The 55,826-nt window shown below is 65.3% G+C and carries 55 protein-coding genes (2 of these 55 cut by a window edge); 20 read left to right on the top strand and 35 right to left on the bottom strand.

Annotated elements, in window-relative coordinates:
* Both ppnN and BLS27_RS16620 read left to right on the top strand, forming a co-directional pair.
* Window positions 1-759 carry the 3' portion of a nucleotide 5'-monophosphate nucleosidase PpnN gene (gene ppnN / locus BLS27_RS16625; protein WP_043215370.1) on the top strand. Its footprint begins 615 nt before the window's first position, so the window shows 759 of its 1,374 coding nt (coding positions 616-1,374); its start codon lies off the left edge, out of view; its stop codon occupies window positions 757-759.
* 269 nt (window positions 760-1,028) lie between these two features.
* Window positions 1,029-1,670, top strand: coding sequence for a TIGR04211 family SH3 domain-containing protein (locus BLS27_RS16620; protein ID WP_090345772.1), 642 nt, complete (start codon window positions 1,029-1,031; stop codon window positions 1,668-1,670).
* A 9-nt stretch (window positions 1,671-1,679) separates the two neighbouring features.
* On the opposite strand, the gene BLS27_RS16615 is transcribed toward BLS27_RS16620, so the two are convergent.
* The 3 genes from BLS27_RS16615 to BLS27_RS16605 form a co-directional block, all read right to left on the bottom strand.
* Window positions 1,680-2,369 (bottom strand): MOSC domain-containing protein, encoded by a 690-nt coding sequence (locus tag BLS27_RS16615; RefSeq protein WP_090345770.1) that lies wholly within the window; start codon window positions 2,367-2,369, stop codon window positions 1,680-1,682.
* A 118-nt stretch (window positions 2,370-2,487) separates the two neighbouring features.
* Window positions 2,488-2,757: a hypothetical protein gene (locus BLS27_RS16610; RefSeq protein ID WP_090345767.1), complete on the bottom strand. Its 270-nt coding sequence runs from the start codon at window positions 2,755-2,757 to the stop codon at window positions 2,488-2,490.
* A gap of 97 nt (window positions 2,758-2,854) precedes the next feature.
* Window positions 2,855-3,736, bottom strand: a complete 882-nt coding sequence (locus BLS27_RS16605; RefSeq protein WP_043215381.1) for a LysR family transcriptional regulator — start codon at window positions 3,734-3,736, stop codon at window positions 2,855-2,857.
* 216 nt (window positions 3,737-3,952) lie between these two features.
* Here BLS27_RS16605 and argC point away from each other — a divergent pair, with 216 nt between their 5' ends.
* Together argC and BLS27_RS16595 are read left to right on the top strand one after the other, a co-directional pair.
* Window positions 3,953-4,885, top strand: a complete 933-nt coding sequence (gene argC / locus BLS27_RS16600) for an N-acetyl-gamma-glutamyl-phosphate reductase (RefSeq protein WP_090345764.1) — start codon at window positions 3,953-3,955, stop codon at window positions 4,883-4,885.
* A 57-nt stretch (window positions 4,886-4,942) separates the two neighbouring features.
* The gene (locus tag BLS27_RS16595) at window positions 4,943-5,629 is read left to right on the top strand and encodes a GNAT family N-acetyltransferase (protein ID WP_043215385.1); all 687 of its coding nucleotides are present in this window, start codon (window positions 4,943-4,945) and stop codon (window positions 5,627-5,629) included.
* Between the two features lie 28 nt (window positions 5,630-5,657).
* Here BLS27_RS16595 and BLS27_RS16590 read toward each other — a convergent pair whose 3' ends face one another.
* Genes BLS27_RS16590 through BLS27_RS16570 form a run of 5 tightly spaced genes read right to left on the bottom strand, consistent with a single transcriptional unit; the run spans window position 5,658 to window position 10,102 of the window.
* Window positions 5,658-6,413: an ABC transporter permease gene (locus BLS27_RS16590; protein ID WP_043215387.1), complete on the bottom strand. Its 756-nt coding sequence runs from the start codon at window positions 6,411-6,413 to the stop codon at window positions 5,658-5,660.
* Window positions 6,413-7,618, bottom strand: a complete 1,206-nt coding sequence (locus BLS27_RS16585; RefSeq protein WP_090345761.1) for an ABC transporter substrate-binding protein — start codon at window positions 7,616-7,618, stop codon at window positions 6,413-6,415. Before BLS27_RS16585 ends, BLS27_RS16590 begins: the two co-directional genes overlap by 1 nt.
* A complete protein-coding gene (locus BLS27_RS16580; protein WP_090345758.1) occupies window positions 7,605-8,432 on the bottom strand; it encodes an ABC transporter ATP-binding protein in 828 nt (275 codons plus the stop codon). Before BLS27_RS16580 ends, BLS27_RS16585 begins: the two co-directional genes overlap by 14 nt.
* Window positions 8,429-9,493 (bottom strand): acyl-CoA dehydrogenase family protein, encoded by a 1,065-nt coding sequence (locus BLS27_RS16575; protein ID WP_090345755.1) that lies wholly within the window; start codon window positions 9,491-9,493, stop codon window positions 8,429-8,431. Before BLS27_RS16575 ends, BLS27_RS16580 begins: the two co-directional genes overlap by 4 nt.
* 48 nt (window positions 9,494-9,541) lie before the next feature.
* On the bottom strand, window positions 9,542-10,102 hold the full coding sequence (locus BLS27_RS16570) for a carboxymuconolactone decarboxylase family protein (protein WP_043215397.1): 561 nt from the start codon (window positions 10,100-10,102) through the stop codon (window positions 9,542-9,544).
* A 102-nt stretch (window positions 10,103-10,204) separates the two neighbouring features.
* Between BLS27_RS16570 and BLS27_RS16565 the strand changes: the two genes are divergently transcribed.
* Both BLS27_RS16565 and BLS27_RS16560 read left to right on the top strand, forming a co-directional pair.
* On the top strand, window positions 10,205-11,125 hold the full coding sequence (locus BLS27_RS16565; RefSeq protein WP_090345752.1) for an AraC family transcriptional regulator: 921 nt from the start codon (window positions 10,205-10,207) through the stop codon (window positions 11,123-11,125).
* Between the two features lie 74 nt (window positions 11,126-11,199).
* Complete coding sequence (locus tag BLS27_RS16560) at window positions 11,200-11,949, top strand: FecR domain-containing protein (RefSeq protein WP_090345748.1); 750 nt, start codon at window positions 11,200-11,202, stop codon at window positions 11,947-11,949.
* A gap of 51 nt (window positions 11,950-12,000) precedes the next feature.
* On the opposite strand, the gene BLS27_RS16555 is transcribed toward BLS27_RS16560, so the two are convergent.
* Window positions 12,001-13,410 carry an amino acid permease gene (locus tag BLS27_RS16555; RefSeq protein WP_043215407.1) on the bottom strand — a complete coding sequence of 470 codons (1,410 nt, stop codon included), beginning with the start codon at window positions 13,408-13,410 and terminating at the stop codon, window positions 12,001-12,003.
* A 439-nt stretch (window positions 13,411-13,849) separates the two neighbouring features.
* On the opposite strand from BLS27_RS16555, the gene BLS27_RS16550 reads away from it, so the two are divergent.
* The 4 genes from BLS27_RS16550 (at window position 13,850) to BLS27_RS16535 (ending at window position 17,248) form a co-directional block, all read left to right on the top strand.
* Window positions 13,850-15,274, top strand: a complete 1,425-nt coding sequence (locus tag BLS27_RS16550; RefSeq protein ID WP_090345745.1) for an aminotransferase-like domain-containing protein — start codon at window positions 13,850-13,852, stop codon at window positions 15,272-15,274.
* 61 nt (window positions 15,275-15,335) lie between these two features.
* Window positions 15,336-16,244: a LysR family transcriptional regulator gene (locus BLS27_RS16545; RefSeq protein WP_043215411.1), complete on the top strand. Its 909-nt coding sequence runs from the start codon at window positions 15,336-15,338 to the stop codon at window positions 16,242-16,244.
* A 199-nt stretch (window positions 16,245-16,443) separates the two neighbouring features.
* The gene (locus BLS27_RS16540) at window positions 16,444-16,986 is read left to right on the top strand and encodes a WYL domain-containing transcriptional regulator (RefSeq protein ID WP_043215413.1); all 543 of its coding nucleotides are present in this window, start codon (window positions 16,444-16,446) and stop codon (window positions 16,984-16,986) included.
* Window positions 16,987-17,095: 109 nt separating this feature from the next.
* Window positions 17,096-17,248, top strand: coding sequence for a DUF3309 family protein (locus BLS27_RS16535; protein WP_043215415.1), 153 nt, complete (start codon window positions 17,096-17,098; stop codon window positions 17,246-17,248).
* Between the two features lie 143 nt (window positions 17,249-17,391).
* On the opposite strand, the gene BLS27_RS16530 is transcribed toward BLS27_RS16535, so the two are convergent.
* A complete protein-coding gene (locus BLS27_RS16530; protein WP_043215418.1) occupies window positions 17,392-18,135 on the bottom strand; it encodes a hypothetical protein in 744 nt (247 codons plus the stop codon).
* Between the two features lie 310 nt (window positions 18,136-18,445).
* Here BLS27_RS16530 and BLS27_RS16525 point away from each other — a divergent pair, with 310 nt between their 5' ends.
* From BLS27_RS16525 to BLS27_RS16515, 3 genes are all read left to right on the top strand, one after another.
* On the top strand, window positions 18,446-18,949 hold the full coding sequence (locus tag BLS27_RS16525; protein WP_090345743.1) for a VOC family protein: 504 nt from the start codon (window positions 18,446-18,448) through the stop codon (window positions 18,947-18,949).
* A 61-nt stretch (window positions 18,950-19,010) separates the two neighbouring features.
* On the top strand, window positions 19,011-19,766 hold the full coding sequence (locus BLS27_RS16520) for a glucose 1-dehydrogenase (protein ID WP_043215421.1): 756 nt from the start codon (window positions 19,011-19,013) through the stop codon (window positions 19,764-19,766).
* 528 nt (window positions 19,767-20,294) lie between these two features.
* Window positions 20,295-25,115 carry an inverse autotransporter beta domain-containing protein gene (locus BLS27_RS16515; RefSeq protein WP_167358109.1) on the top strand — a complete coding sequence of 1,607 codons (4,821 nt, stop codon included), beginning with the start codon at window positions 20,295-20,297 and terminating at the stop codon, window positions 25,113-25,115.
* Between the two features lie 162 nt (window positions 25,116-25,277).
* Here BLS27_RS16515 and BLS27_RS16510 read toward each other — a convergent pair whose 3' ends face one another.
* Entirely contained in the window at window positions 25,278-27,020 is a 1,743-nt protein-coding gene (locus BLS27_RS16510; protein WP_090345739.1) for an FAD-binding protein, read from the bottom strand.
* 161 nt (window positions 27,021-27,181) lie between these two features.
* On the opposite strand from BLS27_RS16510, the gene BLS27_RS16505 reads away from it, so the two are divergent.
* Window positions 27,182-27,772 (top strand): TetR/AcrR family transcriptional regulator, encoded by a 591-nt coding sequence (locus BLS27_RS16505; RefSeq protein ID WP_052352527.1) that lies wholly within the window; start codon window positions 27,182-27,184, stop codon window positions 27,770-27,772.
* Window positions 27,773-27,777: 5 nt separating this feature from the next.
* Here the strand turns inward: BLS27_RS16505 and BLS27_RS23850 are convergent, their stop codons facing one another.
* Complete coding sequence (locus BLS27_RS23850) at window positions 27,778-27,951, bottom strand: hypothetical protein (protein ID WP_167358108.1); 174 nt, start codon at window positions 27,949-27,951, stop codon at window positions 27,778-27,780.
* Between the two features lie 94 nt (window positions 27,952-28,045).
* Window positions 28,046-28,972, bottom strand: coding sequence for an alpha/beta hydrolase (locus tag BLS27_RS16500; protein WP_090345737.1), 927 nt, complete (start codon window positions 28,970-28,972; stop codon window positions 28,046-28,048).
* A 203-nt stretch (window positions 28,973-29,175) separates the two neighbouring features.
* Here BLS27_RS16500 and BLS27_RS16495 point away from each other — a divergent pair, with 203 nt between their 5' ends.
* The 4 genes from BLS27_RS16495 to BLS27_RS23845 all read left to right on the top strand — a co-directional run bounded on the left by BLS27_RS16495 (window position 29,176) and on the right by BLS27_RS23845 (window position 32,638).
* Complete coding sequence (locus BLS27_RS16495) at window positions 29,176-30,219, top strand: 3-ketosteroid-9-alpha-monooxygenase, oxygenase component (protein WP_043215875.1); 1,044 nt, start codon at window positions 29,176-29,178, stop codon at window positions 30,217-30,219.
* A 138-nt stretch (window positions 30,220-30,357) separates the two neighbouring features.
* A complete protein-coding gene (locus BLS27_RS16490) occupies window positions 30,358-31,485 on the top strand; it encodes a helix-turn-helix transcriptional regulator (protein ID WP_043215874.1) in 1,128 nt (375 codons plus the stop codon).
* 107 nt (window positions 31,486-31,592) lie between these two features.
* Window positions 31,593-32,144 (top strand): ADP compounds hydrolase NudE, encoded by a 552-nt coding sequence (nudE, locus tag BLS27_RS16485; protein ID WP_090345735.1) that lies wholly within the window; start codon window positions 31,593-31,595, stop codon window positions 32,142-32,144.
* A gap of 314 nt (window positions 32,145-32,458) precedes the next feature.
* Window positions 32,459-32,638, top strand: coding sequence for a hypothetical protein (locus BLS27_RS23845; protein WP_167358107.1), 180 nt, complete (start codon window positions 32,459-32,461; stop codon window positions 32,636-32,638).
* A 67-nt stretch (window positions 32,639-32,705) separates the two neighbouring features.
* Here the strand turns inward: BLS27_RS23845 and dmpG are convergent, their stop codons facing one another.
* From dmpG to BLS27_RS16460, 4 genes are read right to left on the bottom strand one after another with little or no spacing between them, the layout of a single operon-like run.
* The gene (dmpG, locus tag BLS27_RS16475) at window positions 32,706-33,740 is read right to left on the bottom strand and encodes a 4-hydroxy-2-oxovalerate aldolase (protein ID WP_043214688.1); all 1,035 of its coding nucleotides are present in this window, start codon (window positions 33,738-33,740) and stop codon (window positions 32,706-32,708) included.
* Between the two features lie 12 nt (window positions 33,741-33,752).
* The gene (locus BLS27_RS16470; protein WP_043214686.1) at window positions 33,753-34,661 is read right to left on the bottom strand and encodes an acetaldehyde dehydrogenase (acetylating); all 909 of its coding nucleotides are present in this window, start codon (window positions 34,659-34,661) and stop codon (window positions 33,753-33,755) included.
* A gap of 16 nt (window positions 34,662-34,677) precedes the next feature.
* Window positions 34,678-35,469, bottom strand: coding sequence for a fumarylacetoacetate hydrolase family protein (locus BLS27_RS16465; RefSeq protein WP_043214685.1), 792 nt, complete (start codon window positions 35,467-35,469; stop codon window positions 34,678-34,680).
* Window positions 35,466-36,293, bottom strand: coding sequence for an alpha/beta fold hydrolase (locus BLS27_RS16460; RefSeq protein ID WP_090345729.1), 828 nt, complete (start codon window positions 36,291-36,293; stop codon window positions 35,466-35,468). Before BLS27_RS16460 ends, BLS27_RS16465 begins: the two co-directional genes overlap by 4 nt.
* Before the next feature lie 171 nt (window positions 36,294-36,464).
* On the opposite strand from BLS27_RS16460, the gene BLS27_RS16455 reads away from it, so the two are divergent.
* A complete protein-coding gene (locus BLS27_RS16455; protein ID WP_043214679.1) occupies window positions 36,465-37,238 on the top strand; it encodes an SDR family oxidoreductase in 774 nt (257 codons plus the stop codon).
* 205 nt (window positions 37,239-37,443) lie between these two features.
* Here BLS27_RS16455 and BLS27_RS16450 read toward each other — a convergent pair whose 3' ends face one another.
* The 18 genes from BLS27_RS16450 to BLS27_RS16365 form a co-directional block, all read right to left on the bottom strand.
* The gene (locus BLS27_RS16450; protein ID WP_244155252.1) at window positions 37,444-37,830 is read right to left on the bottom strand and encodes a steroid Delta-isomerase; all 387 of its coding nucleotides are present in this window, start codon (window positions 37,828-37,830) and stop codon (window positions 37,444-37,446) included.
* Between the two features lies 1 nt (window position 37,831).
* Window positions 37,832-39,034 (bottom strand): acetyl-CoA C-acyltransferase, encoded by a 1,203-nt coding sequence (locus BLS27_RS16445; protein WP_043214677.1) that lies wholly within the window; start codon window positions 39,032-39,034, stop codon window positions 37,832-37,834.
* A 19-nt stretch (window positions 39,035-39,053) separates the two neighbouring features.
* Window positions 39,054-39,512 carry a MaoC family dehydratase gene (locus BLS27_RS16440; protein WP_043214675.1) on the bottom strand — a complete coding sequence of 153 codons (459 nt, stop codon included), beginning with the start codon at window positions 39,510-39,512 and terminating at the stop codon, window positions 39,054-39,056.
* Between the two features lie 2 nt (window positions 39,513-39,514).
* Window positions 39,515-40,297, bottom strand: a complete 783-nt coding sequence (locus tag BLS27_RS16435) for an SDR family oxidoreductase (RefSeq protein ID WP_090345726.1) — start codon at window positions 40,295-40,297, stop codon at window positions 39,515-39,517.
* Window positions 40,298-40,312: 15 nt separating this feature from the next.
* Window positions 40,313-41,503 carry an acyl-CoA dehydrogenase family protein gene (locus tag BLS27_RS16430; protein WP_090345724.1) on the bottom strand — a complete coding sequence of 397 codons (1,191 nt, stop codon included), beginning with the start codon at window positions 41,501-41,503 and terminating at the stop codon, window positions 40,313-40,315.
* A complete protein-coding gene (locus BLS27_RS16425) occupies window positions 41,500-42,672 on the bottom strand; it encodes an acyl-CoA dehydrogenase family protein (protein ID WP_043214669.1) in 1,173 nt (390 codons plus the stop codon). Before BLS27_RS16425 ends, BLS27_RS16430 begins: the two co-directional genes overlap by 4 nt.
* Window positions 42,673-42,915: 243 nt before the next feature.
* Entirely contained in the window at window positions 42,916-43,791 is an 876-nt protein-coding gene (locus tag BLS27_RS16420; RefSeq protein WP_090345721.1) for an SDR family oxidoreductase, read from the bottom strand.
* Window positions 43,792-43,806: 15 nt separating this feature from the next.
* Window positions 43,807-44,955 (bottom strand): acetyl-CoA C-acetyltransferase, encoded by a 1,149-nt coding sequence (locus tag BLS27_RS16415; protein WP_090345716.1) that lies wholly within the window; start codon window positions 44,953-44,955, stop codon window positions 43,807-43,809.
* Entirely contained in the window at window positions 44,948-46,027 is a 1,080-nt protein-coding gene (locus tag BLS27_RS16410) for an acyl-CoA dehydrogenase family protein (RefSeq protein WP_090345713.1), read from the bottom strand. Before BLS27_RS16410 ends, BLS27_RS16415 begins: the two co-directional genes overlap by 8 nt.
* 10 nt (window positions 46,028-46,037) lie before the next feature.
* Window positions 46,038-47,204 (bottom strand): acyl-CoA dehydrogenase family protein, encoded by a 1,167-nt coding sequence (locus BLS27_RS16405; protein WP_043214659.1) that lies wholly within the window; start codon window positions 47,202-47,204, stop codon window positions 46,038-46,040.
* 9 nt (window positions 47,205-47,213) lie between these two features.
* The gene (locus BLS27_RS16400; RefSeq protein ID WP_090345710.1) at window positions 47,214-47,969 is read right to left on the bottom strand and encodes an enoyl-CoA hydratase family protein; all 756 of its coding nucleotides are present in this window, start codon (window positions 47,967-47,969) and stop codon (window positions 47,214-47,216) included.
* Window positions 47,970-47,981: 12 nt separating this feature from the next.
* Window positions 47,982-49,049, bottom strand: coding sequence for an NAD(P)H-dependent flavin oxidoreductase (locus BLS27_RS16395; protein ID WP_090345708.1), 1,068 nt, complete (start codon window positions 49,047-49,049; stop codon window positions 47,982-47,984).
* A 2-nt stretch (window positions 49,050-49,051) separates the two neighbouring features.
* Entirely contained in the window at window positions 49,052-49,924 is an 873-nt protein-coding gene (locus tag BLS27_RS16390) for an enoyl-CoA hydratase (RefSeq protein ID WP_090345705.1), read from the bottom strand.
* Window positions 49,925-49,962: 38 nt separating this feature from the next.
* Window positions 49,963-50,766, bottom strand: a complete 804-nt coding sequence (locus tag BLS27_RS16385) for a CoA-transferase subunit beta (RefSeq protein ID WP_090345702.1) — start codon at window positions 50,764-50,766, stop codon at window positions 49,963-49,965.
* 12 nt (window positions 50,767-50,778) lie between these two features.
* On the bottom strand, window positions 50,779-51,660 hold the full coding sequence (locus BLS27_RS16380; RefSeq protein WP_043214650.1) for a CoA transferase subunit A: 882 nt from the start codon (window positions 51,658-51,660) through the stop codon (window positions 50,779-50,781).
* A gap of 11 nt (window positions 51,661-51,671) precedes the next feature.
* Entirely contained in the window at window positions 51,672-52,568 is an 897-nt protein-coding gene (locus tag BLS27_RS16375) for a VOC family protein (protein ID WP_090345699.1), read from the bottom strand.
* Window positions 52,569-52,849: 281 nt separating this feature from the next.
* Window positions 52,850-53,974: an LLM class flavin-dependent oxidoreductase gene (locus BLS27_RS16370; RefSeq protein ID WP_043214646.1), complete on the bottom strand. Its 1,125-nt coding sequence runs from the start codon at window positions 53,972-53,974 to the stop codon at window positions 52,850-52,852.
* A gap of 123 nt (window positions 53,975-54,097) precedes the next feature.
* The gene (locus BLS27_RS16365) at window positions 54,098-55,279 is read right to left on the bottom strand and encodes an acyl-CoA dehydrogenase family protein (RefSeq protein WP_090345696.1); all 1,182 of its coding nucleotides are present in this window, start codon (window positions 55,277-55,279) and stop codon (window positions 54,098-54,100) included.
* 211 nt (window positions 55,280-55,490) lie between these two features.
* Here BLS27_RS16365 and BLS27_RS16360 point away from each other — a divergent pair, with 211 nt between their 5' ends.
* Window positions 55,491-55,826: the 5' portion of a flavin reductase family protein gene (locus BLS27_RS16360; protein ID WP_043214641.1), read on the top strand. It continues 183 nt past the right edge of the window; 336 of the gene's 519 nt are visible here — the first part of the coding sequence; it begins with the start codon at window positions 55,491-55,493; the stop codon falls past the right edge of the window.

Raw genomic sequence — 55,826 nt, 5'->3', positions numbered from 1 at the left:
CAGCGCATGCACGGCAGCCGTTACCTGGGCCTGACCGAGCCGGGCATCATCGCCGCCGAAGCGCCCAACCCGATCGTCAACGAGCTGGTGATCCTGCCGGACATCGAAAAGCGCCTGGAGGCGTTCGTGCGGGTCGGCCACGGCATCATAATCTTTCCCGGTGGCGCAGGCACGGCCGAAGAGTTCCTGTACCTGCTGGGCATCCTCATGCACCCGGACAACGAAGGCTTGCCCTTCCCCGTCGTGCTCACTGGCCCACGCAGCGCCGAGGCGTACCTGCAGCAGTTGCATGCCTTCGTCGGCGCGACCCTGGGCGAGACGGCCCAGCAGCATTACCAGATCATCATCGACGACCCGGCCGAAGTGGCCCGGCACATGGTCGAGGGGCTCAAGGCCGTCAAGCAGTTCCGCCGCGAGCGCAACGATGCCTTCCACTTCAACTGGCTGCTGAAGATCGAGGAAGGTTTCCAGCGCCCGTTCGACCCCACCCATGAAAACATGGCCAACCTCGAGCTGCGCCGGGACCTGCCGCCCCATGAGCTGGCCGCCAACCTGCGCCGGGCCTTCTCCGGGGTGGTGGCGGGCAACGTCAAGGACAAGGGCATTCGCCTGATCGAAGAGCACGGGCCGTACCAGATCCGTGGCGACAGCGCGGTGCTCGACCCGCTTGGGCGCTTGCTGCAGGCCTTCGTTGATCAGCACCGGATGAAGTTGCCCGGTGGGGCAGCGTATGTGCCTTGCTATCAGGTAGTGACCTAACCCGTCGCGACCGCTGAGCGGCAGAACTCGCTCCCAACAGGTCCGCACGGCCCTTGTGGGAGCGGGTTTACCCGCAAAGCGGACACTACATAGCTCGCGCCAGCGCCACAGCCCCTTGACCTTCTACTCGCAACATCCTGCAGACATTTCCTACAACAAGCAGTGAACCTGCTTCGATAAAAACGGTCTTTCGCTGACGGTCAACTCACCGACCGGTTCATCGGCCCAGTCATCGGGCCTTCTTTTGTCCAGCTCCAGCGAAGATCACCATGCCTGATTCCCGACCAGCCTCCTTTGCCCTTGCCCCCCTGCTCGCAGCCTCCTTGCTTGCCTTGGCTATCCCCGCGCATGCCGAAGAACCGGCCAACGACGCACGCTGGGTCAGCGACAGCCTGAGCACCTATGTGCGCAGCGGCCCCACCAACGGCCACCGTATAGTGGGTTCGGTCAAGGCCGGGCAGAAGGTCACGCTGGTGGGCACCCAAGGGGAATACAGCCAGGTCCGCGGGCAAAACGGCGATCTGGTATGGATCCTGAGCAGCGACCTGCAATCGGTCCCGGGCCAGGCCGAACGCCTTCCGGCACTCGACGCGCAGGTGACGCAGTTGTCCGAACAGCTCAAGACCATCGACGACAGCTGGAAGAATCGCGTCCAGGGCATGCAGGAAACCCTCGACTCGCGCAAGGCGCTGATCGACGAACTGGAAACGCGCAACAAGTCGCTCAACGAACAACTCGACCAGGTGCAGTCGTCGCTGCGTGACACCCAGGCGCGTCTGGGTGACGAGAACAAGCAAGTGATGATGCGCTACATGGTCTACGGCGGCAGCATCGCCGGGGCCGGTCTGCTCGCGGGATTGATCCTGCCGGCATTGACCCGCGGTCGTAAACGCAACGACCGCTGGTTCTGACAACAGCCCTCAGGCGCCGTGCAGACGCGGCGCCCAGTCTTCGACCTGGCGTTGCTCCAGGCGCCGTTGCAGGGTCTTGCGCCAGGATGGCACCAGCGGCAATGCCAGGCATTCGCGTAACAGCTCAGGCTCTAGGTGTTTATCGAACAGCACCGCCGACAGGCGCGCCACCGACCATTCGCCGTGCGGGCGCTCGACCAGTTCCAAGCGCTCGCCCGCCTGCACCACGCCCTCCTCCAGCACCCGGTAATACCAACCGGTGCGCCCACTTTGCTGAACGCGCAAGGCCATCTGCGCCACGTCGAAGCGGTCGTTGAGCTTCCAACAGGGCATCCGCCCCTGGGACACCTCCAGCAGCGCCGACCCCACACGAATCCGGTCGCCCAGGCAGACATCCGCCTCGCGCCAACCGGTGGTGCTGAAGTTCTCGCCGAATGCGCCGGGCTCGGCCAGCAATGGATGCTCGCCAAGCTCTGCCGCCCAGGCTGCATAGTGCTCGCGGGGATAGTGGTGGATGGCCTTTTCCACACCACCGTGGACCCGCAGATCCCCCTGTTCGTCGCCTTCGAGCCCGAGCCGTCCTACGGCCAGTGGCCCTTGGCGGGGGTGCTTGGCAATGGCACTGCGCGAGCCGGGGCGGGTGAAAGGTTGGGCCAAGCCTGTGAGCAGGTTGTCCAGGATGAGGCTGTTCAGAATCATGCCAGAGTCTCGTTGGGTTGCCGGCGCAAAGCTTACCCCAGAGACACGAACGCCATGATCACATTCGCCTACCCAGGCCCATCGCACCGGTGGCGACCAGGCCCGGGTGGTCGGCGCGCTACTTGCCGCGGGCCTTGTTGTAGATGGTTTTGGCGCGGTCGGCTGAAGCCTGGCATTCAGCCATGTTGCCTGCGGCCTGAGCCTCCTTGGCCTGGTTGAGCAGGTTCTGATAGTCCTTGGCCATGCCGCCATGCAGGGCCTGGCCATCGGTCCGGTGGATATCCTCAAGTTCCTTGATCTTGGCGGCGCAGTTGGTTTCCGGGCTGGTTTCGGCGTGAACGGTGAAGCTCAATGCAGAAGCGATCAGCAGCAGTGTCAGGGATTTCATGGTGTGTTCTCCGTGAGAAAAGCCGGACTTCTGACAGGCACGTCGGCGGGCCCGACGCAGCCAAAAGCATAGCCTTGCTCAAAGATTCAGCCACAGTTCATTGACGCAAGCGCTCCAGCGCCTGCAGCACGTACCCGGTTGCCCGCTCCACCTGCCCCTCCCGGCAGGCGATCCCCAGCTGACGCCAAAGGCCAGGGCGCAAGGGCCGACGGGCAATCCGCGGGTTCAGCCGCTCCGCTTCGCCTTCTTGGGGCAGCAGTGTCGCGCCATAGCCTGCCGCCACCAGGCTCTTGATCGCATCGTTGTAGTTCAGCTCGATGCGCGCCTCGGGGTACAGCCCCGCTGCGGCGAACCATTCCGCCGTCACCCGCGACAGTTGGGTGGTGTTGTCGTTGAGTATCAGCGCTCGCTCGGCCAGCCAGGCCGGCGTGACCTTAGCGGGCGGCTGCCAGTCGGCCGGCAGGTAGGCCATGATCGGATCGCGTCGCCAGGGGGTGAGCTTCACCCCTCTGCCCGCTACCTGGGGCAGCGCCACCAGGCCGATGTCCAGCGTGCCCTCACGCAGGCGCGCCAGGGAAGCCTGGGAGGTCAGCACCTGCACCTGCACGTCGATGCCCGGATGCGCCTCACGCAGGTGCGCCAAGGCTTTGGGCAGCAGATGGGCGATGGCCCCGGTGGAGGCCCCCAGGCGCACACGCCCGGTCAGCCCCTGCACCTGTCGACGCACCTCGTCCAGGGCCAGGTCGGCATCGGCCAGCAGGCGACGGGCGCGGCCCAGCAGCGTCTCGCCCACGGTGGTGGGGCGCACCTGGCCTCGGGTGCGGGTGAGCAGCGGCGCCCCCACGCGCGCTTCCAGCTCGGCCACGTGCAGGCTGATGGTGGGCGCAGCCAGGTTGAGCTGACGAGCGGCCTCGGCGAAGGAACCGAGGTCGGCGATGACCACCAGCGTGCGCAGGCGGTCGAGGCTGATTTCGCGCATGGGGGTCCTCTGGGGGCTGGCCTGTTCGCGGGTAAACCCGCTCCCACAGGTACGGCGTGGATCCTGGTTCAGCGGTCGGCCTGGGAGCGGATCTACCCGCAAAAAGACTGACACGGTCATTCATTTTTTCTGAATCCAAGCATCATGATATTCAAATTTTCTTTCGTCCAGCCGCAGGCGAGCATAGGCCATCTCTCTCGCACACGGATCCCGACCATGCACACCCCTCTCGTCTTCATCGACGGCGACCAAGGCACCACCGGCCTGCAGATCCATGCCCGCCTGCAAGGCCGCCAGGACGTGCGCCTGCTGACCGTGCCGCACACCGAGCGCAAAGACCCGCAACGCCGCGCCGAGGCCATCAACGACGCCGACATCGCCCTGCTCTGTCTGCCTGACGACGCAGCCCGTGAAGCGGTGGCGGCCATCCACAACCCGGCAGTACGTGTGATCGACGCCAGTTCCGCCCACCGCACCACGCCCGGCTGGGTCTACGGGCTTCCTGAGCTGGACGCCGAACAAGCCGAGCGCATCGCCCGGGCCAAGCGGGTGAGCAACCCCGGTTGCTACCCGACCGGCGCCATCGCTCTGCTGCGCCCGCTGATCCAGGCTGGGCTGCTGCCGGCGGACTATCCGCTGAGCATCCATGCAATCTCGGGGTATTCCGGGGGTGGCCGGTCGGCGGTGGAACTTCATGAGCAAACTAGCGCCGTCAAGGTGCCTGCCCTTCAACTCTATGGCCTGGAACTGGCCCACAAGCATGTACCGGAGATCGAGCGACACGCCGGGCTCGCTGCACGCCCGGTGTTCCTGCCGGGTTATGGCGACTACCGCCAGGGCATCGCGCTGAGCATCCCCCTGCAACTGCGCCTGCTGGCCGGCGGCATCACCGCTGAACACTTGCAAACCTGCCTTGAGCAGCACTACCACGGTGCACGCCATGTACAGGTGATGCCACTGCATCAGCAGGGTCCGGCCAGCAAACTGGACCCCGAGGCGCTCAACGACACCAACGACCTGCGCCTGGCCCTGTTCGCCAACCCGGCCTACGGCCAAGTGGTGCTCACGGCCGTGTTCGACAACCTCGGCAAAGGCGCCTCGGGCGCCGCCGTGCAGAACCTCGACCTGATGCTCGCCGCCCTGGGTTAGACTGTGCCTCCCGCGCCGCTCGGCGCGGGACGGTTCGACCCTGCTGGAGCTTGCCCGATGTTCATTCTCAGCCACCTCGACGGTGTGCCCCCCGAATCCTTCCAGAATCAGATCCGTCAGTTGGTCATCGACCATGTCGGTGAACTGAGCAGCGTGGCCATCACCCCGGACAACCCGCTGTACCCGCTGTACCAGTACGGCGTCGGCCTGGAGGTGCATCAGTATTTGCAGGCCATGGACGGCACCCGAGGTCTGGCCGTGGAACTGACCCTGGCCTTGGATGCCGAAGCACCGGACCGACTGCTCGGCTTCGCCCTTGCCCTGCCGGCCCAGGATGACGATCAGGCCTGCGTGCTGGCGTTTCTGGCCGTGCACCCAGACCACCGCCGCCAAGGCATCGCCCGAGCGCTGCTGGCCGATGCCCAGTCACGCTATGCCTGTGTCGAGCTCAATGTCTTTGCAGGGCAAGTGCCATGGTTCGAGGCGATGGGTTTGCAGGTGGCCGCCGCCGCCGGGCCGCAGGTGCTGATGAGCAGCACCGGGCACGCCAGTGGCGCACTGGTCGGCCGTCTGGACATCGCCCCGATCTATCGCACCACTGAAGTGCGGCAGATTCACGCCTACCTGCTCAAGCAGCATGGCGACGAGGCCATGCTGGCGGCGGAAAAACAGCGCGACGAACGCCTTGATGCCCTGGCCTTGCAGGCACAGGCCTGTGTGAAGCAGCGCAAGACCGTGCATTGAACGGGACCGCTGGGCGGTCCCGGCGATTTCAGGCGTGTACCCACCGCCGATGCAGCCCACGGGCCAGTGCATCGAGCATGAACCCCAGCGCACCGATCAGCAGCACCATGGCCATCAGCTCCGAATAGGCCAGCCGGTCACGCGTATCGAGGATGAAATAGCCTAGCCCTGCGCTGACCCCAAGCATCTCGCACGGCACCAGCACGATCCACAGGATGCCGATCGCCAGACGCACACCGGTCAGCACATGGCCGATCACCCCAGGGATGATCACCTTGCACAAGGTTTCCCAGCGCGTGGCGCTCAGGCTACGGGACAACTGCAACCAGCGCGGATCGAGCTGGCGCACACCTGCGGCGGTGTTGAGCAGGATCGGCCACAGCGCGGCGAAAGCCAGCAGGAAATAGATCGGCTGGTCGCCCACCCCCATCAACATCACCACCACCGGCATCCACGACAGCGGCGAGATCATTCGCAGGAACTGGAACGCCGGTGTGGTCGCAGCCTCCAGGTGGCGGTAACTGCCCACCAGCAAGCCCAAGGGCACGCCAACCGATAGCGCCAGCAACAGCCCCACCAGGATGCGCTTGAGACTGACCCAGACATGCCCATAGACCTCGCCCTCGCCCAGCAATTGCACCAGGCTGGCCAGCGTGGCCTGGGGCGAAAAACGCGCCGAAAGGCCGTCGGCCTCGCCAAACACCTGCACCCCCGCCCACCACAGCAGCAACAGCCCCAACAGCCCCGCCAGGCCTAAGAGGCCATGCATGACAGACTTGCCCATCAGACGGCGAACTCCTCGTGGCGCTCGAAACTGTCGGGCTGGCCGAACGCCGCCAAACCACCGGCCGCCTCGATGGCTGTACGCACGAAGCGATCATCGACCAGGTCGCGCGCCACCTGGGCCGGGTCCAGCCCGGCCAGGAAGCCACTGTCGCCCTCGATCAGCGTGCCTTTGAGGTGCTTGACCAGCGCTTCGGTGTAGCTGGGGAATGGATACGGCTGGAAGTCGATGCGTTTCTCATCCCATTGCTGATGCGCGATCGCACCGCTGGCGATATAACCGGCGCGGTCCTCTGCGGCCGGCGCCAACACCTTGGCGAGCACCTGCGGGGTATGTGGTGTGTACTTGTTGGGGCCGGCCTTCGACAGCAGCGCGGCTGCCTCGGCCCGATGGTCGCGGGTCCACAGCTGGGCCTTGACGATGGCATTGACCACCTTCTGCGACCACTCGGGGCGGTTGTTCAGGTCGTGCTCGTGCATGAACACCACGCAGCAGGCATGGTTACGCCACACATCGCCGGTAAAGCGCTGCACGCGTCCGACCTTCAGGTCCTCGGCCAGGGCATTGAAGGGCTCGGCGACGATGTAGCCGGCGATACGCTTGCTGGCCAGGGCCGGCGGCATGTCCGACGGCGGCAGCACCAAAAGATTGACCTCGTTGGCCGCCAGCGACGCGTTGGCCGGCTTGGAAACCGGTGTAAGGCCATTGGCTTGCAGCAGTTGCTGCACCACCACGTTATGGATCGAATACCAGAACGGGATCGCCACGGTCTTGCCACCCAGTTGCTTGATGTCGGTGATGTCCGGCGCCACGGTCAGGCCCGAGCCGCCCACGTGGTTCCAGGCCACCACCTTGGCCGGCACTCGGCTGGCGTAGCGAGCCCAGATGGTCATCGGCGAAAGCAGGTGGATCACGTTGACCTGGCCCGAGATGAACGCTTCGATCACTTGGGCCCAGCTACGCAGCAGCACCGGACGCTCGGCCTTGATGCCCTCGGCTTCGAACAGGCCATTGTTGTGCGCCACCAGCAACGGCGTGGCGTCGGTGATCGGCAGATAGCCAATGCGCACCGGGGCGTCCGGTTCGCTGGCGGCACGCGCCTGCAAGCTCGAGAGCAGCGGCAAGGCGCCTGCCGCGGTGAGCATGGCGCTGAGCTTGATGAAGTCGCGACGGGAAGTAGTAGAACAGCAATCATCCATGCACATGGCGAGCCTCCGACGGCAGCGGCAAGGGAGAAGGAACAGGGTCTGGGCAGCGGCTCGCCCGCCGTAGGGTCTTGAGGATCTCGATACGCAACGTGCCCAGCTCCTCGACCCGCTGCGCCCGTGGCTGCGGCAGGTCGACAGCCCATTGCCCGAGGATGTGCGCCGGGTGGTCGCCCAGTAGCAACACGCGATCGGACAACAGCAGGGCTTCGTCGATATCGTGGGTGATCAGCACCGCCGCCGTGCGATGGGTGGCGATCAGCTGCAGCAGCAGTTGCTGCATGTCGGCGCGGGTCACCTCGTCCAACGCGCCGAAGGGCTCATCGAGCAACAGCACCTGGGGCTGACGCGCCAGGCAGCGGGCCAGCGCAGTGCGCTGGGCCATGCCACCGGAGAGCTGCGCGGGGTACTGGCTGCGCGCGTGGTCCAGCCCCACCGCCTCGATGGCATGGTCGATACGGGCGCGTCGCTCGGCTGCATTGAGTTTGGGCTGGCGGGCGAAGTCCAGGCCGAAAGCGACGTTCTTCTCCAGGCTCAGCCAGGGCAGCAGGCTCGGGTCCTGGAACGCCACGGCCAGACGCGGGTGCGGCCCGTGCAACGGCTCGCCGTGCAGGGTCACGCTGCCGCCGCAAGGTTGCTGTAACCCGGCCAGCACGCGCAGCAGGCTGGACTTGCCCACTCCGCTGGGCCCCAGGATGCTGACCACTTCTCCCGGCGCCAGGGCCAGGTCGAAGCGCTCCAGTACAGTCTGCCAGCCGCCATCGCGAGGGTAGCCCAGGCTGATGTCGCGGGCTTGGAGTAACGCCTGGGTCATGCTGCAGCCGCCTGACGCTGCAGCTCGGCACGCAATTGCACCAGGCTCGGGGTGACGATGGGCACGAACGCCGACTCGCGCCAGCGCCGGGCGAAACCTTCGCCATACGCGGTGAGGTAAGCCTTGCCGCCGCTGGCCTGCAGTTCCAACTGCACGGCATCGGCTGCGCTTTCAGCTAGGAGGATGCGCAGTTTGAACAACGCCGCCGGCTGCTGAGTGAAGCGCCCTTCCAGCAAGCCCTGCTTGAGCTCGTCCATGGTATTTTCCAAGCGCTCGGCCAGTACCTGCCGGGCCTCGTCGAGGAACGATCCGCGCCCCTGCAGGTGCCCGCTCACTTCCTCCAGTGCACGCCGCGCAAGGCCGATGGCCATGCCGCACTGCAGTGCCAGAAACGCCGGACGCACTTTAGGCAGGAACTCACGGGCATTGTCATGCAGCAGCCACTCGCGCCCCAGTGCTACCTGATGGAATGCCAGCGCGGCGGTGTTGCTCGACTGCAAGCCCATCAACGCCAGGTCGTCGGAGCGCTCAAGGCCCGCCAGGTTCGAAGGCACTGCCACCACGAACGGAGGGCCGCCGGTGGCGTCTTCGATCGCCGCAGCCACGGCAAAGCCGCTTTTGCGCAGGTTAGTCACCCAATGCAGACGGCCGTCGAGGGCCCAGCCGTTTGCCGCGGGCTGGGCGCAGACTTGCAACGCCTCGATGCCCGACAGGTATTTCATGGCGTTGGATAGGCCGGTGGCACCGGCCAGCTCACCGGCGAGCAGGCTAGGCAGCAGCCGCTCGCGCAGGCCCTGGTTGGGGCTCTGCAGCAGGTACTCGATGAACGAGCGTTGGCCCCAGCAGACAAAGGCCGCGGCCAGGGACCGACTGGCGATGGCGGCGATGGCTTCGACGGCGTCGGTGACCCGCCCGCCCGAGCCGCCCAGGGCGGGCTCGATACCGACCCGCAGCAGCTGCGATTCGGCGATGTGCGCCAGTACCAGGTGCGGATCGCACTGGCCCTGGTCGATGGCTTCGGCATTGGCATCCAGCCATTGTCGAAATGCGCAATCAAGCATGTCCCTACTCCTTTGTTCGAAACGCCGGCCAGGCCGGCACCAGGCGGATCAGGCCGAAGGCTGCCAGCGGTATTGGCCCAGCTCGTCATTGAGCGGCGTCTGGGCGAACACATTAGCAAAGTTGCACAGGGTCGCGAGGCTCACGCCGAGAATCGCTTCCAGGGCGTTGCCTTCGCTGTAGCCGGCCTCGCGCAGAGCGCCGTAGGTAGCCTCACTGACGTTGCCACGGGTGGCGATCACTTCGCGGGTGAACGCGGCCAGGGCTTCGTACCGGGCATTGGGCAGCTCGCCGCGGGCACGCAGGGCGTCGACCACTTCCTGAGGCAGCTTGGCCTTGTTCAGCGCCACAGCGGTGTGACCGGCGACGCAGAAGTCGCAGCCATGCTCGGTCGCGGCGATCAACTGCACCACTTCGCGCTCAGCCAGGGTCAGCTCGGCCTTGCCATTGAGTGCCGAGACAGTCACGTAGGTTTCCAAGGCCGCCGGCGCATTGGCCAGCACGCCCAGCAAGTTGGGGATGAAGCCTGAGTTCTTCAGGGCGTTTTCCAGGAAAGGCCGTGCCGCTTCCGGGGCGCTTTGCAGAGTGTGTAGAGTAATGCGCGATGTCATGGAGTGGTCTCCTTGGGTAGGTGTGCTTATAGTCTGTTGGTTATAAGAATTCCCCTCCATATTCATCAGTCGCCTTTCCTTGCTCCTGAGTCTTTGCATTAGATGATTTCATCCAGCCATCTTGTCGATTGGTTATTAGAGCGCCTGGAGCTCGATGCCAGCCTGTTCCATGTGGGCCGCTACTGTGGCGGCTGGCATGCCAGCACCCAGGGGATGGGCCGAGCCAGTTTCCACCTGGTGGTGCAGGGGCATTGCTGGCTGCATGTCGACGGCCATCCCGAGGCCGTGCGCCTGGAACGTGGCGATGCGGTGTTCCTGCTGCGCGACCTGAGCTACCGGCTTTCCAGCGATGCCGACCCGGCCAGCGCCTGCGCTCAGCCGCGACAGCCCATGCAGCCTCTGGACAGCCAGGCCGAGGAAGGCGTCGGGTTGGTGTGTGGGTTCTTTCACTTTCAATCGGGGCTGTCGACGCTGATCGTCGACGGCCTGGCCGACTGGATCCTGCTGCGCGCCGATGACCCGGCCGGGCATGCCGCGCGGGCGTTGTTCGAGTTGATCCTGGCAGAGTGCCGCCGCTCACCCGCGCCCTCGCAGACGTTGCTCGAGCGCCTGACTCATCTGTTGTTCCTGTACGTGTTGCGCCAGCAGGTGCATGCCGGGGAGACCTTGCACGGGCTGGTCGCCCTCGCCCGCCAGCCAGCCTTCGCCACGCTGCTGGAGCAACTGATCGCCAGCCCAGGCCAGGCATGGACGCTGGAAAGCATGGCCGCCTGCACGGGCCTTTCGCGATCGGCATTCTTCAAACGCTTCAACGATCTGGCCGGCCAATCGCCAGGCCAGGTGCTGCTGGCGCTGCGCATGCGCCATGCCTGTCAATTGCTCAAGGCCGGCAATACCGTGGAGCAAGTCGGGGCCCAGGTGGGGTATCAATCGGTGGCGGCCTTCACCCGGGCGTTCGCCAAGGCCGTGGGCGTGCAACCCGGCGCCTATCGCCGCCAGCACGAAGACCCGCCAGACCACTGACGCCGCGCAGGGCCTGGGCTTGCGCAGGGGGGCTATGCTTGAACTGAGCTCAGCCGGAAATACGCCCCACACCCATGATCCCACCCCGCCTGTTTCCACGCCTTGCCCTGCCCCTGGCCATCGTGGCCCTGGTGGCGGCCTCCGCCCTGCTCGCCTCTCCGTGGATGGGCCAAGGCTTCGAGCTGGCCGACCTTGCCACCGACAGCCAGCACCGCCTGACCCGCAAGCTCGAAGACGGCAGCCTGCTGACCCTAGACGCCAGCTCTTCGGTGGATGTGGAATTCGATGCCCTCCAGCGGCACCTGCAATTGCTCAAGGGCCAGCTATTGATCGAGATCGCCACAGACGATGCGCGCCCCTTTCGGATCAGCACCCCCCAGGGCACCTTGCGCCCCTTGGCGGGGCAATTGATCGTCGAGTGCCTGGGCGATGTCAGCGAGGTCAGTGTGCTGCGAGGCCAGGCCGACCTCGAGGGCGACAGCGGCCATTTGTCATTGCACGAAGGCCAGCACTTGCGCTTGGAGGCCAGCGGCCCCGGCACCCTGGGGAGCGTGGACAGCGGCACCTTGCAGGCGGCCTGGCATCTGCAGCGCCTGCCCGCAGACGGCCAGCCCCTGAGCGAGACCCTGGAGCGCCTGGCCCGTCACCGTCAGGGATTGCTGTGGTTCGACGCCGAGGCGTTACAAGGCCTGCGGGTCTGGCGCGACCTGCCCTTGGACGACAGCGACCAGGCCCTGGCCGAGCTGCGCGCCGAGCTGCCCATCAAAGTAGACACCTACACCCGCTGGCTGACCGTGGTGAGCCGGTCGGACGCGCAAAAATGAAAACGGCCGGGTCCCCGAGGGGAGCCGGCCGCGTCATGCAGCAAGAACGCCTTAGTGGCGGTTGCCGGTACGGATCTGGTGCACCACGCCCATGGCCACCACGATGGCCGCAGCGATACCGGTGGAGATCACCAGGATCTGGTAGTCAGGCATGAACGCCATGGTCACCAGGGCCGCCACGATGAAGGCGATCACCAGGTAGGTCAGCCACGGGAACAGCCACATCTTCAGGCGGATCTCCTTGCCTTCGGCCTGAAGCTTGCGACGCATGCGCAGCTGCGAGAAGGCGATCACCAGGTACACCAGCAGGGCAATCATGCCGGTGGTGTTCATCAGGGTTTCCAGCACGTCCTTCGGACGCAGGGTCTCGCTGAAGTTGATCAGCGCGCAGAAGATCGCCACCACGCACGAGCCCATGATCGCGTACACCGGCACGCCGGTACCGGCGCGGGTGATCTTGAACATCGACGGTGCATCGCCACGCTGGCCCAGGGAGAACAGCATGCGCGAGGCGGTGTAGTGGCCGGAGATCAGGCAGCTGCTCACCGAGGTCAGCACCACGAAGTTCATCAACAGCTCGGCGTACGGCACACCCAGCAGCTCCAGGGTACGACGGTAGGCGCCGTAGCCGGACTCACCCAGGTGCGGGTCGTTCCACGGCACCAGACAGACGATCAGGAAGATCGAACCCACATAGAACAGGCACACACGCCAGACCACCGAGTTGGTCGCCTTGACGATCTGGGTGGACGGATCCTTGGCTTCGGACGCCGCGATGGTCACGATCTCCGCGCCCAGGAAGGCGAACATCACCCCCAGCAGCGCTCCGATCACCGTGGTGATGCCATTGGGCATGAAGCCTTCGGCGGTCAGGTGGCTCATGCCACGCACTTCACCGAACTGCCAGATGTTGAACACCGCCGCGGTGCACACGGTCAGGAAGCAGACGATCGCCACCACCTTGATCAGCGCGAACCAGAACTCGAACTCGCCGTAGTGCTTGACGTTGAAGAAGTTGACCGTGATCAGCACCAAGGTCGTGGCCAGCACGAACACGTTGACACTGACGCCAGGGAACCAGCCATGCAGGATCTTGCCCGCCACGTAGGCTTCCCAGGCCATCAGGATGACCCAGTACCACCAGTACAGCCAGCCGATGGTGAAACCGGCCCAGCGGCCGATGGCGCGGTCGGCGTAGGTAGAGAACGAGCCAGTGTCCGGCGAGGAAGTCGCCATCTCGCCGAGCATGCGCATGATCAGCACCACCAGGATGCCGCCGGCCAGGTAGGCCAGGACCGCAGCAGGTCCGGCGCTGTGGATCACGCTGCCGGAACCGACGAACAAGGCGCCGCCGATGACCCCGGCGATCGACATCATCGTCAGGTGGCGCGACTTGAGCGAGGCACTGAGTTTGCTCTCGTGCGCTCCCTTCGCGGTGGTGGATGTGGATGTTGCGTCCATCAGTTGTGTACCCCGTGCTTCTTTTTATCCAAGGAAAAACTGTGAAACCCCGATGGCTATCGGTCTCACCTAACATCAGTACTTATGCGGGCAGGAAGGTGTGCTCTGGGGCACACGCAGGCCTTCCATGGCGGCCTGCTTACGCGTCCGAAGGCTGGCCCCCGGACGAACTGAAACCTGTGCTGGCCGAGCGGCAACGGCTCGGTGCGACGAAATGAAGGTGCGAGGCAAACCTCGACGGCAAAGCAGCGAATTTGTGATTGTGCATGACGCTGACATGTACGCTGGTGGCGATAACTGACACGTAATGTAAAAATGTCTGCCACCCAGAGCCATGCACAGTGGCACGAAATACGCACTGCACTGTACAGGCCGCCAATGCAATACACCCGCAACACCCTGCAGGCGCTTGGCGATACGCACCCCTGAAGGCACCCGAATGCTGCAACTACACCCCGACTCTTCCACGCCGCTGGTCAACCAGATCATCGATGGATTGCGCGAGCTGATCGACAAGCAGACCCTCAAGCCTGGCGCCAAGGTGCCGTCGATCCGCGCCTTCGCCGCCACCTACTCGGTGAGCACGTTCACCGTGGTCGAAGCCTATGACCGCTTGGTGGCCCAAGGCCTGCTGGTCAGTCGCGGCAACGCGGGGTTCTTCGTCAACCGTGCAGCGAGCGAGTTGCTCGACACCCAGCATCAGGAGGCCGACACCACCCGGCCGACGTTCAACTCCGAGTGGTATCTGCAACAGATCTTCGAAACCCGCCAGTTGCCGTACAAACCCGGCTGCGGCTGGCTACCCAACGACTGGATGTACGAAGACGGCCTGCGTCGTGGCCTGCGCCAGGTGGCCGGCAGCCCCCTGGAACTGTCCGGCTATGGCGACCCCATGGGCCTGCCCGAGCTGCGTGTGCTGACCGCGCAGAACCTGCAACAAGAGCTGTCGATCGTCGCCAATCCTGCACAGTTGATGCTCACCCACGGCGCCAGCCAAGCCTTGGACCTGGCCGTGCGCACCCTGGTACGTCCAGGCGATGTGGTGCTGGTGGACGACCCCAGCTACCCCAACCTGATGAGTATCCTGCGCACCCAGGGCGCAACCCTGCTGGGCGTGCCGCGCACCCCGGCCGGCTACGACCTGGACCACCTGGAGCGCCTGCTCGCCCATCACCGACCCACGGCGTTCTTCACCCAGCCGCACCTGCACAGCCCCACCTGTTCGCGTACACCTCTGCCCCAGTTGCATCGCCTGCTGCAACTGGCCACCCGCCATGGCTTGCGTCTGGTGGAGAACAACCTGTACGCCGACATGATCGCCGAGCCGCAACCTTGCCTTGCCAGCCTCGATCACCTGCAACAGGTGGTGTACGTGGGCAGCTACTCCAAGAGCATCTCGCCTAATGTGCGGGTCGGCTACCTGCTGGCAAACCCTGAACTCATGCAACAGCTGCTGCACCTGAAGATGCGCTCTGGGCTCACCACCTCCCAGGTGATGGAGCGCGTGGTGTATGCAGCCATCATCGACGGCCGCTGGCGCAAGCACCTCAAGCGCCTGCGCCAACGCCTGGCCGAAGCCCACCAGGAAGTTGGCCGGCACCTGCATCGGCTGGGCTTCGAGCTGTTCACCGAGTCCGACGAAGGCATGTACATCTGGACCCGCCATCCCGCCATCCCGGACAGCGCCGCGCTGCTGGACGATGCCTTGGAGCAAGGCATCATGCTCGGGCCCGGCCAGTTGTTCATGGTCGACGCCAAGGCCACCGGCTGGATGCGCTTCAACGTGGCCTTCAGCACCGAGCCGGCCATGTGGGAATTGCTGGAGAAGGTGCTGGTCAAGCATGTGCGCCGGGGCGGGCTGTAGCCCCCGGCCCTGCCACGCGCCGCTAAACTCAAGTCTCTCCCGTTGATCATCGAACCCCACCATGCCCAACCGCCCCTTCAACGACCGCCTCGACTGGAACCTGCTGCGCACCTTCCGGGTGATCGGCCAGGAGCTCTCCATCAGCCGCGCCGCAGCGCGCCTGCACCTGACCCAACCGGCGGTGAGCCAGGCGCTCAAGCGCCTGGAAGAGCAGCTCGGTCGCCCGCTGATCGCCCGCCGCGGACCACGCTTCGTGCTCACCGAGGTGGGCGAGCGCTTGTTCGAGCTGTCGGGCGAAGTGTATGGGCAGGTCGCGCAGATCAGCGGGCTGCTGGAGCAGCCGAGCGCGGAGGTGGTCGGCAAGGTACGCCTGCTGATGATCAGCCGCTTGTGCTGTCAGCGCTTCGATGACTTCCTGGCGCGCTTTCACCAGCAGTACCCGCGGGTGGAGATGGAGATTGAGGTGATGCGCAGCACCGACATCGTCGCCGCGCTGCAGGAAAAGACCGCCACCGCCGGCCTGAGCCTGAGCCGCCACCGCCATGCCCGCCTCGAGCAGCGTCTGCTCCAGCGCCAGCGCTATGCATTTTTCTGCGGCAAGCACCATCGCTTGTTCGGGCAGTTGGAGGGCAACCTCAAGCAGGAGAATTTCGTCAGTTTCAGCAGCGACCAGATCGGCGGCATGCTCTCGCCGTTGACCATCTTCCGTGACCAGCAAGGCTTCACCGGCCGCATCGTCGCCTCCTCGCCCAGCTTCGAGGAAGTGCGCCGGTTGGTGATCGCCGGGTTCGGCATCGGCTGCCTGCCCGAACATGGTGTGCAGGAGGACGTGGCCGCCGGACTGCTGTGGAAACTGCCGCCGCTCGACGGCATCGCCGACGTGGATGTGCACCTGCTATGGAACCGCGACCAGCGCATGAGCAGGGCCGAGCAAGCCTTCATCGAGGGGCTGTGCGAAAGCCTGGCGTAAGCACAAGGACGGCGTAGCCTCCCCTAGAAATTGGCGGACGCCTTCGATGGGCCGCACAACGGCCCCAAACCCTCAGCCCATATCGCCCCCGCCGCCATCGCCACAAGTTGGATCCGATCTGCCAGCTTGTGTATGCTTCCCGGCATAGCCAATCGCCACTACCTGAGCGATCAGCCTACTGCCCGACAAGGATGCCGCGTTGCCCAGCCATACCACCCGCCACACCGTCGCTCGCCAATGGCAGCTGCTCAACCTGCTGCCCCATCGTCACCCCGGCATGAGCGCCACCCAATTACAAGCGGCACTGGCCAGGATCGGCCACAAGACCACCAAGCGCACGGTCGAACGCGACCTCAACGAACTGGCGACCCTGTTCCCATTGCAATGCAATGCCAAAGGCATGCCCTATGGCTGGCACTGGAAGCCGGGCCTGACCCTGGGCGAGGTTCGCCCTCTGCAACCGAACGAGCTGGCCAGCGCACCATCGGTGCAATTGCAGGCCTGGGTCGACGATGCCCTGGCCCTGCGCCTGCAACGACAGCCTTTGGCCGCGGACATGCGCCTGAACGCGCTGCCCGATGGCGGCGCCCAACTCACCGCCACAGTGCAGGACAACGCCACGCTGATGGGCTGGCTGCTGTCCCAGGCTGGCGCGATCCGCGTTCAGGCGCCCGAGGCGCTGCGCAGTGCCATGCTCGAGCTGCTGCGCCAGAGCCTGGACCTGCACGAGGAAAACACCTGAAGCGAAGATCCGGGATTCGATGGAATCTTTGCGTTCACGCAACAGTCGGACTTAACAAGAGGCCAACATTGCCGGGCCCCTTCCCATCCACTGACGCAAGGATTCAACCATGGTCACGATCCTCATCATCATCCTGATCCTGCTGTTGATTGGTGGTTTGCCTGTGTTCCCCCACTCTCGCGCCTGGGGCTACGGCCCTTCCGGCATCATCGGCGTGGTGCTGGTCGTGCTGTTGGTGTTGTTGTTGATCGGCTACATATGAGTGTGTGCCGGTAGCGGCCGATTCGCGGGTAAACCCGCTCCCACACGGCGTGCGCTGGTGCCAGTGGGAGTGGGCTCACCCAAGAAGCGGGCTCGGAACAGCCCTTGTGGAAGCGGGTTTACCCGCGAAGCAGGCGCCGCGAATCAGACAGCCTTGCGAAGACGCGCCAGCTTGCGCCGCTGCCTCAGGCACACAGCACACAACCCCAGCACAGCCACCGCCAGCCCCGCCACCAGCACACTGACCTCGCGGCTATAGCGCCCGACCCAGGCCGGGAACCCCACCAGTTCCCGGTACACCTGCACATCCGCCGCCCCGCCGGCATGGCGAATGCTGATCCCGCCCTGGCGAATCAATGAGTAGTCGGAGTCGAAGTACACCCACACCTTGCACGCCCCTTCCCGCCCGATCGCGTCGATATCGATCGTGCTGGTCGGCGCCTGGAGGATGTTGTCGTTGCCGGCGTCGTCGCGAATCTGTACCAGCCCCTTGGCTGGCAGACGGATGTGCACGTTCTTGAGCGGCGTCTGGCCCTTGTTGCGCAGCTCGATGAGCAGGCCGGTGCGATGGTCCACCAACCCCGCCTCGAAGGGTTTGGCGAACAGTTGCAGGTAAGGCGCCTGGGCCAGGTCGACCAGCTTGTCGACCTGCTGATGGTTCAACGCGCCTTTGCCGATGGCGCTCACCTGGGCGTGCAGGCGCTCGTACTTGAGCAGATCGTTGGTGGTGCTGATGCGTTCGCTGAATTGGCTCGGATAGGTCAGGTAGGCGTAGGTCAGACGCGCCTCAAGACCGCTGTCGTCCTTGAGCGCCACAGACAGCGCAGCAACCGAGGTCGCGACGACCAGCACGCCCACGAGGGCTTTCCCGACTTTTTCCCAGCTCACCTTGGCGGTTCCTTTTGTTGCTGTATTGGCGATACGCAATGGCCGGCAAAGGGTGCCAAGGTTCGGGGACGGGGGCAAGGGCGAGAAACGTGGGGCTGCGGGTGTCCCATCGCTGGCTTCGCCTAATCCCACTGCGGCCTAAGTCGCATTTTGTAGGGCTGGGGAGGCCTGCGATGGGCTGCAGCGCGGCCCCCAGCCGGATCATGTCGCGAGGCGACGAAGTTCGTTGCCTAAATGACACACATTTATTATTTTGTGCCATTATGCCGACACAAAATAATAAATACGTGACATAGAGAGGACGCGCGCCATGCACCACCCTGCTCCGCAAGCCTTCGATCAGCTCGGATTCGTGGTCCAGGACCTGGACCAGAGCATCGACCATTGGCTGCAACTGGGCGTCGGACCTTGGACGGTGTTTCGCGATGTCCAGCTTGAGGGCAGCTATCAAGGCCAGGCCGTGGAGGTTCGCATGAACGTGGGCCTGGCCTATCAGGGCGGCCTGCAGATCGAGCTGATCCACACCACCAGCGACGGCCCCTCCCCTTACCGCGACGCCCGGGGCCTGCACCACATGGCCTGGCTGGTGGACGAGCTGGACAGCGCCGTCGCCAACCTGCGCGAGCGAGGGCTGCAACCGGTATTCGAAGCCGGCAACGCCACCACCCGCGTCTGCTACCTGCAAAACCCCAATGAGCCAGGCGTGCTGTTCGAAGTCATCGAAGGCGCAGGCCTGCGCCAGATGATCGACCACGGCATCGCTCAAGCCCGCGAGTGGAATGGCGAGCAGCCAGTGCGGGTGTTCGCCGGCTGAGCATTCCCCTGCTCCGGTGCGAGCACCGGGGCCCTTTGATAACAACAAAAGGAGCTACACGATGAGTCGATTGGCAGGCAAAGTCGCCCTGATCACCGGTGCCGCACGCGGCCAGGGCGCAGCAGAAGCTCGGCGTTTCGTCGCCGAGGGCGCGAAAGTTGTGATCGCCGATGTACTGGAAGCCGAAGGCCGGGCCTTGGCCGCCGAATTGGGTGATGCCGTGCGCTTCCAACCGCTGGACGTCACCCAGCCCGAGCAGTGGCAGGCGGCGGTCGAGGTGACCCAGGCGCAGTTCGGCAAACTCGATGTGCTGGTCAACAACGCCGCCATCCTGCGCATGGCGCCGCTGGAGCACTGCTCGCTGGAGGACTACCGGCGGGTGATCGAGGTCAACCAGGTTGGCTGCTGGCTAGGCATGAAATCGGTGCTGGCAGCCATGCGCCAGGCCGGCGGCGGCTCGATCGTCAACGTGTCCTCCACCGCCGGCATGGAAGGCGTGGCCTATGGCACGGCCTACTCCTCGAGCAAGTTCGCCGTGCGCGGCATGACCAAGGCAGCCGCCCTGGAGCTGGGCGCCTCGGGGATCCGGGTCAACTCGGTGCACCCGGGCGGCATCGACACAGTCATGTCACGTCCACCGGAAATGGCCGATTTCGACCCGGCGCAGGTCTACAAAGGCCTGCCGATTCCGCGTATCGGCCAGCCCGAGGAAGTGGCCAACCTGGTGTTGTTCCTGGCCAGTGACGAGTCCAGCTATTGCACCGGCTCCGAGTTCATCATCGACGGCGGGATGCTCGCTGGTACTTCCTTTGGCTGAGAGTCCAACCCCTGGGTGCGCGCTGCGCGCCCAGGCACTTACAGTTACCCCGCCCTATGCTGAGCAACTTCACCCGCCTATTTCAGCCCCTTCACCGCCACCTATAGCGTTGCCCTACACCTCCACTTCCAAAAGTTATCAAACTCAACAAAAGTGGATCATTCCCACAGTTCCAGCCGGTTCGTCCCGTACTCTTCGAATACTCCAACGCCTAACGTGTCTGCGGTCTTTCGACTAACAGACCTGTAACTCACAAGACACTTCAAGTTCGACGCCGCATCGCTGGATGGCTTGTTTTTTGTGGGTTCCAGACATTTGCCTGCATCGCCATGGCGGATAACAACGCTGGCTCATCAACCCGATAGAAAGTCAGGGCGAAGTTTCCCCTGCAACTTTCCTTGCCGTTTGTAATTCACGGCGGGTGATGCAGGCGTTCGCCTGTACTCGGCGTTTGGAGAACTTTCGGAACCTCTAATGATTAAACGTGTCCCCTCGCAACTGTCATCTACCACTCGAACATTGACCTGGATGAACATCGCCATCCAGGCCACCTTGCCGTTGACCGTTGCTCTTACCTCCACCCACGCCGGTGCCGACAGTGACCGTCTGGAAGCACTCAGCGCACAGCGCATGCCCTTGCCGGAGCTCAATTCCAACGGTGTGACCCGCGAGACGCTGGACAACCAGGACGAAGAACAGGCCCGCAAGGCCGCCAGCCTGGCCAGCGGCACCGCCAACTTCCTCACCTCGGACGTCAACAAGGCCGACGCCGCCTCGTCCATGGCCCGTGGCATGGCGGCGAGCGAGGCCAGCGGCCAGGCTCAGGCATGGTTGAGCCGCTTCGGCACCGCCCGCGTGCAGATCGACGTCGACGACAAGCTCTCACTGGCCAGCTCCTCCCTCGACCTGCTGCTGCCGGTCCGGGACGAAGAGAAACACCTGCTCTTCACCCAAGGCAGCATCCATCGCACCGACGACCGCAACCAGGCCAACCTGGGTGTGGGCGTGCGTCGTTTCAACGATGGCTACATGCTCGGCGCCAACACCTTCTTCGATCACGACCTCTCGCGCAGCCACTCGCGCCTGGGCGTGGGCGTTGAGTACTGGCGCGACTACCTCAAGCTCAGCGCCAACGGCTACCACCGCCTGAGCAGCTGGCGCACCTCGCCGGACCTGGACGACTACCAAGAGCGTCCAGCCAACGGCTGGGACGTGCGCGCCGAAGGCTGGCTGCCGTCCATGCCGCAATTGGGCGGCAAGCTGACCTACGAGAAATACTACGGCAGCGAAGTCGGCCTGTTCGGCAAGGACAACCGCAAGAAAAACCCGCACGCCATCACCACCGGCGTCACCTACACCCCGATCCCCCTGCTCACCTTCAGCGCCGAGCAACGTCGGGGCAACGCCGGTGCCAGCGATACCCAGTTCGGCATGCAGTTCAACTGGAGCCTGGGCCAGAGCTGGAGCAAGCAGACCGACCCAAGCAAAGTCGCCGCCATGCGCACCCTGGCCGGCAGCCGCTACGACCTGGTCGAGCGCAACAACAACATCGTGCTCGAATACCGCAAGAAAGAAGTCATTCGCCTGAACGTTGCCCGCCAGCTCGCCGGAGCCAGTGGCGAACGCAAGTCCTTGCAAGTGACGGTGCAGAGCAAGTACGGCCTGGAGCGCATCGACTGGAGCGCCGCCACCTTGCTGCAGGCCGGTGGCAAGATCGAGCACCTGGGCGGCAGCGACTATCAACTGACCCTGCCCCAATACCGCACCGGTGCCCAGGCCGTGAACACCTACACCCTGCATGGCGTGGCCGTGGACAAACAAGGCAACCGCTCCAACCGCAGCGAAACACAAGTCACGGTCAACGCGCCGGTGTTCGATGCCGCGCGCAGCACCTTCCTGCCCACCGACAGCGTCGTGCCGACCAAAGATGGCGTCCAGGTGGTGACCTTGACCGTGCGCGACGCCCAGGACGGCCTGATCGATGTGCCGCTGAGCGACCTGAGCATGGCCGTGACCCGTGGCACCGCGAGCACCGGCGCCAAGGTCTCGGACTTCAGCCGTAAATCGGTCGGGGTGTACGAAGTGACCGTCACCGCCGGCACCCTGCCGGAGGCCCTGACCCTCACGCCGTCGGTCCAGAACACCGCCTTGGCTCAAGCCAACATCGCGATCATGGACCGGGTACCCGACGCCGGCACCTCCACTTTCAAGATCGCTCCCGACGAGATCGATACCACCGGCACCGACGTGGCCACTCTCACCCTGACGGCCAACGATGCCGACGGCAATCCGGTCCCGGACATCGCCGATCAACTGACTTTCGCCATCAAGGATGCCGCAGGCACCTCGCCAGGCACCGGCATCACCCTCGGCCCAGTGACCGAAACCACCGCTGGCAGCTATAGCGCACGCCTCTCCGGCACCAAGGCCGGTGTGTGGACCGTCACCCCGCAATTCAAAGGCAGCGCCCTCGGTACCCTCAAAGGCACCGTGACGCTGACTGCCGGCCCCATCGCGGCAGCACGCTCGACCCTCACCGCCGCGCCAAACAAAATCATCGCCGGCGGCGGCGCCATCTCGGTCCTGACGCTGACCGCCAAGGACGCCGAAGACAACCCGATCTCCGACATCGCCAGCAAACTGTCTTTCAGCGTGAAGAATGACAGCGGCGCGGATGCAGGCTCCGACGTCACCGTCACCGCCTTGACCGAATCCGCGCCAGGCGTCTACAAGGCGAACCTGAGCGGGACCAAAGCCGATACCTGGACAGTAACGCCGCTCTTTGAAAGTGCCGCCCTGGACCTCGAAGAGAAGGTAATCGTGGAGCCGGGCGCAGTGGACGTCGGCAAATCGGTTTTCACTGCCAACCCACTCTCCGTCGTGGTAGGGACTGGCGAATCCGACCTTAAACTGGAGGCCAAAGATGCCCAGGGCAATCCTGTTTCCGGCATCGCGGCAAACCTGAGCTTCGATGTGCGCGACAGCTTCGGCACACCGGCGGGTTCCGAAGTGACCATCACCCGTCTGCAGGAAACCACCCCAGGCATTTACACCGCCAAGCTCAGCGGCACCAAGGCCGAAGTCTGGACCGTGACCCCACAGCTCGAAGGCAGCGCCTTGAGCGGCTTGGCCACCGACGTGACCTTGGTTGCCGGTACCTTGGACACTTCCCTGTCCAAATTCACCGCCGCACCAAACCCTATCGTTGCCAACGGCGGCGACAGCTCGCAGCTCACTCTCAGCGCCAAGGACGCCAAGAACAACCCGATCTCTGGCCTGGCAACCAAGCTCACCTTCACCGTGAAGAACGACCATGGCCAGGAGGCCGGCACAGCCGTCACCATCGAGAACCTGAGCGAGTCCGCGCCAGGCACCTATACCGCGACCCTCAAAGGCAGCAAGGCCGACACTTGGACCGTGGCGCTCATCCTCGACGGCGCCGCCACCGGCATGAGCGAGAAAGTGATGCTGATCGCTGGCGTGGTGGACGCAGGCACCTCGACGATCGCCGCCGCCCCGGACACCATCACAGCGAATGGTTCCACCCCGTCCGAACTGACCTTCACTGCCAAGGACGCCAAAGGCAACCCGGTCACCGGTATCGTTGGCGACCTTGCCTTCAACGTAACTGACAGCGCTGGCGGTGCGGCGGGTAGCGACGTGACCGTGGAACCCCTCAAGGAAACCACCCCGGGTACGTACACCGCGACGCTCAAAGGGAGCAAGGCCGATGTCTGGACCGTCACCCCACAGCTCAAGGGCAGCGCCATCGGTAGCCTCGCAGCCAAGGTGACCCTGACGCCCGATGCACCGGACGCCAGCCGGTCGAGCTTTGCCGCCGCACCGACCCCCATCGAAGCCAGCGGCAGCGCTTACTCGGTTCTGACATTCACCGCCATGGACGCCAAGGACAACCCGGTCACCAAGAGCGCCGACAAAGTGACCTTCAGCGTGAAGGACAGCAGCGGCGGCGATGCTGGCTCTGATATCACTGTCACCGAGGTGAAAGAAACCTCACCGGGCGTGTACGAAGCGAAGCTGAGCGGGACCAAGGTCGATACCTGGACCGTAAGGCCAGTGTTCGAGGGTGCCGCTGTCGGCAGCCTGAGCGAAACCGTGACCCTGACGCCGGGCGCAGTGGACGACGGTACGTCCGACTTCACCGCAAACCCAATTTCCATCATCGTGGGCACAGGGGAGTCCGGTCTGACGCTGACGGCCAAGGACGCCCACGGCAACCTTATACCCGGCATCGTAGGAGACCTGGAATTCGAAGTGATCGATAGCAAAGGCGTGGCGGCTGGCGCTGACGTGACTATCAAGGATCTGCAGGAAACTACCCCGGGAATCTACACCGCCAAGCTTAGCGGCACTCGGGTCGAGATCTGGAGCGTGACGCCGATGCACAAAAAAATGCGATTGGGCAGTTTGACCAAAACAGTCGAACTGAAAGCATCCGCGCCTATATCTACGTTTACCGCGAATCCCACGAGAATAACCCTACTGAACCCGGTTTCCACGTTGACACTGGAAGCAAAAGATGCGGACGGCATGCCCATGACCGGGATTGCAAGCCGGCTAAAATTCGTCGTCAAAAGTGACTCTAATGGCAATCCGTTGGAACCTGGAGATGTACACATCAGCGACGTGAAAGAAACTGCCACGGCGGGCACGTACACGGCAACTTTTATCACCATCCTGGAGGATGACCACAAAATAATTCCCACGCTTGATGGCGCCGACATGGGTACACTGCAACAGATTGTCACACTTCCACCCTCGGGCTATGTCCCTGGGGTGTTAGCCGCGAATAGTAAAGGTGTTATGGCTTATCTCGAGCCAGAGCGTCTATTTAAAGGCGCAGAATTCCATTTCGTTTACGACAATAAATTCCACAGCGAGATAAAAGGCTACAACGCATCCACGAAGGTTTCCTGGCTATCGAAAACATCCACAAACGATACGTCATTCAAAGTAACCGACATACCAGACTACAACTACGAAATGGCCACCATAGAATTCAAACTCCCACGGGGCACCTATAAATTCCATCACACTATTCGACCTCAAATGTATTACATACCGTCTAAAGAAAAACTCCCTTTCGACAAAGCCGAAGCCGCGTGTAAAAGTCAAGGTTACCTTCTTACCGGCGAGATAAAGCACGTGTCGAACAAGTGGGGTATTCTTTCAAGCTTTAGCGGCTCCGATTTTAAGCCTGACCTATATTGGCAGTATGATGGATCGAGACCAAACCCTGCACCTGCCTTATTCAATGTAGCCACAGGACAAGACCATCCCGGCCCGATCGACCCAAATTCCGAGCATTATTATGTGTGCAGCCATTAATTAAAAATGCAAATTTGCCGCACCACCCCCAGATACTCTTATCTATTGGTATGTTACGCGACTGCATTTGCGTAAAATTATAGTGCGGCTCTTTTGTTCAAAACTATCCTATAGAACAAGCCCCGTTTTTACCGGGGCTTTTTTATTTTATTCACAAGCGATCTAGCGTATGACATCGCTCCCCCACTCAATCGGCACCCGCCGCGCCAGGTGATCGGCCGCGATGAAACCAAACGTCATCGCCGGCCCGATCGTCGACCCTGGCCCTGGGTAGGTCTTGCCCATCAACGCCGCGCTGGTATTGCCGATGGCATACAACCCTTCGATCACCGCCCCGTCCGCGCGCAACACGCGGGCGTCGGCGTCGGTGCGCAGGCCGCCTTTGGTGCCCAGCTCGCCGGCATCGATGCGCAGGGCATAGAACGGCCCCCGCTCCACCGGTCCCAGGCACGGGTTGGGCCGGCAGTTGCTGTCGCCGTAATAGCGGTCGAACAGGCTGTCGCCCTTGCCGAACTGGGTGTCCACACCTTGGGCTGCCATCTGGTTGAAGCGCTGCACGCTCTGCCCCAGCCCCGCCGCGCTCACGCCGATCTTGCCCGCCAACGCCGCCAGGCTGTCGGCGCGGTAGATGACGTTGTCCAGCCAACCCTCGGGGATCTTGCTGTCCGGCTGCACCGAGCCAGGCAGCAACACGCCACAGGGGTAGCGCTTGCGGTATTCGGCATCGAAGATCAGCCAGGCCGGCACGTTGGCGCCGGTGCGCGCCTGGTCGGCGTACATGGCGTAGATGATGTCCGGGTACGGCGCGGCCTCGTTGACGAAGCGCTCGCCCCGGCCATTGACCAGGATGCACCGCGGAAACGCCCGCTCGACGAACAGCGCCCGTTGCTTCTCCTCGCCCGGCACCCGCACGGTGGGTGCGCCCCATACATGGTCCATCAGCGCCACGTCCGCGCCCTGCGCAAGGCCTGCGCGGATGCCGTCGCCCGTGTTGATCGGCGGCGCGGCGGTCCACTCGGCGCGTGTCGGGCTGGGCAGGTACTGCTCACGCATCGGTTGGTCGGCTTCAAAGCCGCCGCACCCGAGGACCACACCAAACGCCGCGCGCACGTTCAACGGCTGGCCCTGACGCTCGACCACCAACCCCGTCACCTTGCCCCCGTGGCTCAACAGCCTGCGCATCGGTGCTTGCAGCCACAACTCGATCTGCCGCGCCTGCATCGCCACGCGCAGGCTGGCGACCAGGGCGTTGCCCAGGGTCAAGCGCCGATCACGCCGCGTGCGCCGGCGCCAGGCAAAGTCGGCCATGTATTTGAGGCCCAGGCGCGCGGTGAGCCACAGCCAGCCGGGCTCCTTGGCCAGAATGGTGTGGGCCTCGACCTGAGTCATGGCGATGCGCCCGGCGATCAAGGTCGCAGGCGACGGCGCGCGCAGACGCTGGAATTCATCCCCCAGGCGCGCCGCATCGAAGCTCGCCGGCTCCATGGTGCGGTAGCCGGGCTTGCCGCCCTCGCGTTCGGGGTAGTAGTCCGGGTAGCGCTTCACGGCGCGAAAGTACGTCTGCGCCTGGGCGGCCAGGTAGCCGACCATGCGCGGGCCATGCTCCAGATAAGCCTCGATGCGCGCTGGGTCGTAGTCCTCGCCGACCGTGGCACGCAGGTAGGCCCGGGCCTCTTCCCGCGAATCGTTGCCACCGAGCCCTTCGATCTGGTCGTTACAGGGGATCCAGATCCCGCCCCCGGAGATGGCGGTGGTGCCGCCGTACTCGGCGGCCTTCTCCACCATCAATACCGACAGCCCCTGGTCGTGGGCCCGTAGCGCCGCAGTCATGGCCCCAGCGCCTGAACCGACCACGACCACGTCGTAGACGGCGTCCCAGTGCACAGCCTGCTGATTGTTGTTCATCGATGCACCTCCCCGCTGGCGGCCGCTGGCCGCGATTCCATGGAGATCGCACTATGTCACATATTTTTATTTGTGAGCCATTGCGATGACACAAAAACTTGCAGCCGTGCCATTAAGTGCGACAATCGCCGCCACTTCCAATGATCACAGAAGGTTCCGCCATGACCCGACAACTGCGCTGGGGCGATGCCAGCCGTATGGACAGTGCCGAGCAAGGGCGCCAGCAGATCCTCGAATGCGCCCTGGCGGCGATGAGCGAGATGGGCCCGGAGGGGTTTGCCATCGACGACGTGGCGCGCCGGGCGAATATTTCCCGACGCACGCTCTACCGCTACTTCGCCACCAAGCAGGCACTGGTACAGGCGGTGATCAGCAGCGAGAACGCCGGATTCTTCAGTGCCATGCAGGAGCAGTTGGTCAGCTTCGAGGACGACTTCGAGCGCTACCTGGAGGAATGCCTGTGCTTTGCCGTGCGCTACCGCGACCAGCACCGGGGTGGGTTTCACCAGGGCTACCTGGCCAAGGCGGCCAGCCCCGAGGTGTTCGCCTACATCCTTGAGGACATCGCGCCGTTGTGGCAGCAAGTGCTGGCAGGCCCCTTCGAGCGGCACGTGCAGCGCCACGGCGCCAGCGTCAGCCTGGACGACAGCATCGCCCTGATCAGCCGGCTATGCCTGGCCTACTGCCTGGTGCCCGAGGCGCCCGAGCAGATCCGCAAGCAACTGCGCCTGCTGCACCACATCGGTACCTGAGCCCGTCAGGGCAACAGGCGCATGGAACTGGGTACCGGCATGTAGCACGGCTGGTAATTGGGCTGGCAGTAGTAGGCCATGCTCAGCGGCATGGGCAAGGGGCGTGTGACCGCGGCCACATAGGCGGCGGCGAAGGCACACACGATCAGGGTCAGGCAAAATCTTGTTGTTGTTTTCATGGCCATGCCTCTATGCGCGAGGGAGACGTTGTGAAGCCAGACTAGAAGCGACGTTCTCGGCCCGCCTCGTCCAAACGGACGAGGCGGATCAATTTCACGACAGCGCCCGACGGATGTCCGCCGCAGCCCCCTGCAACGCTCGGGCGGCCGCCTCGACGAACGGCGCCAGGCTGACGAAGCCATGCACCATGCCGTCGCAGCGCTGCAAACGCACCGCCACCCCGGCCGCCTGCAGGCGCTCGGCGAAGGCCTCGCCCTCATCGCGCAGCGGGTCGTACTCGGCAGTCAGCAGCGTGGTGGCCGGCAGGCCCTGCAAATCGTCATCGCGCAGCGGCGAGGCCAAGGGGTCGGCGCCCTGCTCCGGGCGCTTCAGGTACTGCGCCCAGAACCACCCCATCATTGCCCGCGACAACAGGTAGCCCTCGGCGAAGTCGCGATAGGACGCGCTGTCGCACGCCGCGTCCGTCACCGGGTAGAACAGGCATTGGTGACGGATCGCCGGGCCCTGGCGCTCCCGGGCCAGCCGGCTCACGGCAATGGCCAGGTTGCCGCCGGCGCTGTCCCCGGCCACCGCCAGGCGGCGGGCGTCCACCCCCAGCGCATCGGCCTGCTCGACCAACCAGCACGTGGCGGCGTAGCAGTCCTCAGGCGCCGCCGGGAAGCGCGCCTCCGGCGCCAGGCGATAGCCCACCGACACCACCACCGCGCGGGTCTCAAGGGCCAGGGCGCGGCACAGGTTGTCGTGAGTGTCGAGGTTGCCGATGACAAAGCCGCCGCCATGGAAGAACACCAGCAGCGGCAAGTCCTCGCGGGCCACCGGGCGGTACAGGCGCGCCGGCAGCAGGCCCGCCGCCCCGGCCACTTGGAGGTCGCGCACTTCGGCCATGTCCGCCCCCGGCAGCGGCGGCATCAGGTTGTCGGCGTGCAGGCGGTATTGCACGGCATCGAGGGTGGCGTAGTCCGGTTCGCCCTGGGCGGTGAAACCCTGGAGCACGGCGGCCAGCTGGTTATCGAGGGGCATGGCGCTCTCCTTGAACGTTGCGAGGTAGGCATGCACGCCAGTAGATCGGCACCGTCGATGGCGGCCATCGTCCGTTCAGACGATGACCGATGCGTCACGCGCGGCAGAATCACTCGGGTGCATCAGTACCGCCAACCGAGCTGCCAGTGACCAAGGTGGCGTGGTACGGCCGGCGGCCCCAACAAAGACCGGAGAACAACAACATGAGCACGCTGCACCGTATCGAAGCCAAACTGCTGGAGGACCGCTACGCGCGCGGCTGGCATTGCCTGGGCCTGGCGGCGCAATACCGTGATGGCAAGGCGCACCGCCTGGATGTCTTCGGCACCCGCTTGGTGGCCTTCCAGGGCGAGGACGGCCAGCTCAACATTCTCGATGGCTATTGCCCACACATGGGCGCTGACCTGAGCACCGGCTGCATCGAAGGCAACGCCATCCGCTGCCCCTTCCACAGCTGGCGCTGGAACGCCGACGGCGTGTGCGACGACATCCCCTACGCCAAGCGCATTCCTCCACGGGCGAAGATCAAGCGCTGGCCGATCATGGAGCAGAACCATCTGCTGTTCGTGTGGAACGATCCCGAAGGCAACCCGCCGATCGCCGAGCAGGCCATCCCACGCATCGACGCCTGTTTCGACGACGCCTGGGCCCACTGGGAAATCGCCGATCTGAAGATCGACACCAACTGCCGCGAACTGATCGACAACGTCGCCGACATGGCGCACTTCGGCAGCGTGCATGGCGCACCGGTCGATGAATTCAGCAACGTTTTCGAGGGCCACACCGCCGCCCAGATCATGCGGGCGCGCAGCGAGCGGTTGTCCGGTGACAGCGAGCTGACCACCGTGGCCACCTACTATGGCCCGGCCTACCAGATCACGGAAATGACCGGTGCCATGGGCGGGCAGCCGATCCACTCGATCCTGCTCAATTGCCACGTACCGATCGACCTGAACAGTTTCACCCTGCGCTATGGCGTGCTGGTCAAGAAAATCCCAGGACTGTCCGAGGAGGAAAACCAGGCCATCGCCAAGGCCTACGTCAAGCAGGCCCAGGAAGCCTTCTACGAGGATGTGGCCATCTGGCACACCAAGACCCGCGTCGACAACCCACTGCTGTGCGACGGCGACGGCCCGGTGTACCAGTTGCGTCGCTGGTACGAGCAGTTTTACACCGACGTCGCCTTGCTGGCCGATGAGACCCGCGACTGCAAGCAATTCGTCGTGCGCAGCCGCGAGCGCGCTTGACCGTTACACCGCCTGGCACAACCTGGCAACCGCCCGAACGGGCGGCTGTCGGGCCCCCGCAACAGGACATTGCGCGCGGACAAGGGCTGCCTATATGCTCGCGGCGCCAATGCTAATAATAAGAAGCGGTAACCACCGATGCAGACTCTCAGTTTCGAAGACTTCAGCGAGCTGGTCGGCCAGCTCTACGAGGGCCCGCTGGAATCCATCCCCTGGGTCACCTTTCTCAATCAGCTCAACAGCCTGCTGCACAGCAAGTACGTCACCTTCATCCTGCGCCCGCCCAGCACCCAGGTCGATGGGTTGATGGTCAGCACCACCGGCAGCTCCAGCGACGCCACCGCGTCCTACAACAAACACTTCTTCGCCTTGGACCCGTTCGTCGGGCTGCCCAACCGGGAAGTGGTGGCCCTGGCCGACTTCATGCCCGAGGCCGAGCTCAAGCAGTCGGAGTTCTTCCGCAATTTCCTGGAGCCGGTGGATGTGTTTCACATCCTGGGGGTGGACATCAACACCAACGACGGCGCCCAGTGCCGCCTGCGTATCAGCCGCGGGCGTGACGATGCGCCCTTCGTCGAATCGGAAAAACACCTGCTGGCGCGGTTCATCCCGCACCTGGAACGTTCGATCAAGCTGCACATGCAGCTCAACCGCATCGAGACTGAACGCAACCTGTATGCCGGCGCCGTGGACCAGATGGCCGTGGGCACGATCATCCTCGACGACACCGGCAAGGTGCTGCAGACCAACCAGGTGGCCGAGCGCCTGCTGCAGGAAAAGGACGGCATCAAGCAGGTCAATGATGGGTTGCAGGTCGGCAGCGCCCGGGATACCCAGGAGTTTCGTCGCCTGGTGCGCCAGGCCATGCTCTCGCAGAAGGGCAACCTGGCGTCGGTGGTCGAGGCCATGCGCGTCAAGCGCCCCTCCGGGCGTGCCGACCTGGGCATCATCGTGCGTTCAGTACCGCTGTCGGCCTGGAGCGAGGGCAAACAATGCCCGACCGTGGTCATTTTCATCAGCGACCCGGAGCAGCAATCCTCGGCGCCCCAGGAGATCGTCCGCGCCCTGTTCGACTTCACCCCGGCCGAAACCCAGTTGGCGATGCTGCTGGCCAACGGCCTGACCCTCGACGAAGCCTCCGAGGAACTGGGCATCAGCCGCAATACCTCGCGTGCGCACCTGCGCTCGACCTTCTCCAAGACCGGCGTCACACGCCAGACCATGCTCGTGCGGTTGATCCTGCGCAGCGTCGCCACCTTGGGCTGAAGCCCCGCCCTACCCCCCTGCCTGGCCATCGTCCGCTCGGACGATGGCAGGTGCCGGCTGGCAGCGCACAGTAGCCCCTGTCGCTTTCCGTCGCCAGAGGCCCCGCCATGCGCCAGAGCCCAACCATCCTCAAGACCGAGCTGCTGGCCCAGAGCAGCCACTTCCAGATCGAAGCCCTGCACCTGCGCTTTAGCAATGGCCAGCATCGCGTCTACGAGCGCCTGCGTGGTACCGGCTACCGCTCGGTGCTGCTGGTGGCCATGCCGGATCCGCAGCATGTGCTGATGGTGCGCGAGTATGCGGTGGGGGTCGAAGGCACCATTCTCGGTTTGCCCAAGGGCGGTGCCGATACCGGTGAGGGCTATTTGGAGGCGGCGCAGCGTGAGTTGGGTGAGGAAGTCGGCCTGCGGGCCGGTCGGCTGACCGAGCTGGGTGAGCTGACCTTGGCGCCGGGGCATCTGTGTCACCGTTGTCGGGTGGTGCTGGCTGAGCAGCTGAGTCCTTGCAGCAATGACGGTGGGGATGAGCCGGAGCCTTTGGAGTGTTTGGCGGTGGATTTGGCGGACGTTCCTAAGCTGGTGGCCACGGGTGAGCTGCATGAGGCTCGGGCTATTGCAGCGTTGTTCATGGCGATGGGGGTCCTGGCTGAGCGGGGCTGAACTCAAGTAGGGCATGGGCTTGGGCTTGAGCTTTCAGATTGGGTGAATATCCGGTGTTGGCGGTGGCGCCACCGGCGCTTTTCGCCTTTACGGCGACCTACTTTTGCTCTTGGGCAAAAGTAGGCAAAAACCGCTGGCTCCCACATCCGGCCCGGCGCTTCGCACCGGGTCCCCTCGCTGCGGTGTCTTACGGGGCTTCGCGGCCTCCGGCTGGCTACGCCAGCCTCCATCTCGCGACTTCGGCTACGCCGAAGGGCGCTGCGCACCTGCCCCTCCAGACACCTCCTCTCGGCCTTCTGAGGTCGCGATCGGTGGTGGCTGAACCGTCGCGCATCAAAAGCAACGGCAAGGGCAAGGGCAAGGGCAAGGGCAAGGGCAACCGCAACGGCAACGGCAACGGCAACGGCAACGGCAACGGCAACGGCAAACAAGCTGATTATTTGTTCTGGTCTGCGCTGTGGGAGCGGTGGTTCGGCGCTCAGGCGCCGACCTGACGGTCGGCGCAAATGCTTGGGGGTGCTGGCGCAGTTGCGATGGGCTGCAAAGCAGCCCTTTGGGGTTTCAGGTTGGCAGGAGGTTGCGGGCGCGGGAGAGGGTCAGGGCGAGGTCTTCGATCATGTCTTCTTGTCCTCCCACGGTGCCGCGGCGGCCTAGCTCTACCAGCAGGTCGCGGGCGGGGATGCCGTACTTGAGCTCGGCGCGCTTGGCAAACAGTAGGAAGGAGCTGTACACACCGGCGTAACCGAGTGTCAGGGCGTCGCGGTCCAGGCGGATGGGCTGGTCCATCATCGGCACCACGAGGTCTTCGGCCACGTCCATGATGCGGTACAGGTCCACGCCGCTGTTCACGCCCATGCGCTCGAGTACGGCGACGAACACTTCCAGCGGGGTGTTGCCGGCACCGGCACCCAGGCCGGCCACGGAGCCGTCGATACGCACCGCGCCGGCTTCGATCGCGGCCAGGGAGTTGGCAATCGCCATGCCCAGGTTGTGGTGGCCGTGGAAGCCCACCTCGGTTTTCGCCTCCAGCCCTTGGCGCAATACGCCGATCTTCTCGCTGACTTCGTCGGGCAGCATGTAGCCGGCCGAGTCGGTGCAGTAGATGCAGTTGGCGCCGTAGCTTTGCATCAGGCGCGCTTGCTCCAGCAGCTTCTCGGCGCTGACCATGTGCGCCATCATCAAGAAGCCCACGGTGTCCAGGCCCATCTTCGCCGCCATGCCGATGTGCTGCCCGGAGACGTCCGCCTCGGTGCAGTGGGTGGCCACGCGGATGGTCGAGACGCCGTGCTCATGGGCCATCTTCAGATGATCCAGAGTGCCGATGCCTGGCAGCAGCAAGGCCGAGACCTTGGCCTGCTTGAGCTTGGGGATCACCGCGCTGAAGTACTCCTCATCGCTGTGCGCCGGGAAGCCATAGTTCAACGAGGCCCCACCCAGGCCATCGCCGTGGGTGATTTCGATCAGCGGCACGCCGGCGGCGTCCAGGCCGGTGGCCACATCGACCATCTGCTTGAGGCTGATCTGGTGGCGCTTGGCATGCATGCCGTCACGCAGGCTCATGTCGTGCAACAGCACGTTCTTACCTTGAAGGTTCATCACCACCTCTCCTCAGCGGGCTGGCAATTGCAGGGTGCCCTTGTGGGCTTCTTCGGCGAACATCTCGGCGGTGCGCAGGCCGGCGGCGGTCATGATGTCCAGGTTGCCGGCCGACTTGGGCAGAAAGTCCCCCAAGCCTTGCACCTCGATGAAGATCGATACCTTGTTGCCGTCGAACACCGGGCCGTTGACTAGCTTGTAGCCGGGCACGTAACGCTGGACCTCTTCGACCATGCTCAGCACCGACGCGCGGATGGCGTCCTGGTCGGGGGTGTCGTCGGTCAGGCAATGGATGGTGTCGCGCATCATCAGCGGCGGCTCGGCCGGGTTGATGACGATGATCGCCTTGCCGCGACGGGCGCCACCGATACTTTCCACCGCGCCTGCGGTGGTGCGGGTGAACTCGTCGATGTTTTGGCGGGTACCGGGGCCCACGGAGCTGGACGACACGGTGGCGACGATCTCGCCATAGGCCACTGGCTGCACCCGCGACACTGCCGCCACCATCGGGATGGTCGCCTGGCCGCCGCAGGTGACCATGTTGACGTTCATCGCGAGCTTGGCCGCGTGCTCCTTGAGGTTGACCGGCGGCACGCAGAACGGGCCGATGGCCGCCGGGGTCAGGTCGACCATGATCACGCCCAGCTCGTTGAGCTTGCGGCTGTTGTGCGCATGCACGTAGGCCGAGGTGGCGTCGAAGGCGATGCGGATGTCATCGTCCAGCACATGGGGCAGCAGGCCGTCGAGGCCGTCGGCGGTGGTCTTCACCCCCATCGCCCGGGCACGCTTGAGGCCTTCGGACTCCGGGTCCACGCCCACCATCCACACCGGCTCGATCCACTGCGAGCGGCACATTTTCATCAGCAGGTCGGTGCCGATGTTTCCCGGGCCGATAATGGCCGCTTTTAGTTTCTGGCTCATGGGCCTTGCTCCTCGATCAGGCTCGGAAGGACACCTGGGCACTGCCCAGGCCGTCGATGGTCAGGGAAAAGCGGTCGCCTGCCCGCACCGGCTCCAGCGGCACCAGCGAGCCGGAGAGGATCACCTCGCCCGCCTTGAAGGGGATGCCGAAGGCGCCGAGGGTGTTGGCCAGCCAGGCGACCGCGGTCAACGGGTTGCCCTGCACCGCCGAGCCCAGGCCCTCGCTCAGCAGCTCGCCGTTCTTGAACACGCGCATGTGCAGCGCCGGCAGGTCGAGTTCGCGCGGGTCGACGCGTTCCTGGCCGAGCACGAACACGCCGCACGAGGCGTTGTCGGCCACGGTGTCCTGAATGCGGATGCGCCAGTCATGGATGCGTGAGTCGACGATCTCGAAGCACGGCGTAACGTAATCGGTGGCCGCCAGCACATCGGCCTCGGTCACTCCCGGGCCGATCAGGTCGTGCTTGAGCACGAAGGCGATCTCGCCCTCGGCGCGCGGCTGGATCAGGCGGTTCCCGGCGAGCGAGATGTCGGCGCCATTGTCGAAGGCCATACCCCGGGTGATGAAGCCGAAGTCCGGCTGGTGCACATCGAGCATGCGCTGCACGGCAGCCGAGGTGACGCCGATTTTCTTGCCGACGATGCGATCGCCCGCCGCCACCCGGCGTTCGATGCAGTGCAGGGAAATATGGTAGGCGTCTTCGATGCTGATCTGGGGCCAGCGCTCGGTCAGCGGGGCCAGGGTCTGGCCGTCGCACAGGGCCTGGTAGAGTTCGTCGCCGTGCTGGCGGCGCAGTTCGAGGCTCATGCTCGGCCCTCCGCGAGGAACGCCAGGCATTCGCGGTTGAACAGCTCACGGTGCTCGACCATCACCCAATGGCCACACTCGCTCAGTAGCACGAAGCGGATGCGCTGGCAGGCCTGCATCAGGGTGTTGGCCCCGGACACCGGACAGAACTTGTCGTTCATGCCCCAGAAGCCGAGGATCGGGCAAGCCAGCTGCGACAGCTGTTCGGCCATGTTCGGCACCTCCATGGTCGAGAGCACGCACGGGGGCTGCTCAGCGACCACCGCGACGCGCTCGGCGACGGTGTCATCGTCGATCAGCGAGGGGTCGAACAGTTGCAAGCCCAGCAGGCGCCTCATGCCGGAAGCGTCGCGCAGCTCGCCACTGGCAAAGGCCGCGGCCATGCGCTGGATGCCTTCCATCTGTAGGTAGTACTGGGCCTTGTCCATCAACCCGCCGGGGGCCATCAGCACCAGGCGCGCCACCCGCTGCGGCTGGCGCAGGGCGATGGCAATGGCGATGGCGCCGCCCAGGGAGTTGCCGACCAGGGTGCAGCGCTGGATGTCCAGCGCGTCGAGCAGCCCCAGCAACGCCTCGACGAAGAAATCCAGGGTGTAGGCGGTCTGTGGTTTGTCCGAGGCGCCGTAGCCCGGCAGGTCCGGCACGATGGCACGATAGCCGGCGGCGGCGAATTGCGGGTAGTTGCGCTTGAAGTTGCTGTGGCCGCTGGCGCCTGGACCGCTGCCATGGATGAATACCACCGCCTCGCCCGTGCCGACGTCCTGATAGTGCAGTTGCAGGCCATCCGCCAACCTGACCTTGTGCCCTTGCGCTGCTGCGCCCATGGGGAAACCTCCCGGCTTGTTGTTGTACCGGGATTATTCAGAGCGGCCAGGGCATACGGCATCGTCCAACAAGACTACAAGCGGCGCCCCTAGTCCCTTTGGACGTTGGCCGCACGGCAATGGCTGCCTAGCATCGAGGCAACCTTCCGACAGACAAGACAAGGCATTTCCATGCATGACCCATTGGATTTTCGCGGCAAAGTGGTTCTGGTCACAGGTGGTGCCAAAGGCGTGGGCCGCGGTATCACCCGCCGCTTCCTGGAGTGCGGTGCGAACGTGGTGATCTGCGGCCGCCAGGCACCGGAGCGGCTGCCCAGCGGCGGCGGCAAGCAGGCGGTGTTCATGCAGTGCGACGTGCGTGACCTGGAGCAGCTCGAGCAATTGATCGGCAACGTGCTCAAGTTCTTCGGCCGCCTCGATGTGCTGGTCAACAACGCCGGCGGCGCGCCGTTCGCCGAAGCGGCCACGGCCTCGCCACGGTTTTCCGAGTCCATCGTGCGGCTCAACCTGCTGGCCCCGCTGAACCTGTGCCAGTTGGCCAACCGGGTGATGCAGGAGCAGGCCGAGGGCGGCGCCATCGTCAACATCTGCAGCGTCAGCGCCACCCGCCCCTCGCCCGGCACCGCCGCCTACGGCGCCGCCAAGGCCGGCTTGCTCAACCTGACCCGCTCGCTGGCGGTGGAGTGGGCGCCCAAGGTGCGGGTCAATGCGGTCACTGCCGGGTTGATCCTGACCGAACAGGCCGAACTGCATTATGGTGACGCCCAGCAACAGGCCCAGGTGGCCGCGACCGTGCCCTTGGGCCGCTTGGCCGAGCCGGACGACATCGGCGACACCTGCCTGTACCTGGCGTCGCCGCTCGCCCGCTATGTCAGCGGCGCCGACCTGATGGTGCATGGCGGCGGCGAACGCCCGGCTTTCCTCGATGCGGCGAAAAGCCAGTGACCTGGGCACAGCGAAAAGCGCCGAGGACTTCCCGGTGTTCGCGGGTAAATCCGCTCTCGTAGACGCAGGCAAAGCCTGCGATGGGCTGCAAAGCAGCCCCATTTGCACCGACTCCACAGACCAGAACGCAGCGTAGCACCTGTGGGAGCGGCGGTTCGGCGCTCCGATTCACCCGCGAACACCGGCGTAGCCGGTGCAATCGCTCTCAACGCGACTGGAGGTTCACTTCGCTCCAGAAGGCCTTCATGCTGCGGATCAGGCCGTGCTCATCGAACTCCATCACATCGATCACCTGCAGCGAGCATTCGCGCCCGTCCCAGGTGAGGTCCACCCGAAACGGCACGGCGCCGCAGCCGTTGTGGGTAGCGCGCACAGGTCCGGTGAGGGCTGCGGACACATTCATCTGCCCCAACCCTTGCCGATAGAACGCACTGATCGCGTCCATCCCACGCAACGGCGGCTGGCCCACCGGGTCTTCGACGGTGGCATCCTCGGCGTACAACGCCAGGATGCCGTCGATGTCCCCGGCGTCCACCAGCTCGACGTAACGCTGCATGCGCACCTGCACCTGCTCTGGCGTCGGCAGGCCCATCTCAAGCCACCTCGAACAGCGCAGCAGCGCCCATGCCACCGCCGATGCACATGCTCACCACCACATAGCGCACACCCCGGCGTTTACCCTCGATCAACCCATGCCCGACCATCCGCGCCCCCGACATGCCAAACGGGTGGCCAATGGCAATTGCGCCGCCGTTGACATTGAGGCGGTCGTTGTCGATGCCCAGTGTGTCGCGGCAGTACAGCACCTGGCAGGCGAACGCTTCGTTGAGCTCCCACAGGCCGATGTCATCGACCTTCAGGCCATGGCGCTTGAGCAGTTTGGGGATCGCGTACACCGGCCCGATGCCCATCTCGTCGGCCTCGCAACCGGCCACCGCCAGCCCGCGATAGATACCCAGCGGTTGCAACCCGCGCTGCTCGGCCAAGCGCGCGCTCATCAGCACCGAGGCCGAGGCGCCGTCCGAGAGCTGGGAGGCGTTGCCAGCGGTGATGAAACGCCCGGCTTCGGTCCACTGCCCGCCCCCCCACACCGGCTCCAGGGCCGCCAGGCTGGCGGCGGTGGTGTCGGGGCGGTTGCACTCGTCCTGCAACAGGGTCACCGCTTCATGACGGCTCTCGCCGCTGGCCTTGTCGACGATCAGTTTCTGGGTGGTCAACGGCGCCAGTTCCAGGTCGAAGCGCCCGCCCTGTTGCGCGCTGGCGGTGCGCAGTTGGCTCTGCAGGCTGTAGGCATCCTGTTCTTCACGGGTGATGCCGTAGCGCTGGGCGACGATTTCGCCGGTCTCGAGCATCGGGATGTAGGCCCGCGGGTCACGTTCACGCACCAGGGTGGACTGCCAGCGGTAGAGGTTCTTGTGCTTGTTCTGCACCAGGGAGATCGACTCCAGGCCACCGGCCACGGCAATGTCGAGCTCGTTGCAGAGGATGCCCTTGGCAGCGATGGCGATGCTCATCAGGCCCGAGGCGCACTGGCGCTCCACCGCCATGCCGGACACCTGCACCGGCAGCCCGGCGGCCGTGGCGCACAGGCGCCCAAGGTTATAGGCCTGAGTGCCCTGCTGGGCGGCGGCGCCGATGATCACATCGTCCACTTCGTCCGGCGCGATGCCTGCGCGGCGTACCGCTTCGGCTACCACGTGGCCACCCAGGGTCGGGGCCTCGGTGTCGTTGAAGGCGCCGCGAAAGGCCTTGCCGATGGGCGTACGCGCCGTGGAAACGATCACTGCTTCGTTCATGCTGGACTCCTTGGATGACTCATGCCGGGTAGTACCGGCTGATGGTGTCGACCACGCAGCCAGGACGCTCCTGGCCTTCGATCTCGACGCTGACGCGGATCACCGCCTGCACCCCGCTGCCGACCGCCTCGGTCGAGACCAGCAAGGCACTGCCGCGCACCCGCGACCCCACACGCACCACCGACGGAAAACGCACACGTTCACAACCATAGTTGACGCCCATGGCGATGCCCTGAACTTCGATGATCTGCGGCAAGAACAGGTTGACCAGCGACAGGCTCAGGTAGCCGTGGGCGATGCAGGCGCCGAATGGCCCCTGGGCCGCGCGCTCGGGATCGACGTGGATCCATTGGTGGTCGCCACTGGCCTCGGCGAACAGGTCGATGCGCGCCTGGTCGATGCGCAACCAGTCGCTTTTGCCAAGCTCCTGGCCCACCGCTTCGTGCAACGCCTCGGGTGTGCGGAAGATACGCGCCATGTTCAGGCCCTCTGGCTGGAAACCGACAGCACTTCGCCGGTCATGTACGAGCTGTAGTCGCTGGCCAGGAACATCATCACGTTGGCCACTTCCCACACCTCGGCGGCGCGGCCAAAGGCCTCGTTGGCCGCCAGCTGGTCGAGCACCGCCTGGGGCGCGGAGCGGGCGAGAAAATCGTGCATGGCGATGCTCGGGCTCACCGCGTTGATGCGGATGCCATGCTCGGCAGCTTCCACCGCCGCGCAGCGCGTCAGGGCCATGACCCCGGCCTTGGCCGCGGCGTAGTGAGCCTGTTGCTTCTGCGCGCGCCAGCCGAGCACCGAGGCGTTGTTGACGATGACGCCGGCGCGACGCGCCATCATGTACGGCAGCATGGCGCGGGTCATGCGCATGGTGCCGGTGAGGGTCACATCGAGCACCCGGTTCCATTCATCGTCGGGCATCTCCACCAGTGCCCGCGACCCACCCAGGCCGGCGTTGTTGATCAGCACATCGACGCCGCCCAAGGTACCCTCGGCGACCTCGACCAGGGTACGCACCTGATCTTCGTCGGTGACATTGCACAGGCGCCCATGCACCTGGGCAAGGCCGGTGGCCTCGCGGATGCGCGTGACCGCTTCATTGAGCCGGCCTTCGTGGATGTCACTGATCATCAGGGCCCGGCAGCCCTCCTCGGCCGCACGCAAGGCGGCAGAAAAACCGATGCCGGAACCGGCCGCAGCGGTGATCAGCACCGACTTGCCGCGCAGCAGGCCATGGCCGGGAACATAGTGTGGAACGGACATGCGAAGACTCCTCGATCAGGGACGCGGGCGCGGCTCCCGGGGCATGCCCAGGGCGCGTTCGGCGATGATGTTGCGCTGGATCTCGTTGCTGCCGCCGTACAGGGTGTCGGCGCGGCTGAACAGATACAGCGATTGCAGGCGGTTGAGCTGATACGGCGCAGCCTCGAGCAACTCGGCCTGGGGGCCGAGCACGTCCATGGCCAGCTTGCCGAGGCTGGCGTGCCAGCTCGACCAGCCCAGCTTGTAGATGGTCGCCTCGCGGCGCAGCGTGCCGTCCTGAGGCCCGGAGAGCATGCGCAGCGAGTTGTAGCGCAGGATGCGCAGGCCACACCACGCCTCGGCCAGGCGCTGGCGCAGGTGCGGGTCACGGTCGGCGCCGTTGGTACGAGCGATGGCGATGATCTCGTCGAGCTCGTTCTGGAACTGCATCTGCTGGCCCAGGGTGGACACGCCGCGCTCGAAGCCCAGCAACGCCATGGCGATCTTCCAGCCCTCGCCCGGCTGGCCGACGATGTTCGACGCCTCGGTGCGGGCGTCGTCGAAGAACACCTCGTTGAACTCCGAGGTGCCGGTCATCTGCTCGATCGGCCGCACGCTGATGCCCGGCTGGTCCATCGGCACCAGCAAGAACGACAAGCCCTGGTGGCCGACGCTGCCCGGCTCGGTGCGGGCCAGCACGAAACACCAGTCCGATTCGTGGGCCAGCGATGTCCAGACCTTCTGCCCGTTGATCAGCCAGTCGCCGTTGGCATCCTGTGCGGCGCGGGTCTTCACCGCCGCCAGGTCCGAACCTGCCCCCGGCTCCGAATACCCCTGGCACCAGAACGTGGTGCCTTGGACGATGCCCGGCAAGAAACGCCGCTTCTGTTCGTCGCTGCCAAACGCCGCGATGGTCGGCCCGGCCAGGCCCTCGCCGATGTGCCCCATACGACCGGGCCCTCCGGCGCGGGCGTATTCTTCGTGGAAGATCACCTGCTGGCTGATCGACAGCCCTCGCCCGCCATGCTCCGGCGCCCAGCCCACGCAGGTCCAGCCGCCCTCGGCGAGCTTGCGCTCCCAGGCTTTGCGCGCCTCGGGGAACATGTGCTCATCCCCCGGGCCGCCGCGAAAACGCAGAGCTTCGAACTCGCCCTGCAAGTGGGCGGCCATCCATTGGGCGACCTCCTGGCGAAAGCGCTCGTCCTGCTCACTGAAACGGATCTTCATGGCTGCTCCCCGATAATCACGCTGGCGATTTGTTGCAGATGCCAGGCCGGTGCGCCGAGGTAGCTCTCGCTGGCCCGGGCACGCTTGAAATACAGATGCGGGTCGTATTCCCAGGTAAAGCCCACGCCGCCATGCAACTGGATCGACTCGGCAGCGCAGTGGAAGTACGCCTGGGAGCACTGGGACTTGGCCAGGGAAGCGGCCAGTGGCAACTCTGCGGCCACCTGGGCGTCACCGGCGGGATCCAGCGCCTCCTGGGCGACGCAGGCGGCGTAATAGCTCGCCGAGCGCGCGCATTCGACTTGCAGCATCATGTCGGCGGCGCGGTGCTTGAGGGCTTGGAAGCTGGCCAAGGGGCGGCCGAACTGCTGGCGCTCCTGCAGGTAGGCCACGCTCAGGTCCAACGCCTGTTGGGCGCCGCCGACCTGTTCGGCGGCCAGGCCCACGCAGGCCAGGCGCAGCATGTCCTGCAGTTTTGGCCAGGCCGTACCGGCCTCGCCGAGCACCGCGTCCGGGCCCACGTACAGACGCGTGAGGCGCACGCGGCCCAAACGCCGGGTCTGGTCCATGGTCGGCTGCCACTGACGCGCCAGGCCCGTCTGCCCGGCCTCGACCAGGAACAGGCTCACGCCCGCCTCGCCCGTGCTGCCGGCCAGACGCGCGGCGACCACCAGCAGGTCGGCGCTGTGGCCGTCGATCACCTGGGCGTATTCGCCGTCCAGCACGTAGCCTTCGCCTTCGGGCGTTGCCGTCACGCCAATACCTTCGGCGGACCAACCACCCCCATCGCCCCAGGCTGCGGTGCCGCGCACACGGCCTTCGGCGATGGCCGGCAGCCAGCGCTGTTTTTGCGCCTCGGTGCCGGCCAGCAGCAGCGCTGGCGTGGCCAGGCAGGCAGTGGCGAAGAACGGCGAGCACAACAGGCGCCGGCCCATCTGTTCCAGGAGGATGGCCAGTTCGACGAAGCCCAGGCCCAAACCGCCGTAGGCTTCGGGAATGTGAATCGCAGGCCAGTACATTTCGTTGCACAGGCGCTGCCAGAGGTCGGTGTCATAACCGGTTTCGCTGACCATGGCCGCGCGCACGGCGGCACAGTCGGACACATCGGCAAGGAAGCCCTCGGCCGATGCGCGGATCATTTCCTGTTCGTCGCTCAATGCAAAGTCCATCGCGGCGTCTTCTACTCGTCTGGCCCAGGTGCCTGCGAGTGTGGCCAGATGCGCTGGCGGTCGAATCGGCCAAGTGGACTAGGCGCGGTGGTGTCTGCTTCGCGGGTAAATCGGCTCCGCCGGTTATCACAAGACAACCCCGCACCAGCGAAAGGACTACGCATAGATTGTGTGTAGGCAAAAAAAAACCGCACCACCCTGGCATGTGGTGCGGCCCCGCCCTAATGGCGAAAAAACCTCTAATCAGCTGCCGTAGACTTTCTGTGCCGGCACGGCACGCTCCAGCAGCTCACCGACCGCCGCGCCCACCTGGGCCACGGCCCAACGGCCTTGGTTGTCGACCAGCGGGCCGCGCCGCCAGCCGTCGGCGATGGACAATTTGCCGCCTTCGACCTCGAACATCTGCCCGGTGACGCCAGCGGATTCGCGCGAGCCCAACCACACCACCACTGGCGCGACGTTCTCCGGAGCGAAGTAATCAAAGCCTGCTTCGGGCTTTTTCATCACCTCGCCAAACACCCCTTCGGTCATGCCGGTACGGGCCGCCGGGGCCAGGGCGTTGACGGTGATGCCATAACGCGCCAGCTCCGCCGCCTGAACCAGCGTCAAGGACGCGATACCGCCTTTGGCTGCGGCGTAGTTGGACTGCCCGATCGAGCCCTGCAGGCCCGCGCCGGAGCTGGTGTTGATGATGCGCGCATCGACCTTGGCGCCATTTTTGGCCTGCTCGCGCCAGTGGCGTACGGCATGGCTGGACAGGCAGAAGTGCCCCTTCAGGTGCACCGCCACCACCGCGTCCCAGTCCGCCTCGGTGAGGCTGGCGAACATGCGGTCGCGGCAGATGCCGGCGTTGTTCACCACCACATCGAGGCCGCCGAAGGCCTCCAGCGCGGCGGCGACGATGCGTCCTGCGTCTTCGTAATGCGTGATGTCGTTGCTGTTGGCGATGGCCTGGCCATCCTGCTCGCGGATCTGCGCGACCACCGCTTCGGCTGCGTCGCGGTTGATGTCGTTGACCACCACCTTGGCGCCTTCGGCCGCGAAGGCCAGGGCGTAGGCGCGGCCCAGGCCGCCGCCTGCGCCAGTGATGACCACGACTCGGTTGTTGCAACTGCTCATGGGACTCTCCTGCGCTTACAGGCGCTCGATGATGGTGACGTTGGCCTGGCCGCCGCCTTCGCACATGGTCTGCAGGCCATAACGCCCGCCGCTGCGCTCAAGCTCGTGGAGCAGGCTGCACATCATCCGGGTGCCGGTGGCGCCCAGTGGATGGCCCAGCGCGATGGCGCCGCCGTTGACGTTGGTCTGGGCGTGGGGGTAGCCGGTCTCGTTGATCCAGGCCATGGCCACCGCGGCGAAGGCTTCGTTGATCTCCACCCGGTCGATCTGCTCCAGGCGCATGCCGGCGCGCTTGAGCGCATAGGCGGTGGCCGGGATGGGCGCGGTGAGCATCCACACCGGGTCGGCGGCACGCACGCTCATGTGATGGATGCGCGCCCGGGGTGTGAGGTTGTAGCGCTTGAGCGCCGCCTCCGAAACCACCAGCAGCGCGCTGGCCGCGTCGCAGGTCTGGCTGGAGACGCCCGCGGTGACGCGGTCGCAGCCAAACAGGATGTCGAGCTCGGCCATCTTGTCCAGGCTGGTGTGACGTGGGGTTTCGTCATGCTCGACCCCGGCCAGGGGCACGATCTCACGGGTGAAATAGCCCTGCTCGATGGCCCGCAGCGCACGGCGATGGGACTCCAGCGAATAGGCCTCCAGCGCCTGGCGGCTGAGCTGCCAGTGCTCGGCGATCATCTGCGCGGAGCGGAACTGGGTCGGCGGGGTCGAGCCGTAGCGGCGCACCCAGCCTTCGGAACCGGTGAACGGGTTGGTGAAGCCCAACGGCTCGGCGGCGGTCATGGCCGAGGAAATCGGGATCTGCGTCATGGTCTGCACGCCGCCTGCGACCACCACGTCCTGGGTGCCGCTCATCACCGCCTGGGCGGCGAAGTGCAGCGCCTGCTGCGAAGAGCCGCACTGGCGGTCGACGGTGGTGCCGGGCACCGCGTCGCTGAGGCCGGCCGCCAGCCACGCGGTGCGGGCAATGTCGCCGGCCAACGGGCCGATGGTGTCGACGCAGCCGAAGATCACGTCGTCATAGTCTTCATCGGGGATCGAATTGCGCTCGACCAGGGCGCGCAGCACGTGGCCGCCCAGATCGGCCGCGTGGATATGGGCCAAGCCACCTTTGCGTCGCCCGGTGGGCGTGCGCAGGGCATCGACGATATAAGCTTCAGGCATCTTCTACCTCTGCCGACATGAACGTGGTGCCGGCCCCTATGGCCCGGCGTGAGTCGAACAGCGCCTGGCGGATCCGCGCCTTGTGCAGGGCATGGTCGCCCCAGGCCTTGTCCAGAGCCCAGGCGCGCTTCATGAACAGCTGCAGGTCGACCTCCCAGGTGTACCCCATGGCGCCATGGGTCTGGATGGCGTTGCGGGCGGCCAACAGCGCCGCCTCCGAGGCCGCCAGGCGCGCGTGGGACACCGCCAGCGCCTGCCCGGCCTCACCGTGGGCCACCGCGTGGGCGGCGCGGTACAGCGGGCCTTTGGCGAACTCGATGCGCACCGCAACATTGGCCATCAAGTGCTTGACCGCCTGGAACGAGCCGATCGGCTTGCCGAACTGCTTACGCTCGAAGCTGTAGTCCACGGCCAGGTCCACCATGCGCTTGGCCAGGCCCAGCAATTGCGCCGCGCAGCCCAGCGCGCCGCGCTCGAAGGCGCGCGCCAGCAACCGCGCGGCCTCCTCGCCACGGGCTACGCAGGTGGCCGCGCCGGGGGTCCACAGCACCTGGTACAGCTGGCGGCTCGGGTCCACAGACAGGTTGCGCACCAGCTCGACATCTTCGCGCGGCACGGCGTGCAGCTCATCGGCGTGGCTGAGCAGCAGCAGGTCGGCCACGTGGGCGTCGCTGACCAGCGGATTGCCCGGCTCGCTCACCGCCAGGCGCGCCTGGCCCTCGGCCACGCGCCCCAGCCAGTCCGCCTTCAGGCCCTCGTGCGCCGCGCCCAGTTCGGCCAGCAGCGGCACCGCCACCAGCATGGTCTCCACCAGCGGCTCCGGCAGGCCCGCATAGCCGCATTCCTGGGCCAGCAAGACGAAGTCCAGGGCGCCCAGGCCCATGCCGCCGTACTGCTCCGGCACGGTCAAGGCAGTCAGGCCCAGCTCCACCAGTTGCCCCCAGAGCCGGTCGCAACGGCCGCTGTCGCTCTGCCACAGCTCGCGGATGCGCTCGGGCGTCACTTCGTTGATAAAGAAACTGCGTACGTTGTCCTGGAAGAGCAACTGGTCGCTGTTGAAACTAAAGTCCATGGTCTGCTCCTCAGGCACGCGGCATGCCGAGCATGCGTTCGGCAATGATGTTGCGCTGGATCTCGTTGGTGCCGGCGTAGATGGGGCCGGCCTGGGCGAACAGGAAGCCGTCCAGCCATTGACCGACGTCCCCAGCAGCCGGCGCCTCGGGCAGCAGCTCGCCGCGCAGGCCCAGGATGCTCATGGCCGTTTCGTGCATGCGCAGGTCAAGCTCGGACCAGAAGATCTTGTTGGTCGAGGACTCCGGCCCGATGCGCCCGCCTTTGACCAGCTGCGAGGCGGTCATGTAGGTGGACTGGGTGTAGGCCTCGGCATCCAGCCAGGCGCGCATCACCGCCTCGCCGATGGCCGGGTCCCGGTCGGCGCGTTCGCGGTTGGCCTGGTACAGCTGCACCAAGCGCCGGGCGGTTTCCTGGAAGCGCGCCGGCGAGCGCAGCATCAAGCCACGCTCGAAGCCCGCCGTGGACATCGCCACGTGCCAGCCCATGCCCTCCCCGCCGAGTACGTTCTCCACCGGCACGCGCACATCGTCGAAGAAGATCTCGGCAAAGCCTGGCAAGCCGTTGAGCTGCGCAATCGGCCGCACAGTGATGCCGGGGCTGTTGAGCGGCACCAGAATGAACGTCAGGCCGTGGTGACGCTGGGAACCCGGGTCGGTGCGGAAGATGCCGAACACCCAATCGGCCCATACCGCCCGAGTCGACCAGGTCTTCTGGCCATTGATCACATAGTGGTCGCCGTCACGCTCGGCGCGCGAGCGGATCGCTGCCATGTCCGAGCCTGCGCCCGGCTCCGACCAACCCTGGGCCCAGATGTCCTGGCCGGTGGCCATGCGTGGCAGGAAGCGCGCCTTCTGCGCCTCGGTGCCGTACTCCATCAGGGTCGGGCCGAGCAGGAAGATGCCGTTCTGGTTGACCCGCGCCGGTGCACCGGCCCGGTAGTACTCTTCTTCGAAGATCAGCCATTCGATCAGGTCGCAGCCGCGCCCGCCCAGGCGCGTGGGCCAGGTGACCATGCCCCAGCGGCCTTCGTTCAGGCGCGCTTCCCAGGCGCGGTGGGCGGCAAAGCCTTCCTCGGTGTCGAACGAAGGCAGCGGTTGGCTCGGCACATTGGCCTGGAGCCAGGCCCGCACTTCGGCGCGAAAGGCCTGCTGGGCAGGGGTGTAGGTAAGGTCCATGGTCTGCCCTCAGCCGTTGAAGTTCGCGTGGCGCTTCTCGACGAACGAGTCGCGGGCTTCCTGGGAGTCCTGGGTGCGGTAGGCCTCGAGGGTGAAGCCCTGCTCCCAGCGGTACTTGTCTTCCAGGTTGCCGTCCTCGATGCCGGTGAGCGCTTCCTTGGCCAGGCGGATCATCGCCGGGCTCTTGGCGGCGATGGATGCGGCGATGCTCAACGCGGTCTCGCGCAACTGCTCGCGCGGCACCACCCGCTCCAGCGCGCCCAGGCGGTAGGCCTCGGCGGCGTCGATCATCTCGCCGGTGAAGTACATGTGGCGCACCTTCTGCACTGGGAACAGCCGCTGCAGGTGGGCACCGCCGCCCATGGCGCCACGGTCCACCTCGGGCACGCCAAAGCGCGCGCAGTCGGACGCGACGACGATGTCAGCGGCACCGCAGATGCCAATGCCACCGCCCAGGACGAAACCGTGCACGGCGACGATCACCGGCACCTTGTTGCGATGCACGGCCTTGAAGGTGTCGTAGTTGCCCTTGTTGACCGCGACGATCAGGTTGCCGTCAGCAGCCAGCTCCTTGATATCGACCCCGGCGCAGAAGCCACGGCCTTCGGCGCGGATGACGATGGCCCTGACCTGCGCGTCCTCGCCCAGCGCCTGCAGGGTGCTGGCGATGTCGGCCCAGCCCTGGCTGTTGAAGGCATTGACCGGGGGATGGTTGAAGACCATCTCGGCAACGCCGTTATCGATGCTCACGTTGAATGGTTGCACTGGGAGTCCCCCTCACGAAATTCGGCGACACAGCGCGCCCAGGCGCTGCTCGGCGTCCCGGACGATCTGCTCTATCAATTCGGCGCAGCCCGGCAGGCTGTCGATGCCTGCGGCCACCTGCCCGGCCGGCAACACGCCTTCGGCGGGCAGACCTTCGACCATGGCTTTCTGGATGACCATCGGCGCGTTGGCCGCCATCAGGCTCTGGGCGGCGCTCAGGCCGCCGTCGCGGCGCATCTTCAGGGCGCTGCCCAGCAACTGCCCCAGGCCCAGGCCCGTGTGACGGCGGTAGGCCAGGCCACTGCGCACGGCCAGCAGCCAGCGACGCAGGCCGCTGCTGGTTTCCAGCTCATCGAGCAGCTCGTTGCGGATCATGCGTTGCGGCAAGCCATCGATGGCCCGGCTGACGATCACCGCCGCCGGGTCCTTGACCGCCAGGTAGCGCGCCAGGGTGGCCTGGGGCACCGGGCTGTCGGCGGTCATCAGAAAACGCGTGCCCATGGCAATACCATCGGCGCCCTGGGCCAGGGCCGACACCAACCCGCGGCCATCCTTGAAACCACCTGCGGCCACCACCGGCACCTGCACCGCGTCGAGCACCTGGCCCAACAGCATGGCCGTGGGCACCGCACCGGTGTGGCCACCGCCCTCGCCGCCCTGCACGGTCACCACGTCGGCGCCCATCTCCACGGCCTTCTGCGCGTGCTTCAGCGCGCCCACCGTGGGCATGCAGACCACCCCGGCATCCTTGAGCCGGGCGATCATCTGCTTGCCTGGCGAGCGGCTGTAGCTGACCGCGCGCACCTGGTGGCGCACCACCAGCTCGACGATCTCTTCGGCGTTGGCCTGGTACATGTGGAAGTTGACCCCGAACGGACGGTCGGCCAGGCGTTTGGTCTCGAGGATCGCTGCCTCCATCTGCCGAGGTTCGATGGTCGCCCCGGCCAGAAAGCCAAAGCCCCCGGCGTTGCAGGTGGCGGCCACCAGGCGCGGGTCGGCGACCCAGCCCATGGCGGTCTGGATGATCGGGTAGCGGCAGCCGAGCAAGGCGGTCAGGCGGGTATCGAGCGACACGGCCATGCTCACGCCCTCCCCGGTTCGCGCTGGGAGCTGGCCATGGCCTTGGCGTCGTAGCCGCCCAGACGATCGCCGGACACCAACTCGTTGTGAGCGTGGGCGAAGTGGTGCAGGCCGAACACCATGTCCATGGTCGAGCGCTTGCCCATCAGGTCTTCGGCGTTGTTCACCGCCTGTTTGCTCAGTTGCAGGCCCAGGCGCGGCATCTGGGCGATCTGCCCGGCCATGACCAAGGTCTCCTGTTCCAACTGCTCGCGGGACACCACGCGGTTGAGCATGCCCATCTGGTAGGCACGCGCCGCCGGCATCGGCGCGCCGAGGAAGAGAAACTCCTTGGCGATACGCGGATTGAGCTCATGCACGTGGGCGAAGTACTCCACCCCCGGAATCCCCATGCGCACCACCGGATCGCGGAAGTACGCATCGTCACTGGCCACGATCAAATCGCACACCCAGGCCAGCATCAGGCCGCCGGCGATGCAGGCGCCCTGGACCATGGCGATGGTCGGCTTGGGCATCTCGCGCCAGCGCCGGCACATGCCCAGGTACACCTCCTGCTCACGGGCGTAGAGGAACTCGCCGCCAGGCTTGTCGACATGGTCGTACCACAGGCTCACGCGCTCGAAGCTCTGGTTGACGTCACGCCCTGGGGTGCCGATGTCGTGCCCGGCGGAGAAGTGTTTGCCGGCCCCGCGCAGGACGATGACCTTGACCTGGTCATCGGCGCACGCACGGGCGAAGGCCGCATCCAGGGCATAGGTCATCCGCGAGTTCTGGGCGTTGTGGTACTCGGGGCGGTTCATGGTGACTAGGGCTACCGCGTCCCGCACTTCGTACAGCACCACCTCATCGGCCTCTTTATTGTTTTGCTCGCTCATTACTGCACTCCGGCAAGGCGGTTGGCTGGAACGGGCTGTCAGCGCGCGGAGCGCTGGCCCGGTGGGTTGTCCTTGAGCTGGCTGGCGCGCAGGTTATGCGGGTCCAGTCGCTGGATCAGCTGCAACTGCGCCTCGGTGGGCGCGGTGGTCACCGGGCAGTGCTCAGGCACATGCAGGGCAAAGCCTGTGTTGTCACGCACCTCGTCCAGGCTCACGCCAGGATGCAGAGAGCGCACGCGCACCTGGTGCTCAGGCCCGAGGAAGTCGAGCACGCACAGGTCGGTGACGATCAGGCGGATGTCGATGTCTTCCAGCGACCAGCCACGGGCCAGGCGCGCGGGGTTGTAGCCCACCGAGGCGACCACGTCGCACTCGCCTTCGACGAACACCCGGCGGTTGTGGCTGGGCACATAGAACGAGTTGGCATGACTGATGGAGTTGCCCGGCAGGCCCCGCACGCCCAGCATCTGCGCCTTGGGCTTGTGGTAGTCGCCGCCGATGCAGGAGATGTTGGCCTGGCCGAAGCGGTCGACCTGGATCGGGCCGATCATGGCGTGGCGCTTGCCGCTCCAGACGTTGTCGAAGATGCGCGAGAAGCCCATCCAGCTGTCGCGTTTGGGCACGTAGCCATTGCGCGCACCGACCGGCACGGGCTCGGCGACCATATAGGCTTCCGAGTCGGTCATCATCAGTCGTGGGTTGTTGTCGAGCATGCTCAGGGACGCCGCCAGGCGTGGGATCACGCCGATGCCGGTGGCCAGGACTTCGCCGTCGTCGCGCCAGGCTTGGGCGGCGGCGCAGATCATCAGTTCGGCGAGGCTGTAGGTGCTTGCGGTGGTCATGACGTTCCTCGCTTAGAAAACCGGCAGGGGCAATCGACGGATGGCCTCAAGGCCCCCGCAACGCTCCAGGTACTGGGAGTGGGAACAGGCCACGTACTGATCGACATAGGCCTGCCAGCCCTCTTCGCTCTGCGCCGAGGCGGCGTAGGCCTTGAAGTGCGGCACGTCGAAGCCATACAGCGGCGCGCAGGACGAGGGGTGCGCGCCACCGGGCACGTGGGCCACGGCGGTGGTCAGGTTGCGCTCCCAGAACACCTGGTGCGCACGCGCAGGCTCCGCGTGGAACCACGCGCTGTCGACCCACTCGTCGCAAGTGACATAGGTGCGCGCCGCAGCCCGCACGAACAGATCGTCCATGTAGTGGTCGGGGCCGGCGATCTGGCACACGCCGCGCGCATCGGCGCGGTCCACGTGCACCAGGGCGGCGTCGAGCTTGAGCGCTGGCATCGCGACCCAGTCACGGCCATCGGCGTAGGGCGAGGCGATCAGCTTGATCTCGGGGTTGTGGCGCAACACGTCGGTGCCCAGGCCCACCGCGGTGGGGATGAACGGCACGTTCATGGCGGCGGCACGCAGGCCCAGCAGCAGCATGCCTTCGTCGATCTCCATCACTTCCAGGGCGCCTTCCTGGCGCGCCTTGCGAAAGTACGGCTCGAGTGGGATGAAGTCGAGGGAGACAAAGGCGAACACCAGTTTCTTCACCTTGCCGGCAGCGCACAGCAGGCCGACGTCAGCACCGCCGTAGGCGACGATGGTCAGGTCCTTGAGGTCCGAGCGCAGGATCTCGCGCACCAACGCCATGGGCTTGCGGCGCGGGCCCCAGCCGCCGATGCCGAGGGTCATGCCGTCGCGCAACTGGGCGACCATTTCGGCCGTGGTCATCTGTTTATCCATGGGTGTTGTCCTCATTGGCGGCCGACGCTGAAGTCGTGGCCCCACTGGCTGACCACCGTGCTTTCGAACGGGGTGTGCCGGCTCCAGTCGACCACCAGGCCGTCGCAGCCGTACTCCAGGTCGAAACCGGACGGGGTCTTCATGTAGAAGGAGATCATCTGGTCGTTGGTGTGCTGGCCCAGGGTCGCGGAGAGCTTCACGCCGTTGGCGTGCATGCGGTCCAGGGCGCGGCCCACGTCTTCCAGGCCCGCGACCTCGACCATCATGTGCACGCAACCGCTAGGCACCGGGCATTCGAAGATCGCCAGCGAGTGGTGACGGCCGTTGTTGCAGTGCATGAAGTGAATGCGTTTTTCCGGCTCGGCAGGGTCCGGGGTGAAGCGCACTTTCATCAGGTCCGACAGGCCAAAGCCCATTACCTGCTCGTAGAAATCGCGGCAGCGGTCGAAGGTCGGTGCCGGCAGGACCACATGGCCCATGCCCAGCCCGTCGCTGACGAAACCGCGCACGCCCACCGGGGAGACGAAGCGGGCGAAATCCTGGCGCGGGCCCCAGTACAGCTCGTGGCGGTTGCCATCAGGGTCGGCGAACAGCGCCAGCGCCTGGACCTGGCGCAGCGCAGCTTGCTCAGCGCTGCCCTGCTCCACCACCACGCCGGCAGCGTGCAGCTCGGCCACGGCCTGGTCGAAGGCGGCCTGGCCGGCTACTTCCCAGCCACAGGCGCCGAAACCATCCTGGGCGCTGTGCTGCACCAGGATGCGGTACGGGCGCTCGTCCATCTTCAGGAACAGACACTCGCCGCGCTCGTCCTCGACCACCATCATGCCCAGCACTTGGGATGCGTAGTGACGCCACTGCGCCAGGTCGCTGGAACGTACGGTGACGTAACCCAGGCCACGGATATCCATGCACGATCTCCTCGTTTTTGTACTTGGCGTATTCAAGCCAGTCAGGGGGTTGGCGGCATCGTCCAATAGGACTACCGGCCCGCAGGCCGCGTGATACCGGCCGAGCAACGGCCTTGCTCGGCGGCGAATGCTTCGCGGGCAAGCCCGCTCCCACTGGTTTGGCGCCATGCGCACCAACAGCACAGAACCTGAGGGAGCGAGTTCACCCGAGAACACCGGCAAGGCCGGTGCCATACCCCGCGCTTGCGCAAATGGGGCTGCGTTGCAGCCCCCCGATGGGCTTACTGCTTGTTGCGAAAATGCGGGATGACCTTCTCGCCGATGTTGCGCAAGGTCTCCAGCTGAGCCCACTGCGGCACGGTGCCCATCTGGCAGATGAACAGGATCTCGTCGGCGCCGGCATCGATCAGGCGCTGCACATAGCCAATGCAGTCCTCGACGGTGCCGTAGGCATGGTTGGGGTTCATCATCGCCATGGTCGGGTCGGAGAAGTCCACGCTCACTTCCTCGGAGGCAAAGCGCGACTTGATCACCGCCTGGCCATTGCCATCGACGTAGGTGTCGTCTTTCCACTTCTGCGGATCCGGACGCTCGCCGCCGCCGTACCAGTAGCCCAGCGACTCCATGAAGTAACGCTGGCCGCGAATACCGATGCGGCGCGCGGTTTCGTTGTCATCCAGCACGATGGCCGGGCACAGTGCAGCGATGTGGCGGTTCGGGCGGAAGCCCACCTGATTGCGCGCCTCACGGTTGTCGAAGGCCTGGTGGTAGACCTCGACCTTCTTGGCGATTTCCTCGGGCCCACCGAAACCCAGCACCAGCGCGCCCATGCCACGGCCGCCGGCGTTTTTCAGCGAGTCGGTGTTGGTGCAGGCCAGGTACATCGGCGGGTGCGGATCCTGGTAAGGCTTGGGGTGGATCGGGCGCTTGGGGATCTTGACGAAGTCGCCGTGGTGCTCGATCTCATCCTGCACGAACATTTTCGGGATCAAGTACATGGCCTCGTCGATCTGCGGCTGCAGGGTCGCCAGGTCATAGCCGAAGGTGCCGGCCTCCTGCTGGGTGCCGCCCTTGCCCACGCCAAAATGCACACGGCCTTTGGACAGCAGGTCCAGGGTGGCGATGCGCTCGGCCACCTTGACCGGGTGGTTCATCGCCGGCGGCAGGCACACCACGCCGTGGCCGATGCCGATGCGCTCGGTCTTGCCGGCCACGAAGGCGAGCATGGTTTCCGGCGCGGACATGTGCGAGTAGTTGGTCAGCGCGGTGTGCTCCACGCACCAGAAGGTGTCGAAGCCCAGCTTGTCGGCCAGCACCGCCTGCTCGACGGTGTCATCGAAGATCTTGCGGTCACCCTCGCGGCTGGCATCGATCGTCTGGGCTTCGTATATCAGCGAGAATTTCATGTGCGTTCCTTGTTGTTCTGTTGACGTTGGCCGGCAACGCCGGCCTTGGTCACATCCTCTGGCATCGCGGGTGGGCTCGAATCCCTAAAACGGACTAGCCGGTTTCGGTGAGCGCCCGACGGTTCAGAGGAAGAAGTCGGTGGTGTCCTGGCCCATGCTCACGCCGCCGAGGTTCCAGGCGTACTTGGCCGGGCTGTTGGCGACGTGGGCGCGCCCTGTGTGGATGTCGCGGAACGCACGGTTGATCGGGTGGTCACGGAAGATGGTCGATGCACCGCTGTTGAACATCAGCTGTGCCGCCGCCTTGGCGCAGCGGTCGGCCACCAGGGCCGAGTCGTAGCGCATCTTCACCCGCGCCTGCAGCCCAAGCGCGGTGCCGGCGCGGGCATGGTCGAGCATCACCTCGAAGTTGCGCAGCAGCACGGTGCGGCACTCATCGACGCAGACCATGGCGTCGGCCAGGGCGCTCTGTGCGGCCGGGTCCTGGAGCATCTTGCGGCCATCGTTGACCGCCACCCGCGCCTTGTTGTGGGCGATGAAGTGATCGACCGCGCCCTGCAACGCACCGATCGCCGAGGACGACACCGCGCGCACGAAGATCTGCCCGAACGGCAGGCGGTACAGCGGCGAGGTGTTGACCGCATTGCCCGGGCTGTCTTGCATGAAGCCATCGACGGCGCGGTGGGTGCGGTACTCGGGCACGAAGGCGTCCTCGACCAGCACGTCATGGGAGCCGGTGGCCTCCAGGCCCATCACGTTCCAGTTGTCGAGGATCTGGTAATCGCTGCGCGGCACCAGGAAGGTGCGGTAGTCCGGCGCGCCGCCCGGCTCAGCCGGCGGCACCATGGCCCCAAGGAACGCCCACTGACAATGCTTGCTGCCGGAAGAGAACCCCCAACGCCCACTCAGACGGAAGCCCCCTTCGACCCGCCGGACCTTGCCCACTGGCATGTAGGACGAGGAGATCAGCACGGAGGTGTCCTGCCCCCAGACATCCTGCGCGGCGCGGTCATCGAACAGCGCCAGCTGCCAGTTGTGGATCGCCACCACGCCCAGCACCCAGGCTGACGACATGCACCCCTCGGCCAGGGTCATCTGCACCTCGAAGAAGTCCTTGGGTTCGAGCTCCAGGCCCTGCCAGCGGGCCGGTTGGAGAATGCGGAAGAAGCCTGCCTCGTGGAAGTCAGCGAGGGTCTGTTCCGGCAGGCGGCCCATCTGCGCGGCCTGCTCGGCACGTTCACGCAGCACCGGCACCAGTTCACGGGCGCGCTGGCGCAACTGTTGGCGTACGAGGTCTTGATTCATCTTGTTGTTCTCCTCTGATCGCCCCGATCCCCGGAGCGTGCGAGAGAGGCGTTGGGCCTCCACCGTGGCCATTGCAACAAGGTCAATCGCGCGCGACATCCCTCAAACGGACCATGTGGGGTGCGCATTGACTAGTCCCCTCGGACGATGTTGCCCCTTGCAGTCGTTGGAAGAATTCATCCCACTGAGACAGCCAACCCGAGGGCGTGCGATGAACGACAACAACAATTTGAAAGCCGACATGCTCCAGGCCATGCGCCGCCTGGCCAAGTCCGTGACCATCATCAGCACCAGCGACGGCAGCCAGCGCTTCGCCATGGCCGCCACTGCGGTGGATTCGCTGAGCACCGAGCCGCCATCGCTGCTGATCTGCGTCAACCAGAGCGCCTCACCTCACGCCGCGCTGGCCGCCGGTGCCAGCTTCTGCGTGAACATCCTGGGCCTGGAGCAGCAGCACCTGGCACACCTGTGCAGCGGCAGCATCAAGGGCGAGGCGCGCTTCGGCCAAGGTGAGTGGCTGACCAGCGACGAAGGCATCCCGTACCTG

The sequence above is a fragment of the Pseudomonas guariconensis genome, assembly GCF_900102675.1.
Classification (GTDB): Bacteria; Pseudomonadota; Gammaproteobacteria; order Pseudomonadales; family Pseudomonadaceae; genus Aquipseudomonas; species Aquipseudomonas guariconensis.
The sequence above is the reverse complement of the archived record's forward strand: the minus strand, read 5'-3'. Positions and strand labels throughout refer to the sequence as shown.

Excerpts from the sequence above, each read along its gene's own strand:
- BLS27_RS16505 (WP_052352527.1), top strand. The coding sequence starts at position 27,182 with ATGACCCGACAACTGCGCTGGGGCGATGCCAGCCGTATGGACAGTGCC.
- BLS27_RS16550 (WP_090345745.1), top strand. The coding sequence starts at position 13,850 with ATGCTGCAACTACACCCCGACTCTTCCACGCCGCTGGTCAACCAGATC.
- BLS27_RS16520 (WP_043215421.1), top strand. The coding sequence starts at position 19,011 with ATGAGTCGATTGGCAGGCAAAGTCGCCCTGATCACCGGTGCCGCACGC.
- argC (WP_090345764.1), top strand. The coding sequence starts at position 3,953 with ATGCACACCCCTCTCGTCTTCATCGACGGCGACCAAGGCACCACCGGC.
- BLS27_RS16590 (WP_043215387.1), bottom strand. The coding sequence starts at position 6,413 with ATGGGCAAGTCTGTCATGCATGGCCTCTTAGGCCTGGCGGGGCTGTTG.
- BLS27_RS16390 (WP_090345705.1), bottom strand. The coding sequence starts at position 49,924 with ATGAGCGAGCAAAACAATAAAGAGGCCGATGAGGTGGTGCTGTACGAA.
- BLS27_RS16515 (WP_167358109.1), top strand. The coding sequence starts at position 20,295 with ATGAACATCGCCATCCAGGCCACCTTGCCGTTGACCGTTGCTCTTACC.
- BLS27_RS16370 (WP_043214646.1), bottom strand. The coding sequence starts at position 53,974 with ATGAAATTCTCGCTGATATACGAAGCCCAGACGATCGATGCCAGCCGC.
- BLS27_RS16610 (WP_090345767.1), bottom strand. The coding sequence starts at position 2,757 with ATGAAATCCCTGACACTGCTGCTGATCGCTTCTGCATTGAGCTTCACC.
- BLS27_RS16415 (WP_090345716.1), bottom strand. The coding sequence starts at position 44,955 with ATGCCTGAAGCTTATATCGTCGATGCCCTGCGCACGCCCACCGGGCGA.
- BLS27_RS16570 (WP_043215397.1), bottom strand. The coding sequence starts at position 10,102 with ATGACATCGCGCATTACTCTACACACTCTGCAAAGCGCCCCGGAAGCG.
- BLS27_RS16450 (WP_244155252.1), bottom strand. The coding sequence starts at position 37,830 with ATGGGCCTGCCGACGCCAGAGCAGGTGCAGGTGCGCATGCAGCGTTAC.
- BLS27_RS16405 (WP_043214659.1), bottom strand. The coding sequence starts at position 47,204 with ATGGACCTTACCTACACCCCTGCCCAGCAGGCCTTTCGCGCCGAAGTG.
- BLS27_RS16465 (WP_043214685.1), bottom strand. The coding sequence starts at position 35,469 with ATGAGCCTCGAACTGCGCCGCCAGCACGGCGACGAACTCTACCAGGCC.
- BLS27_RS16490 (WP_043215874.1), top strand. The coding sequence starts at position 30,358 with ATGCAGACTCTCAGTTTCGAAGACTTCAGCGAGCTGGTCGGCCAGCTC.
- BLS27_RS23850 (WP_167358108.1), bottom strand. The coding sequence starts at position 27,951 with ATGAAAACAACAACAAGATTTTGCCTGACCCTGATCGTGTGTGCCTTC.
- BLS27_RS16605 (WP_043215381.1), bottom strand. The coding sequence starts at position 3,736 with ATGCGCGAAATCAGCCTCGACCGCCTGCGCACGCTGGTGGTCATCGCC.
- BLS27_RS16385 (WP_090345702.1), bottom strand. The coding sequence starts at position 50,766 with ATGACCACCGCAAGCACCTACAGCCTCGCCGAACTGATGATCTGCGCC.
- BLS27_RS16555 (WP_043215407.1), bottom strand. The coding sequence starts at position 13,410 with ATGGACGCAACATCCACATCCACCACCGCGAAGGGAGCGCACGAGAGC.
- BLS27_RS16560 (WP_090345748.1), top strand. The coding sequence starts at position 11,200 with ATGATCCCACCCCGCCTGTTTCCACGCCTTGCCCTGCCCCTGGCCATC.
- BLS27_RS16460 (WP_090345729.1), bottom strand. The coding sequence starts at position 36,293 with ATGGGCGCAGCAGCGCAAGGGCACAAGGTCAGGTTGGCGGATGGCCTG.
- BLS27_RS16525 (WP_090345743.1), top strand. The coding sequence starts at position 18,446 with ATGCACCACCCTGCTCCGCAAGCCTTCGATCAGCTCGGATTCGTGGTC.
- BLS27_RS16365 (WP_090345696.1), bottom strand. The coding sequence starts at position 55,279 with ATGAATCAAGACCTCGTACGCCAACAGTTGCGCCAGCGCGCCCGTGAA.
- BLS27_RS16435 (WP_090345726.1), bottom strand. The coding sequence starts at position 40,297 with ATGTCCGTTCCACACTATGTTCCCGGCCATGGCCTGCTGCGCGGCAAG.
- BLS27_RS16495 (WP_043215875.1), top strand. The coding sequence starts at position 29,176 with ATGAGCACGCTGCACCGTATCGAAGCCAAACTGCTGGAGGACCGCTAC.
- BLS27_RS16575 (WP_090345755.1), bottom strand. The coding sequence starts at position 9,493 with ATGCTTGATTGCGCATTTCGACAATGGCTGGATGCCAATGCCGAAGCC.
- BLS27_RS16455 (WP_043214679.1), top strand. The coding sequence starts at position 36,465 with ATGCATGACCCATTGGATTTTCGCGGCAAAGTGGTTCTGGTCACAGGT.
- BLS27_RS16615 (WP_090345770.1), bottom strand. The coding sequence starts at position 2,369 with ATGATTCTGAACAGCCTCATCCTGGACAACCTGCTCACAGGCTTGGCC.
- BLS27_RS16470 (WP_043214686.1), bottom strand. The coding sequence starts at position 34,661 with ATGAGCCAGAAACTAAAAGCGGCCATTATCGGCCCGGGAAACATCGGC.
- BLS27_RS16500 (WP_090345737.1), bottom strand. The coding sequence starts at position 28,972 with ATGCCCCTCGATAACCAGCTGGCCGCCGTGCTCCAGGGTTTCACCGCC.
- BLS27_RS16535 (WP_043215415.1), top strand. The coding sequence starts at position 17,096 with ATGGTCACGATCCTCATCATCATCCTGATCCTGCTGTTGATTGGTGGT.
- BLS27_RS16565 (WP_090345752.1), top strand. The coding sequence starts at position 10,205 with ATGATTTCATCCAGCCATCTTGTCGATTGGTTATTAGAGCGCCTGGAG.
- BLS27_RS16580 (WP_090345758.1), bottom strand. The coding sequence starts at position 8,432 with ATGACCCAGGCGTTACTCCAAGCCCGCGACATCAGCCTGGGCTACCCT.
- BLS27_RS16545 (WP_043215411.1), top strand. The coding sequence starts at position 15,336 with ATGCCCAACCGCCCCTTCAACGACCGCCTCGACTGGAACCTGCTGCGC.
- BLS27_RS16420 (WP_090345721.1), bottom strand. The coding sequence starts at position 43,791 with ATGAGCAGTTGCAACAACCGAGTCGTGGTCATCACTGGCGCAGGCGGC.
- BLS27_RS16510 (WP_090345739.1), bottom strand. The coding sequence starts at position 27,020 with ATGAACAACAATCAGCAGGCTGTGCACTGGGACGCCGTCTACGACGTG.
- BLS27_RS16430 (WP_090345724.1), bottom strand. The coding sequence starts at position 41,503 with ATGAAGATCCGTTTCAGTGAGCAGGACGAGCGCTTTCGCCAGGAGGTC.
- nudE (WP_090345735.1), top strand. The coding sequence starts at position 31,593 with ATGCGCCAGAGCCCAACCATCCTCAAGACCGAGCTGCTGGCCCAGAGC.
- BLS27_RS16445 (WP_043214677.1), bottom strand. The coding sequence starts at position 39,034 with ATGAACGAAGCAGTGATCGTTTCCACGGCGCGTACGCCCATCGGCAAG.
- BLS27_RS16440 (WP_043214675.1), bottom strand. The coding sequence starts at position 39,512 with ATGGCGCGTATCTTCCGCACACCCGAGGCGTTGCACGAAGCGGTGGGC.
- BLS27_RS16620 (WP_090345772.1), top strand. The coding sequence starts at position 1,029 with ATGCCTGATTCCCGACCAGCCTCCTTTGCCCTTGCCCCCCTGCTCGCA.
- BLS27_RS16380 (WP_043214650.1), bottom strand. The coding sequence starts at position 51,660 with ATGGATAAACAGATGACCACGGCCGAAATGGTCGCCCAGTTGCGCGAC.
- BLS27_RS16585 (WP_090345761.1), bottom strand. The coding sequence starts at position 7,618 with ATGTGCATGGATGATTGCTGTTCTACTACTTCCCGTCGCGACTTCATC.
- BLS27_RS16595 (WP_043215385.1), top strand. The coding sequence starts at position 4,943 with ATGTTCATTCTCAGCCACCTCGACGGTGTGCCCCCCGAATCCTTCCAG.
- BLS27_RS16375 (WP_090345699.1), bottom strand. The coding sequence starts at position 52,568 with ATGGATATCCGTGGCCTGGGTTACGTCACCGTACGTTCCAGCGACCTG.
- dmpG (WP_043214688.1), bottom strand. The coding sequence starts at position 33,740 with ATGAACCTTCAAGGTAAGAACGTGCTGTTGCACGACATGAGCCTGCGT.
- BLS27_RS16425 (WP_043214669.1), bottom strand. The coding sequence starts at position 42,672 with ATGGACTTTGCATTGAGCGACGAACAGGAAATGATCCGCGCATCGGCC.
- BLS27_RS16395 (WP_090345708.1), bottom strand. The coding sequence starts at position 49,049 with ATGGCCGTGTCGCTCGATACCCGCCTGACCGCCTTGCTCGGCTGCCGC.
- BLS27_RS16410 (WP_090345713.1), bottom strand. The coding sequence starts at position 46,027 with ATGGACTTTAGTTTCAACAGCGACCAGTTGCTCTTCCAGGACAACGTA.